Below are 55,680 nucleotides of genomic sequence, written 5' to 3'. Positions count from 1 at the left end.
AGATCAGTTCCTCGATCTGGGTCGGGAACACGTTCACGCCGCGGATGATCAGCATGTCGTCGGAGCGGCCGGTGATCTTGCCGATGCGGCGCATGGAGCGCGAGGTGGGGGGCAGCAGGCGCGTGAGGTCGCGCGTGCGGTAGCGGATGATGGGCAGCGCCTCCTTGGACAGCGACGTGAACACCAGCTCGCCGTCCGAGCCGTCCGGCAGCACCTCGCCGGTTTCGGGATCGATGATCTCGGGGTAGAAATGGTCTTCCCAGATCACCGGGCCGTCCTTCGATTCGATGCATTCGCTGGCCACGCCGGGGCCCATCACCTCGGACAGGCCGTAGATGTCCACCGCGTCGATGCCGGCGCGGGCCTGGATCTCGGCGCGCATGGCGTCGGTCCACGGCTCGGCGCCGAAGATGCCCACCTTCAGCGAGGAATCGGCCGCGTCCAGTCCCTGGCGCTGGAATTCCTCGATGATGTTCAGCATATACGACGGTGTGACCATGATGATGCTGGGCTTGAAGTCCTGGATCAACTGCACCTGCTTTTCGGTCTGCCCGCCGGACATGGGGATCACGGTGCAGCCCAGGCGCTCGGCGCCGTAGTGCGCGCCCAGCCCCCCGGTGAACAGGCCGTAGCCGTAGGAGATGTGCACCATGTCGCCGGCGCGGCCGCCTGCGGCGCGGATGGAGCGCGCCACCACGTTGGCCCAGGTGTCGATGTCGTTTTGGGTATAGCCGACCACGGTGGCCTTGCCGGTGGTGCCGCTGGACGCGTGGATGCGCACCACCTTCTCGCGCGGCACGGCGAACAGGCCGAAGGGGTAGTTGTCGCGCAGGGTCTTCTTGTCGGTGAAGGGGAACTTGGCGATGTCCGCCAGCGTCTTCAAGTCGTCCGGGTGCACGCCGGCGGCGTCGAACGCGGCGCGGTAGTGCGGCACGTTCTCATAGGCGTGCCTCAGCGACCATTTCATGCGCTCCAGTTGCAGCGCCTGCAGCTCGTCCCTGCCGGCGCGCTCTATCGGCTCCAGGTCGCCCGGGGCGGGATTACGTTGAACCATTGCTGTCTCCTCGGTTTTCTTCTCGAACTAATTCTTAGGACTGCTGCACCACCTCGCCCGTCACGCGGAGCGATTTTCCGCGGAACAGGGCGAGCGTGACGCCATCCTGATTGCTGACCCGGACGTCGTAGACGCCGCTCTTGCCGGCCCGCGCCAGCTCCACCGCCTCGGCGGTCAAGACGTCGTGGTGGCGGCCGGCGGCCAGGTACTCGATCGTGCAGCCCGCGCCCACCGTGTTTTGGTTGTGGCTGTTGCATGCGAAGGCGAAGGCGCTGTCCGCCAACGCGAAGATGTAGCCGCCATGGCAGGTGTTGTGGCCGTTGATCATGTCGAAGCGCACCGGCATGGTCATGCGGGCATAGCCCGGCCGGATCTCGGCGAGCTGCATGCCCATGGCCTGGGTGGCGCGGTCGCGGGCGAACATGGAGTTGCCCGCCGCCCGCGCCAGCGCCAGCGCTTCGTCGGCCGCGCTCACAGCCGCATCGTTCAAGGGTGCGTCGTTACGCATGGAATTTCGCTCCCGCGGCCAGTTTGCGGCGCAGCAGCGGCGACACGCGGTAACGGTCCTCCCCGTAGCTCGCCGCGAGGTTGTTCAATACGGCCACCACGTGGCCGATGCCGACGGCGTCGGCCCAGGCCAGCGGGCCGCGCGGGTAGTTCACGCCCTTTTGCATGGCGATGTCCGCGCCCTCGGCGCTGCACACGCCCTGGTGGACGGCGTCCGCCGCCTCGTTGGCCAGCATCGCGACGGTGCGCATCACGGCCAGGCCGGGCACGTCGTCCAGTTTCGTCACGGTGAAGCCGCAGGCCTGGAACAGGCCCACCACGGCCTGGCAGGCGGCGGGCTTGCACTGGTCCGACGCCGCGATGGCGATGCGGGTGGCCTGGGCGTAGTCCAGCGCCAGGTCGAAGACCACGGTGTCCGGATGCTTGTTGTCGCGCGCGCGCTGGGTGGCGCTGCGGCCATCGGTCAGGTAGACGGCGGCGCCGTTGCAGTGGAAGGCCGGCGCCGCGTCGTGCGTATGGCTGTGGCTCTCCACCAGCGTGCGCTGACTGACCTCGATGCCATGCGCCTGGAAGCGGGCCAGCACGGCATCGGTGTTGGCGGAAGCGCCGGTTCCCGGCTCCAGGCTGTAGCTGACGAATTCCGGTTTGGGCTGCGCGGCCTCGGACCGCGGCCGCGGCGTTTCCGCGCCTTCACCGTAGGCGTAGAAGCCGCGCCCCGATTTGCGGCCCAGGAAACCGGCGTTCACCAGTTCCTGCTGGATCACGGACGGCGTGAAGCGCGGGTCGTTGTAGTAGGCGCTGAAGACGGACTGGGTGACGGAATGGTTCACGTCGTGGCCGATCAGGTCCATCAGCTCGAACGGGCCCATGCGGAAGCCGCCGGCCTCGCGCATCACCGCGTCGATGGTGGCGGGATCGGCCGCCCGCTCGTTCAGCAGGCGCAGGCCCTCGGCGTAATAGGGGCGCGCCACGCGGTTGACGATGAAGCCGGGCGTGGACTTGGCGTGCACCGGGTTCTTGCCCCAGGCGGCGGCGGTGTCGAACACGGTTTGCGCCGCGGCGGCGTCGGTCGCCAGGCCGCTGATCACCTCCACCAGCGCCATCAGCGGCACCGGATTGAAGAAGTGCATGCCCACCAGGCGCTGCGGACGGCGCAACTTGGCGGCGATGGCGGTCACCGAGATGGACGAGGTGTTGGTGGCCAGGATGCAGCCGTCGCCGACGACGCCCTCCAGGTCCGCGAACAGCGCGCGCTTGACGTCCAGGTTCTCGATGATGGCTTCCACCACCAGCGCGGCGCCGGCCACGTCGCCCAGCGCCGGCGCGGCCCGCAGGCGCGCGATGGCGGCGTCCGCGTCGGCCGCCGTCATGCGGCCCTTCTCGGCCAGTTTCGCGTACACCTTGGCGATGTCGGCGATGGCCTTGTGCACCGCCTCGGCGCGCGTGTCGTACAGCATGACGGTGTGGCCGGAGGCGGCCGCCACCTGGGCGATGCCCGCGCCCATGGCGCCGCTGCCGATAATGGCGACGACGCTGTTCCTGTCCAATGCGGCCATGGTCACTCCCCCTTGAATTCAGGCGTGCGCTTGGCGATGAAGGCGGCGACGCCTTCGCGGTAGTCGTGGCTGTGGCCCAGCTCCCGCATCATCTCGCCCTCCAGCTTGAGCTGTTCGGGCAGCGAATTGCCATAGCTGGCCTGCAGCGCCCTCTTGGTGAAGGCCAGGCCCTTGGTGGGCGCGGCGGCGAAGTGCCCGGCCATGGCCATGGCCTCGGTCATCAGCACCTCGTCCGGCACGGCCTTCCAGATCAGGCCCCATTGCTCGGCGCGGTCGGCGGTGAGCTTCTCGCCCAGCATGGCCAGGCCGGTGGCGCGCGCCATGCCGATCAGGCGCGGCAGGATCCACGTGCCGCCGGTGTCGGGGATCAGGCCCAGCTTGCAGAACACCTCGACGAAGCTGGCGGACTTGCCGGCGATGACGATGTCGGCGGCCAGCGCCAGGTTGGCGCCCGCGCCGGCGGCCACGCCGTTGACGGCGCAGATCACCGGCATGGGCAGGTTGCGCAGCGCGAGCACCAGCGGCGCGTAGAACTTCTCGACCGACTCGCCCAGGTCCACGCCCTGAGCGCCCGGCTCCACGGCGCGGTCGGACAGGTCCTGGCCGGCGCAGAAGCCGCGCCCGGCGCCGGTGAGCACGAACACGCGCACCGATTTGTCCCGCTCCACCTGGCCCAGCGCGTCGCGCACCTCCAGGTGCATGGCCTGGGTGAAGCTGTTCAACTTGTCGGGACGGTTCAGCGTCAGCTTGGCGATGCCGTTCTTGATCTCAAACAGGATGTTTTCATAGTTCATGGCGTCTCCTCCTATGGTTCTTATTCGTGCTGGTCGAAGTCCACGACCACCTTGTCGGTCACCGGGAAGCTCTGGCAGCTCAACACGAAGCCGCGCGCGATCTCGTAGTCCTCCAGCGCGTAGTTCACGTCCATGTCCACCTTCCCGTCCAGCACCTTGCAGCGGCAGGTGGAGCACACGCCGCCCTTGCAGGAGTAGCGCATGTCGATGCCGGCGCGCAGGCCCGCGTCCAGGATGGACTCCTTGTCCTTGTCCATCATGAACGTGCTGTGGTTGCCGTCCATGACGACGGTCACTTCGGTCAGGCCGGCGCCCAGTTCGGCCTGCGGGCGCGGCTTGTGCTGGTGCTTGGGGATGCTGGCCGCGAACAGCTCGACCTTGATGTGCGATTTCGGCATGCCCGCTTCCTGCAGCGCCTCCGAGACGCCGTGCATCATGTCCTCCGGGCCGCAGATGAAGGCGGTGTCGTAGTCCTCCACGCGCACCCAGTGTTGCAGGAACTGCCGGGCCTTCTCCTTGGTGATGCGGCCGTTGAACAGTTCGATGTCCTGCTGCTCGCGGCTCATCACGTAGGCGATGTTGAGGCGCTCCGTGTAAATGTCCTTCAGGTCCGCCAGCTCGTTCTTGAAGATCACCGACGACGAGGCGCGGTTGCCGTAGAAGAGCGTGAAGCGGCTGTCCGGCTCCGCCAGCAGCGTGGTCTTGATGATGGACAGGATGGGCGTGATGCCGCTGCCGGCCGCGAAGGCCATGTAGTTCTTGCGGTTGGCGGCGTCCAGCGGCACGTTGAAGTGGCCCATGGGCGGCATCACCTCGATCACCGCGCCGGGTTTCAGCACGTCGTTGGCCCAGGTGGAGAACAGGCCGCCGGCGGTGCGCTTGATGGCCACGCGCAGCGCATGGTCCTGCACGGCCGAGCAGATCGAGTACGAGCGGCGCACGTCCTCCGAATTGATCCGGGCGCGCAGCGTGAGGTGCTGGCCTTGCTGGTATGTGAAGCTCTCTTCCAGTTCGGGCGGCACGGCGAAGGTGACGGCGATGCAGTCGCGCGTTTCCTGGCTCACCCCGGCGACGGACAGCGGATAGAATTTGCTCATGTTTTTAGTGGCACTTGAAGTAGTCGAAGGGCTCGCGGCAATCGAGGCACTTGTACAGCGCCTTGCAGGGCGTGGAGCCGAACTGGCTGGTGTTTTCGGTGTGGCTGGAGCCGCAGTGGGGGCAAACGACTTTCGGCTTGGCGATGGCGCCTCTTTTCACGCCGGCCGCCAGGTCGCCGCCCTTGCGCAGGCCGCTGATGTCGACGACCCGCTGCGCGGGCGGGGCGATGCCGTAGCCTTTCAGCTTGGCCTTGCCCTCCTCGCTCATCCAGTCGGTGGTCCAGGCGGGGGACAGCCGCGTGCGCAGTTCCACGCGCCGGACGCCGCGTTCGCGCAGCGCGTCCGTGACGGCGTCCGCGATGACCTGCATGGCGGGGCAGCCCGAGTAGGTCGGCGTGATGGTGACGGTGCACCCGCCGTCGCCATCGACGGCGACGTCGCGCACGATGCCCAGGTCCACCACCGAGATCACGGGGATTTCGGGATCGGGGACCTCGGCCAGCCAGGACCAGACCTGGTCCACGCCGACCGCGCCGGCGGCGGCGGCGCTCATCACCACTCCGCCCCGGGATAGGCGCGCTGCAGGAACTGCATCTCGGCCAGCAGGTAGCCCAGGTGCTCGCTGTGGCGGCCTTGCTTGCCGCCCTTCTGCATCCACGCTTCCGGCGACGGCATGGCCAGCGTCGCCTCGCCGAAGATGTCGCCCACGTGCGCCAGCCATTGCGCGCGCAGCGGCTCGGCCGCGGGCGCCACGCCGGCGGCCACCATGGCCTGGTCCACCGCGTCGTAGTTGAAGAATTCGCCCGTGTACATCCACAGCTCGTCGGCCGCCGCCTGCGTCTTGGCGTGGCTGACGTCCGTGCCGTCGCCCAGGCGCACGATCAGGTCGCCGCTGCGGCGCAGGTGGTAGGTCACTTCCTTGAGCGACTTCTCGGCGATCTCGCGGACGCGCGCGTCGCCGGACCTGGTCAGCGCGCCGATGAGGAAGTAGTGCCAGGTGTCGAAGAAGAACTGGCGCATCATGGTGTCGGCGTAGTTGCCGTTGTTCTGCTCCACCAGCAGGCAGTTCCTGAAATCGTGCGCGTCGCGGTGGTAGGCCAGCCGGTCCTCGTCGCGGCCCGCGCCTTCCAGTTCGGCGGCGTAGGCGTACCACATGCGGGTCTGGCCCAGCAGGTCCAGCGCCACGTTGGTCAGCGCCATGTCCTCCTCCAGCGCCGGGCCCTTGCCGCACAGCTCCGACAGGCGCTGGCTCAGGATCAGGGCGTTGTCGCCCTGGCGCAGGAGATAAGTAACGATATCGTCCATGGTGTCCGCCCGCTTACAGGTTCTTCACTTCTTCCGGCATCGGGAAGAAGGTGGGGTGGCGATAGACCTTGCTGTTGGCCGGCTCGAACAGCGCCTCCTTGTCGGACGGGCTGCTGGCGACGATGTCGGCGGCGCGCACCACCCAGATGCTCACGCCCTCGTTGCGGCGGGTGTAGACGTCGCGCGCGTTGTTGACCGCCATGGCGGCGTCGGGCGCGTGCAGGCTGCCCACGTGCTTGTGCGCCAGCCCGTGCTGGCTACGGATGAATACTTCCCACAATGGCCATTCTTTGCTCATCTCATGTCTCCTCAGGCCGCGGCCTTGTCTTCTTTGTGTTTGTCGGCGTGCGCCGCCAGCGCGTCGCGGAACCACTCGCCGTCGTCCCAGGCCTTGACGCGGGTGCGCAGGCGGTCGCGGTTGCACGGGCCGTTGCCCTTCAGGACGGCCTGGAACTCGCTCCAGTCGATCTCGCCGAATTCATAGTGGCCGGTGTCGGCGTTGAACCGCAGGTCCGGGTCGGGGATGGTCAGGCCCAGGTATTCGGCCTGGGGCACGGTCTGGTCCACCATGCGCTGGCGCAGCTCGTCGTTCGAGAACAACTTGATGCGCCACTGCGCGGACTGCGCGCTGTTGACCGATTCCGCGTCGGACGGGCCGAACATCATCAGCGACGGCCACCACCAGCGGTTCAGCGCGTCCTGCGCCATGGCCTTCTGCTCCGGCGTGCCCTTGGCCAGCGACATCATGATGTCGTAGCCCTGGCGCGCGTGGAAGGATTCCTCCTTGCAGACGCGGATCATGGCGCGGGCGTACGGGCCGTACGAGCAGCGGCACAGCGGGATCTGGTTGATGATGGCCGAGCCGTCCACCAGCCAGCCGATGGCGCCCATGTCGGCCCAGCTCAGGGTCGGATAGTTGAAGATGCTCGAATACTTGGCCTTGCCGCTGTGCAGGGCCGCCAGCAGCTCGTCGCGCGACACCCCCAGCGTCTCGGCGGCGCTGTACAGGTACAGGCCGTGGCCGGCCTCGTCCTGGATCTTGGCCAGCAGGATGGACTTGCGTTTCAGCGTGGGCGCGCGGGTCACCCAGTTGCCCTCGGGCAGCTGGCCGACGATTTCCGAATGGGCGTGCTGGGAAATCTGGCGGATCAGCGTCTTGCGGTAGGCGTCCGGCATCCAGTCCTTGGCCTCGATTTTGACGCCGTCGTCGATCCTGGCCTGGAAGGCGCGCTCCTCGGCGCCCATGTCGTCGAGGGAACGGACGTTTTTCAGCCCCGTTTCCACCATCTGTGCGTACATGATCTGTCTCCTCGTTCAAGGTATGGATCGATAATACGATACAAATTTAACTTTGCATACGTTTTTTTTGACTCAAATTAAAAATCCGTATCCTTTTACGGCGCAATACTGCCGTTTTGTCCACGTAGAAGAAAAATAATGCTGCGCCGAAGCCGGAGCAAAGTAAACTCCCGTCTTGAGAGAAATCACGCGTAGTCCGCAACGATGAACAACCTGAACAGCAACGAATGGATCGCCCACTTCCTGGCCAGCGATCCGCCCCGCTCCAAATCCCTGGTGATGACCATTTTCGGCGACAGCATCGTGCCGCACGGCGGCACCGTCTGGCTGGGCAGCCTGATCGAGCTGCTGGCCCCGCTCGGCGTCAACGACCGGCTGGTGCGCACCTCCGTGTTCCGGCTGGCCCAGGAGGGCTGGCTGGCCTCGCAGCGCGACGGACGCCGCTCCTCGTACGCGGTGCCGCCGTCCGCGCAGGGCCGCTTCACGCGCGCCTACCGCCGCGTGTACGCGCCACCGCAGCGCGAGTGGGACGGCAACTGGACCTTCGTCCTGAGCGGCAACGGCAACATCAGCGCCGCCGAGCGCGGCACCTTGCGCAAGGAATTGCTGTGGGAGGGCTACAGCCTGGTGTCGCCGGGCGTGTTCGGCCATCCGGCCGGCGACGCCGACACGCTGGACGACCTGCTGGCCCGCACCGGCACGCAGGACAAGGTCTTCGTCTGCCGGGGCGCCAGCATGCCGGGCGTGCGCCACGGCCGCCCGCTGCGCGAGCTGATCGTGGACGGCTGGGACCTGGGCGGCGTGATCGACGGCTACCAGCGGTTCATCGCCCAGTTCCAGCCGCTGCTGGCCCTGCTGGACGGCGGACCGGCGCCCGAGCCGGAGCAGGCCTTCGTGATCCGCACCCTGCTGGCGCACGCCTACCGCCGGGTCCAGCTGCACGACCCGCACCTGCCGATGGAACTGCTGCCCGAACCCTGGCCGGGCGCCAAGGCCTACGAGCTGGCGCGGCGGCTCTACGTGCTGGTGTACGAGGCGGCCGAGGCGCACATCACCACCACCCTGCGCCGCGAAGACCCGGACGCGCCCGAGGCGGACCCCAGCCTGGACGAGCGTTTCGGCGGCCTGCGCCCGTCCCCGGACCGAGGGTAGGGGCTAGCCGGATGCTAGCGCCGGCCGCGCCGCGCCCGGCAAACCGGCGTATCGCCTTGTCAAGCCGCGCGGCCCCGGTGTTGTTTATTTCGCATCGGAAATCTTCTCTTGATCGCATGCAAACCCAGTCGTAAAGTGGATCGTTCCGCGACGTTGAACGGCCACGTTAACCGATGAGGATGACCATGCTGAATCGCCTTACCATCAAAGTAAAGCTGTCCCTGTTGCTGGGTCTTGCGGTGCTGGGCATCGCGCTGGTCGGCGCCGCCGGCTATGCCGGCCTGCGCGGCGCGAACCACGGATTCACGGAAGTGGCGGACGTGCGCCTGCCGTCGGTGACCGGCCTGTACCAGATCAAGCTGGGCAACCGCGCGATCCGCATCGGCGCGCTGGGCGTGTTCCGCCACGCCGACGACATGCGGGCGCAGGGCGAGATCGCGGCGCAAGTCACGGCGATGCGGAACGGCTTCGCCGAGGTCGCGGGCGGGCGCAAGATCTACGAGCCGCTGCCGCAAAGCAGCGAGGAAGCCGAGCTGTACAGGGAATTCCTCGCCGCCTGGGCGCCGCGCCAGGAAAGCGGCCAGCGCGTGATCGCGGCCGCCGAACGGCTGGCCCAGGCCAGGGACGCCGCCGCGCACAAGGAGGCGCTCGAGGAATTCCGCCTGGCGGCGAACGCGGCCGGTCCCCATATCGAGCACGTGCGCGTGGCGCTGGACAAGGTGCTGGAACTGAACCTGCGCCTGGCCGCCGCCGCGACCGCCGCCGCGCGCGACGACATGGCCGACGCGCAGCGCCACATGGCCGTCATATTCGGCGCGGCCGCCGCCATCGTGGTGACGCTGGGCCTGCTCATCCTGACGGCCACGCTGCGCCAGCTGGGCGGCGACCCGGCCTACGCGGCCGAGGTGGTCAACCGGGTGGCGTCCGGGGACCTGTCGGTGGAAATCCATACCGGCGAGCACGACAACAGCAGCCTGCTGTTCTGCATGAAGACCATGGTGACGCGGCTGGCGGCGGTGGTGGGCAACGTCAACGACAGCGCCCACGCGCTGGCCAGCGCGTCCGAGGAAGTGAGCAGCACCGCGCAGTCGCTGGCGCAGGCCGCCAGCGAGCAGGCCGCCAGCGTGGAGGAGACCAGCGCCTCGGTCGAGGAAATGACGGCCTCGATCGCGCAGAACACGGAGAACGCGCGCGTCACCGACACCATGGCCAGCCAGGCCGCGACCGAGGCGGTGGAGGGCGGCACGGCGGTCGGCTCGACAGTGGTGGCGATGCGCGAGATCGCGCGCAAGATCGCCATCATCGACGACATCGCCTACCAGACCAACCTGCTGGCGCTGAACGCGGCCATCGAGGCGGCGCGCGCCGGCGAGCACGGCAAGGGCTTCGCCGTGGTGGCGGCCGAGGTGCGCAAACTGGCCGAGCGCAGCCAGGTGGCGGCGCAGGAGATCGGCGAAGTGGCGGGCGGCAGCGTCAGCCTGGCCGAGCGGGCCGGCACCCTGCTCAACTCCATGGTGCCCAACATCAAGCGGACCTCGGACCTGGTGCAGGAAATCAGCGGCGCCTCGGACGAGCAATCGGCCGGCGTGGCGCAGATCAACGTCGCGCTGAGCCAATTGAGCCAGACCACCCAGCAAAACGCCGCCGGCTCCGAACAGCTGGCCGCCACGGCCGAGGAAATGAGCGCGCAAGCCGGCGAACTGCAGCAGGCGATGGGCTTCTTCAAGACCCGCGCCGAGCGCGCCGCCGAACCGTTCGCACCGGCGCCGGCCAAGCTCGCGGCCAGCCGCCGCAAGGCGCCGCTGCGGCAAGTCGTGATGGGCCGGGACCTCGACGCGGCCAACGGCAGCTTCACGCGGTTCTGAGGCCCGGGCGGGCCGGCGCTACCGGCCGCCGCGCCGTCAACGCTGTTCCCGGCCGACCTGTTTCGCCGCGCTCAGCAGGTGGTCGCCCATCTGCTCCAGCATGCGCGTCTGCAGCGCCATCGAATCCAGCATGGCGACGCTGAAGGCGAATTCGGCCGGCGTGGTGTAGCCGGGGAAACGGATGATGCGCAGCAGTTCCTTCAGCGACGTGCCCTGCCCCAGGTGCGCCAGGGCGTCGCCGAGGGCGTTGATTTTCTTGTCCAGCACTTCGATGTGCTCGGGTCCGCAAGAGTCCATGATGATGCTCCTCGATAACGCGGCGCGGCCGCACAATGCGGAGGGCCGCAAGCCAACTTATCAAACCCGCGCGCGCCGGCCTTGATCTTTCTCACCGGTGCGTCGCGTGCTATGCTCGCCGCTCTCCCCGTCCCCCGAAAGCGCCCCCATGAAGCTCGCCACCGCCACCGTCCTGCTCTCCCTGCTCGCGCCCGGCGCCGCGCTGGCGGCGGGGGTCATCCTGGTCCAGGCCGGGAAACTGCTGGACCGTCCCGGCCACGCGCCGCGCGGGGCGGCCACGCTGGTGGTGGAAAACGGCAAGATCAGCGCCGTGCTGGACGGACATGTGGGCGTGGACATGTATCCCGGCGCGACGATCGTCGACCTGCGCGAGCGCTTCGTGCTGCCCGGCCTGATCGACAGCCATGTGCACCTGGTGTCGGACCGCGCCGGCGCCGAGGGCGCGCTGGCCAACGTCAACACCAGCCCGGCGGCCTGGGCCTACGAGGCCGAAATGAACGCCCGCAAGACCTTGGCGGCCGGCTTCACCACCGTGCGCAACCTGGGCGACGGCCCGGACGGCGTCACCCTGGCGCTGCGCGACGCGGTCAACAAGGGCTGGGTGCAAGGCCCGCGCATTCTGGACGCGGGCACGTCCATCTCCACCACGGCCGGCCACATGGACGGCCGCCTCGGCTACGCCGACTGGGTGCGGCACGGCGTCAGCGACGAGAACCTGTGCGACGGCGTGGAAAGCTGCCGGCGCGCGGTGCGCAAGCAGATCGGGCGCGGCGTGGACGTGATCAAGATCGCCACCACGGGCGGCGTGAACAGCATGGTGGGCGCGGGCGTGGCCAGGCAGATGTTCGACGACGAGGCCAGGGCGCTGATCGAGACCGCCCACCTGTACGGCAAAAAGGTGGCGGTGCACGCGCACGGCGACGGCGGCATCAACCTCGCGCTGGCGGCGGGCGCCGACTCGATCGAGCACGGCACGCTGCTGGACGAGAAGGGCGTGCAGCTGTTCCTGAAATCGGGCGCGTACTACGTGCCGACGCTGTCCACGGTGAACGGCTACAAGGAGCGCATCGCCGCCAATCCGGACGCCTATGCGCCGGCGGTGCGGGCCAAGATCGACTGGCGCATCGGCATCACCGGCAAGTCGCTCAAGCTGGCGCACGCGCGCGGCGTGAAGATCGCCTTCGGCACGGACGCGGGCGTGTCCAAGCACGGCCGCAACGCCGATGAATTCGAACTGATGGTCCAGTACGGCATGAGCCCGATGGAAGCGATCAAGGCGGCGACGGTGAACGCCGCCGACCTGCTGGGCGTGGGCGCGCAGGCCGGCACGCTGGAGGCGGGCAAGAGCGCCGACCTGATCGCCGTCGCCGCCGACCCGCTGCGCGACATCACCGAGCTCAAGCGCGTGCGCTTCGTCATGATGGCCGGCGCGGTCGCCAAGTCCGAATAACTTATCAAAACCACATCGGTGTCAGGCGCGACATTCGGACACGGACTCGTCCGTACCTCCCGGAATGTCCGAATGTCGCGCCTGACACCGATGTAAAAGTGTTAATTATTTGCGGCCGAGGCTGATGAGGTAGTTTTGCATCGTGGCTTCGGCCACCGAGGCCCATTGGTTCTGGTCGTGGCGGAAGCGCTTCCAGGGGTCGTAGATCTTCTTGAACTTGGCGTTCTTGGCGGCTTCCTCTTCCATCACCGCCGTCGAGTGCTTGTAGGCGGCGTCCATGATCTCTTTCGAGAAGCTGTGCAGCTTGGCGCCGTTCTTCAGCAGCCGCGCCAGCGCCGCCGGGTTCTTGGCGTCGTAGTCGGCTTGCATGATGACGTGGCATTCGTAGCTGGCGCATTCGATCGCGGCCTTGTATTCCTTGGGCAGCTTTTCCCATTCCTTGATGTTGATGTAGAACGACAACTGCGGCCCGGCCTCCCACCAGCCCGGCGCGTAGTAGTGCGGCGCCACCTTTTGCAGGCCCAGCTTTTCGTCGTCGTAGGGGCCGACCCACTCGGCGGCGTCGATCGTGCCCTTCTCCAGCGCGGCGTAGACGTCGTTGGCCGGGATCTGCTGCGGCACCGCGCCCATGCGCTCCATCACGCGACCGGCGAAGCCGGCGATGCGGATCTTCAGGCCCTTCACGTCGGCCACGGTCTTGATCTCCTTGCGGTACCAGCCGCCCATCTGGGTACCGGTGTTCCCGGCCAGGAAGTTGATGATGCCGTAGCCCTTGTAGAACTCGCGCAACAGTTCGCGCCCGCCGCCCTGGTCGAACCAGGCGGTCTGCTGGCGCGAGGTCAGGCCGAACGGCACCGCGCAGTCGAAGGCGAACGTGGGGTCCTTGCCGAAGTAGTAGTAGGACGGCGTGTGGCCCATCTCCACCGTGCCGGCCTGCACCGCGTCCATCACTTGCAGGCCGGGGACGATCTCGCCGGCCGCGTGCTGGCGGATCTGGAATTTTCCGCCCGTGAGCTCGGCCACGCGCTTGACGAACTGCTCGGCCGAGCCGTAGATGGTGTCCAGCGTCTTGGGGAAGCTCGAGGCCAGGCGCCAGGTCACGGCGGGCTGCGCTTGCGCCAGCGCGGGGGCGGCCAGCGCGCCGGCGGCGGCGCCTGCCGATGCTTTTTTCAGGAAAGAACGACGTTCCATGGGGTGGGTCTCCGGTCAGGTTGTCCAGCGAGTGTATGTCCGAATTGGCAAGCTTGCAATCACAAGCTTGCTGCAAAGCTAGTATCATGGCGTCTCTCACCAATCCGGGATTTGAGCAATGACGATCAAAATCAGCCACCAATTCGATGCTGGCGCCATCGACGTTCTGCGCGCGGACGACCCTTCCGCGATCGACCTGAACATCCGCAAGGACTCCCACGCCGATATCATCCAGTGGTTCTACTTCCGCGTGCAGGGCGCCAGGGCGACCCCGCTGACCATGAATTTCCTGAACGCCGGCAAGGCCGCGTATCCGGCCGGCTGGGAGGGCTACCAGGCCGTGGCCAGCTACGACCGCGCCAGCTGGTTCCGCGTGCCGACCAGCTTCGACGGCGACACCATGACCATCAACCACACGCCCGAATTCGACAGCGTGTACTACGCCTATTTCGAGCCGTATTCGTACGAGCGCCACCTGGCCCTGCTGGACAGCGCCCAGCTGTCGCCGCACGTGCGCCAGGTGGACCTGGGCTCGACCATCGACGGCCACGACATGAACCTGCTGGTGATCGGCGAGCCGGTCGACGGCAAGAAGAAGGTCTGGGTCATCGCGCGCCAGCATCCCGGCGAGACGATGGCCGAGTGGTTCGTCGAGGGCATGCTGGACGCGCTGCTGGACGACGCCAACCCCTTCGGCCGCCAACTGCTGAAGGAGGCGGTGTTCTACGTGGTGCCGAACATGAATCCGGACGGCTCGGTGCGCGGCAACCTGCGCACCAACGCGGCCGGCGCCAACCTGAACCGCGAGTGGCTGAATCCGACCATGGAGCGCAGCCCCGAGGTGTTCCTGGTCAAGCGAAAAATGCACGAGACCGGCGTCGACCTGTGCCTGGACGTGCACGGCGACGAGGGCCTGCCCTACGTGTTCGTGGCGGGCAGCGAGTCCTTGCCGGACTTCACCGAGGCGCAGCGCGCCGCGCAGGACCGCTTCATCGCCGACTTCAAGATCGCCAGCCCGGACTTCCAGGACCTGCACGGCTACGGCGCGACGCCCTACACCGCCGAGACGCTGACCATGGGTTCGCCGCACGTCACCCACGCCTTCGGCTGCCTGTCGCTGACCCTGGAGATGCCGTTCAAGGACAACGCCAACGATCCCGACCCGGTGGCCGGCTGGGACGGTGCCCGCAGCGCCGCCCTGGGCGCGTCCATCCTGCAGCCCGTGCTGCAATCGCTGCGCGCCTGATCCGTCCCGCGCGGCACCGGCCCTGCCCAGGCGGCAGGGCTTTTTTATGTCCAACGATAAGCCAACAACAATGACCCGTCCCACCCGCCCCTCCCTCCCCTCCCACTCCCTGCTGCGCATGCTCGCCGCCGTCCCCGCGCTGCTGGCCGCGCAGCACGCCCACGCGGCCGACGAGGCCAAGCCCGCCATCCAGCAGGTCGAGGTCAAGGGCGCGGCGGCCGGCTACGACGCGCGCCGCAACGACACCGCCACCAAGATCGTGGTGACGCAGGAGGAGATCCTGAAGAACGGCGACACCACCATCGGCGAGGTGCTCAAGCGCCTGCCGGGCGTGACGATGGGCGGCGTGCAGGGCCGCGGCGGCGACATCCGCATGCGCGGCCTGGGCAGCGGCTACACGCAGATCATGCTGAACGGCGAACCGGCGCCGCCCGGCTTCTCGCTGGACTCGCTGTCGCCGGACATGATCGAGCGCGTCGAGGTGATGCGCGCCGCCACCGCCGAATACAGCACCCAGGCCATCGCCGGCGGCATCAACATCGTGCTGAAAAAGGCGATCCAGACCGCGCAGAAGGAACTGAAGATCGGCCTGCAGGACGACAACGGCAAGTTCGGCACCAATTCCAACTTCCAGCTGTCGGACCGCAGCGGCGCGCTGTCGTACGCCATCGGCGGCAACCTCAGCTACGGCAAGTTCGACCGGCCGTCGCGCATCGTCACCACCGGCGAGGACCCGGCCGGCGCCCCCAACCTGCTGCGCCACGCGGCGCTGGAGAGCGAGGGCGTGTTCAAGGGCTTCGGCCTGTCGCCGCGCGTGAACATCAACCTGGGGCCGGGCGACATCGTCACCTCGCAGAGTTTCATCAACCTGAACCGCTTCCGCGCCAGCAACACGGAACGCATCGCCACCCTGCTGGGCGGCGCGCCGCGCTACAGCGGCACCGACCTGGGCGTGCGCTCGGACATGGACATGCTGCGCAGCGACCTGACCTGGACGCGCAAGCTGGCGCGGGGCGCCAGGCTGGAGGTGAAGGGCGGCGTGAACTACAACCGCCGCGTCATCGAGGCGCCTTCGCGGCAGTACTACCGGGACCGCACGCTGGCCATGAGCCGCACCGTCGATTCGGAGTCCAGCGACAAGGGCTTCAGCACCACCGGCAAGTACGCCACGCCGCTGATCGAGCGCCACGCGCTGTCCATGGGCTGGGACGCGGCGTACAGCACCCGCTACGAGGACCGCATCCAGCGCGAACGCTCCCACATCAGCCCCGCGGACCCGGCCCACATCAAGCCCGTCGACCTGGACCAGCTGTACAACGCGGACGTCACGCGCCTGGCCCTGTTCGGCCAGGACGAGTGGCAGGTGACGGAGCGCTGGTCGGTGTACCTGGGGCTGCGCTGGGAGGGCATCCGGACCAAGAGCGAGGGCACGGGCTACGCGCCGGTGGACAACAAGTCCAGCGTCTGGAGCCCGCTGTTCCAGACGCTGTGGAAGCTGCCGGACAGTAAAAACGACCAGCTGCGCCTGGGCCTCACGCGCACCTACAAGGCGCCCGGCGTGAACAGCCTGATTCCGCGCCGCTTCGTCTCCAACAACAACAGCCCGACCACGCCGGACCAGATGGGCAATCCGCAACTGAAGCCGGAACTGGCCTGGGGCCTGGACTTGGCGTACGAGCACTACCTGCCGAACGGCGGCCTGCTGACGGCCAGCACCTTCGTGCGCCGCATCGAGGACATCACGCACAACACGGTGACGGAGATCGACGGCCAGTGGGTGTCGCGCCCGATCAACGACGGCGTGGCCTGGACCCGCGGCGTGGAGCTGGAGGCGAAGCTGCCTTTGCGTTCCCTGTATCCGAAGGCGCCCGCCGTCGAGGTGCGCGCCAACGTCGCCCGCAACTGGTCGAAACTGAACTCGGTGCCCGGCCCGGACAACCGCCTGGACCAGCAAACCCCGGTCAGCGGCACGCTGGGCCTGGACTACAAGATGGACGCGCTGCCGCTGACGGCCGGCGGCAGCTACAGCTTCCAGAGCGGCGGCCCGGTGCGGATCGCGCTGAACCAGTACGCCTACACGGTGCCCAAGCGCTCGCTGGACTTGTACGGGCTGTGGAAATTCAATCCCAGGAACCAGCTGCGCGTCTCGCTGTCGAACGCCCTGCACCAGGACAACCTGGCGCAATCGCGTTTCACCACCCCGCGCGGCGCCACCAGCGACACCACCATCACGCCGACCGTGGCGGTCGTGCGGGCGCTGATGGAGATGAAGTTCTAAGCTGTCCCTGAGCCAACGCAAGCCGGGGCCCGCTCCGGCTTGCCATGATGGTTTTTCCACCACCGGAGACCGCCATGATCAAGCTGACCGTCCTGCCGCTGCTGCTGTCGCTGAGCGCCTGCACCACGCCCTACCATCCGCCGCGATTCATGGAGGCCGACGCGCGGTTTCCGGGGCTGATCGATTTCGTGCGCGAGGCGCCCGCGCGCACGGTGGACGTGATGCTGGTGCACGGCATGTGCACGCACGACGCGCGCTGGGCGGCGGACACGGTGCGGACGCTGGCCACCGCGCTGGCCGCGAACACCGCGCCGGCCCCCGCGCGCGCGGCCGAAACGGGGACGGGGATCGAGATCATCCCCGCCACGGTGCGCACACCTCAGGGCGAGATCCGCTTCCAGTCCCTGATCTGGTCCCCGCTCACGACGCCGCTGAAAACGCAGCTGTGCTACGACCAGACCGACAAGTCGCCGATCTGCCAGGGCTCCGAGCCCTTCCAGCCGCGGCGCGCCAGCCTCAACGCGCGGCTGAAGGACCTGCTGCTGGACGACTGCCTGGCCGACGCGATGATCTACCAGGGCGCGGCGCGCGGCGAGATCCAGCGGCAGATGCGCGAGGCGATCCTGCGCGCGACGGCGCAAACTGAACAATCCGCGCAATCCGGGCCACCGGCCCCGCTGGTGGTGATCTCGGAAAGCCTGGGCAGCAAGATCCTGTTCGACACCCTGAACGACATGCTGGACGAACCGGCCGCCAGCCACGCGGCGGCCGCCGCGCAGCGGACGGTGGACCGGCTGGGCTACCTGAACATGGCGGCCAACCAGATCCCCACCCTGGCGCTGGCGGACCAGCGCCTGCCCAGCCCGGGCGCGCTCGCCGTGACGGCGCACGACAGCCTGCAGCGCCTGCTGCTACGGCGGCGCGGCCCGGCGCTCCGGGCGGCCGGCCTCGCGCGCCTGACGGTGGTGGCCTACACCGATCCCAACGACCTGCTGTCGTACACGCTGGAGCGCGAGCGCTACGCCCGCAAGGACGTGGAGGTGTTCAACGTGCTGGTGTCCAACGCCGGCACCTGGTTCGGCGCCTTCGAGCGGCCGGACCTGGCGCACCTGCGCTACCTGGAAAACCCGGACGTGGCGGGCCTGATCGGCTGCGGCCAGCCGCGCAGCGCGGCGTGCCGATAAAAAACCGGGGTCAGACCACGATTTCCGGGCAATGTTTCCGAAAAACGTGGTCTGACCCCGGTTTTGAGCCCGGCGCGTGCCGGTTTCGCACAAGCTATCGGGGCTTATTTGCCGCCGCGGCCCGCGTTGATGAGGAAGTTCTGCATCGTCGCCTCGGCCACGGAGGCCCACTGGTTCTGGTCCTGGCGGAAGCGCTTCCACGGTTCGTAGATCTTGGCGAACTTGGCGTTCTTGGCCGCTTCCTCGTTCATCACGTCGGTGGCCGCCTTGTAGCAGGCGTCCATCATGTCCTTCGGGAAGTTGCGCAGCTTGACGCCGCTCTTCAGCAGGCGCGCCAGCGCGGCCGGGTTGCGGAAGTCGTACTCGGCCTGCATCACCACGTGCGCCTCGTAGGACGCGCATTCGATCGCGGCCTGGTATTCCTTGGGCAGCTTTTCCCATTCCTTGATGTTCACGTAGAACGAGAACGAGGCGCCCGCCTCCCACCAGCCCGGCGCGTAGTAGAACGGCGCCACCTTGTGAAAGCCCAGCTTCTCGTCGTCGTAGGGGCCCACCCATTCCGCCGCGTCGATGGTGCCCTTTTCCAGCGCCGGGTAGATGTCGCCGCCGGCCAGCTGCTGCGGCACCAGGCCCAGGCGCTCGAGCACCCTGCCGGCGAAGCCGCCGACGCGCATCTTGGTGCCCTTCAGGTCGGCCACGGATTTGACTTCCTTGCGGAACCAGCCGCCCATCTGGGTACCGGAGTTGCCGCCCAGGAAGTTGATGATGCCGTAGCCCTTGAAGAATTCGCGGGTCAGTTCGCGCCCGCCGCCCTGGTCGTACCAGGCGGTGTGCTGGCGCGAGGTCAAGCCGAAGGGCACCGCGCAGTCGAAGGCGAAGGTGGCGTCCTTGCCGAAGTAGTAGTAGGAGGCGCTGTGGCCGCACTCGACGGTGCCGGCCTGCACCGCGTCCATCACCTGCAGGCCGGGGACGATCTCGCCGCCCGCGAAGGAGCGGATGTTGAATTTGCCGCCGGTGAGCTGGGAAACGCGTTTGGTGAAGGTGTCCGCCGCACCGAAGATGGTATCCAGCGATTTCGGGAAACTGGACGCCAGGCGCCAGTTGATGGTCGGTTGGGACTGCGCCAGCGCGGGCGCGGCGATCGCGCCCACAGAGGCGCCTACAGCAGCCTTCGTCAGAAAGGAACGACGTTCCATGCTTTTGTCTCCTGGTAGGTGGTGTTATGCCGGAGACAGTGTATGGAAACAACTACAAGCTTGCAACGAAAATATGATGCCGCCGTGCAGCATATGCACAGCGGCTTATACCGCGGGCGCTCAGCCGCCGGCGACGACCATTTTTTCGATCAGGATGGAGCCGGTCTGCTTGGTGCCGCGCACCAGCACGTCCGAGCCGATGCCGACGATCTGCTGGAACATGTCCTTCATGTTGCCGGCGATGGTGATCTCCTCCACCGGGTACTGGATCACGCCGTTCTCGACCCAGTAGCCGGACGCGCCGCGCGAGTAGTCGCCCGTCACGTAGTTGGTGCCCTGGCCCATCAGTTCGGTGACCAGCAGGCCGGTGCCCATCTTGCGCAGCATGGCCTCGAAATCGTCCGACTTCTTGGTGCGGGACGAGGTCATGGACAGGTTGTGCGAGCCGCCGGCGTTGCCGGTGGTTTTCATGCCCAGCTTGCGCGCCGAGTAGGTGGACAGGAAATAGCCCTGCACCTCGCCGTTCTTGACCACGTCGCGGCGCTCGGTGCGCACGCCCTCCTCGTCGAACGGGGCGGAGCCGACCGCGCCGACCACGTGCGGGTCTTCCTTGATCTGGATGTGGGACGGGAACACCCGCTTGCCCAGGCTGTCGAGCAGGAAGGTGGATTTGCGGTACAGCGCGCCGCCGGACGTGGCTTGCACGAAGGCGCCCAGCAGGCCGGCCGCCAGCGGCGCCTCGAACAGCACCGGGCAGGTGCGGGTGTCCAGCTTGCGCGCGTTCAGGCGGGCCAGCGCGCGCTCGGCGGCGTAACGGCCGATGGCTTCCGGCTGCGCCATCCTGGCGGCGTCGCGCACGGAGCTGTACCAGTCGTCGCGCTGCATCTTGGCGCCCTTGCCGGCGATCGGCGCCACCGACAGCGTGTGGCGCGAATACGGGTAGCCGCCGATGAAGCCGCGCGAGTTGGCCGCCACGAAGTGCGATTGCTGCACGTGCACACCGGCGCCCTCGCTGTTGGTGATGCGCGGGTCGACCGCGAAGGCGGCCGCCTCGGCGCGTTGCGCCAGCACCACGGCCTCCTCGGTGCTGATGTGCCAGGGGTAGAACAGCTTCAGGTCGCGCGGATTCAGTTCCAGCTGGTCCTCGTCGGGCAGGCCGGCGCAGTCGTCGTCGGCCGTGAAGTTGGCGATGTTGTAGGCCGCGTCCACAGTGGCGCGCAGCGAGGCGGCGGAGAAGTCGGAGGTGCTGGCGTTGCCGCGCTTCTGGCCGATGAACACCGTCACGCCCAGGCCCTTGTCCTTGTTCTGCTCGATGGTCTCGATCTTGCTCTTGCGGACCGACACCGACAGGCCGAATCCCTCGCTGATCTCCACCGCGGAGTCGGTGCCGCCCTTCTCCTTCGCGTACGCCAGAACGTCGCGCGCCAGCTGTTTTAATTGGTCCTGACTGTGGGTGAAGACGGAGTCGCTCATGTGGTGTTTTCTTCGGGTGGCCGGTAAAACAGTTATCATAGCAGTCGTTTACTGTTTTTACAGGCCGGGTTCGCACCTGGCCCCCTCTTATCATGCCAAATCCAAACCGGGGCGCCTGCGGGTTCCAATCGTCCGAATTCGAACAGGAATACGAGCGCCCCTCCAAAACCGAACTCAAACGCCAGTCCGACGCGCTGCAACAGCTGGGCGCCGACCTGGTGGAAGCGCCGCGCGACCGCGTCAAGCGGGTGCCGATGCCCGAGGATGTGCTGGAAGCCATTCTGACTTGCCAATCGATCACCAATCACGAAGGCCGCCGCCGCGCGATGCAGTTCGTGGGCAAGAAGATGCGCACCCTGGACGAGGAGGAGGTCGCCGTCATCCAGCGCGCCATCGAGGGCTGGAAAGGCGCCTCCAAGGCCGACACCGCCGCCATGCACGCGCTGGAGCGCCGCCGCGACAAGCTGCTGGCCGACGACAACGCGCTGACCACGCTGCTGTCGGAAAACCCGGAACTGGACGTGCAGCACCTGCGCACCCTGATCCGCAACGCCCGCAAGGAACAGGCCGAGAACAAGCCGCCCAAGGCCTACCGCGAGATCTTCCAGATCCTCAAGCAGATCGACGCCAAGCACCGCAAGGCCAAGGCGGCCGCCGACGGCGAAGAGCTGGAAGACGAGGACAGCGAACAAGATGACGAGTGACGTTTTGGTGGTTGGCCTGGTGTCGGTCTCCGACCGCGCCAGCGGCGGCGTCTACCAGGACCAGGGCATTCCCGCGCTGGAGGACTGGCTGAAGTCCGCGCTGACCACGCCCTTCCGCGTCGAGACGCGATTGATCCCCGACGAGCGCGCGCAAATCGAGGCCACGCTGGTGGAACTGGTGGACGGCGCGCGCTGCCACCTGGTGCTGACCACCGGCGGCACCGGCCCGTCGCGCCGCGACGTGACGCCGGAGGCCACGCTGGCCATCGCCACCAAGGAAATGCCGGGCTTCGGCGAGCAGATGCGCCAGATCAGCCTCGCTTTCGTGCCGACCGCCATCCTGTCGCGCCAGACCGCCGTGATCCGCGAAACGCCCGACCACGCCGCCCTGGTGATGAACCTGCCCGGCCAGCCCAAGGCCATCAAGGAAACCCTGGAAGGCCTGAGGGACGCCGACGGCAAGCAGCTGGTGGGCGGCATCTTCGCCGCCGTGCCCTACTGCGTGGACCTGATCGGCGGCCCGTACATGGAAACCAATCCGGCGGTGTGCAAGGCGTTCCGGCCCAAATCGGCCCTGAAGCCCGCCCCCGCCAACTGAGGAAAGCCTTATGACCGCACTGCTGGAAAACATTGAAATCGAATCGGGCGCCAATCCCACCGTGTCCATCATCTGGATGCACGGCCTGGGCGCCGACGGCAACGACTTCGTGCCCATGGTGAACGAGCTGGACCTGAGCGGCCTGCCCGCCATCCGCTTCATCTTCCCGCACGCGAACACCATGCCGGTGACCATCAACAACGGCTACGTGATGCGCGCCTGGTACGACATCATCCACACCGACCTGGGCCGCCAGGAGGACGAGAAGGGCCTGCGCGCCTCGCAGCTGCAGGTGGAGGCGCTGATCGCCCGTGAAAAGGCGCGCGGGATTCCGGCCGGGCGCATCATCGTGGCGGGCTTCTCGCAGGGCTGCGCGATGACCTTGCAGGCCGGCCTGCGCCATCCCGAGAAGCTGGCGGGGCTGATGTGCCTGTCCGGCTACGTGCCGCTGGCGAACGTGGTGGCGGCCGAGCGCAGCGAGGCGAGCCTGCAAACGCCGATCTTCATGGTGCACGGCCGCATGGACCCGGTGATCCCGGTGGCCCGCGCCGAGGCCTCGCGCGACCTGCTGAAGTCGCTGGGCTACGACGTGGAGTGGCACGACTACTACATGCAGCACTCGCTGTGCCAGGAAGAGGTCGAGCACATCGGCGCCTGGCTGAAACGCGTGCTGGCGTAAAACCGGGGACAGACCACGTTTTCGAGGAAATATTTCTCGAAAAACGTGGACTCGGCGCCCCCGTCTGTCCCCGTTTTTTTAGATCATCTTGTCCGGGGTGATCGGCAAATCGCGGAAGCGTTTGCCGGTCGCGTGGTAGACGGCGTTGGCCACGGCCGCCGCCACGCCGGTGATCCCTATCTCCCCTATGCCCTTGGCGCCCAGCGCGTTGATGTGCGGGTCGTGCTCGTCCACCACCGTGATGTCGATCGCGCCCACGTCCGCGTTCACGGGCACGTGGTAGTCCGCCAGGTTGGCGTTGACCGCCCTCCCCGTGCGCCAGTCCATCTCCGTCTTTTCCGTCAGCGCCATGCCCAGACCCCAGACGATGCCGCCCATCAGCTGGCTGTGCCCCGTCTTGGCGTTCATCAGCCGTCCCACGCCATAGGCTCCCACCACGCGCGGCACGCGTATCGTGCCCAGGTCCGGGTCCACGTGCACCTCCACGAAGACGGCGCCGAAGGAGTGCATGGAGTACTGCTTGCGCTCGTCGCCCGGGGCGGCCTGGCTGTCGGCGTGCACCGCCTCGCCGCCGTGGCGGGCGATGACCGCCGCCACCGGCTCGCGCGTGTCCGGCGCGCCGCGCCGCAGCAGCCAGCCGTTTTCCACCGTCACGTCGTCGGCGCGGTGCAGCGGCGAGGCCGGATCGGCGACCGCCATGGCCACCAGCGCGTCGCGCGCGGTCCTGGCCGCGGCGTGCACGGCGGGGCCGACGCTGGCCACCGTCATCGAGCCGCCCGACACCGGCGCCTGCGGCATCGCGGTGTCGCCCAGCTCGAACCTCACCCGGTCCACCGGCAGGCCCAGGGCCTCGGCCGCGATCTGCGTCATCACCGTGTAGGTGCCGGTGCCCAGCTCGTGCGAGCCGCTGCGCACCACGGCCGTGCCGTCCGCCAGGATGGTCGCGGAGGCCCTCGCGGGCTGGCGGTTGGCGGGATAGGTGGCCGTCGCCATGCCCCAGCCCACCAGCGCGCGGCCGGCGCGCATCGACCCGGGCGCCGGCGAGCGCCTGGCCCAGCCGAAGCGCTCCGCGCCGACCCGGTAGCATTCGCGCAGCGACTTGCTGGACCAGGGCAGGTCCTTTTCGGGGTCCCGCTCGGCGTAGTTCCGCAGCCGCAGCCGCACCGGGTCCATCCCCAGCGCGTAGGCCAGTTCGTCCAGCGCGGACTCCAGCGCGAAGCTGCCGCTGGCCTCCCCCGGCGCGCGCATATAGGTCGGCACGCCCAGGTTCATGGTGGCCAGGCGCTGCGTGGTGCGCAGGCTGTCGCTGGCGTACAGGATGCGGGTGGCCGCGCCGCATGGCTCGGTGAAGTCGTCCAGGAAGGAGGTGTGCGAGATGGTGTCGTGCGTGACGGCGGCCAGCTTGCCGTCGGCCGCCGCGCCCAGGCCCAGGTGCTGCTCCGTCATGGGCCGCGCGCCGACCGGGCCGTACATCTGCGTGCGCTCCAGCGCCAGCTTGACCGGGCATCCCGCCTCCCTGGCCGCCATCGCGGCCAGCACCACGTGCGACCATGTGTTGCCCTTGCAGCCGAAGCCGCCGCCCACGTAGGGGCAGATCACGCGCACATTTTCCGGCGCGATGCCCAGCCTCGCCGCCACCGTCTTGCGCACGCCGGAGACGTTCTGCGTGGAGTCGTACAGCGTCAGCGTGTCGCCCTCCCAGGCCGCGATGGTGGCGTGCGGCTCCATCGGGTTGTGGTTCTCGATGGGCGTGGTGTAGAGCGCGTCCACCTTCACGGCGGCGCGCGCCATGGCGCCGGGCACGTTGCCGCGGCTGGTGTCCGCCGGGCGCTCCGGCCGCGACGCCGGCTTGCGCCCCTCCAGCCTGGCCAGCTTGTAGTCCAGCAGCGCCTTCTGCGGCGCGTAGCGCACCTTGACGCGGCGGGCCGCGTCCTGCGCGTGCTCCAGCGTGTCGGCCACCACCACGGCGATGGGCTGGCCGTTGTAGAACACCTCGTCGTCCTGCAGCAGGCTCAGTTTGGGACCGGGCGGCTGCCCGTCCTGGGCGGGCGGCCTGGGCGCCGGCAGGTCGGGCGCGTTCTTGTGCGTCATCACCAGCAGCACGCCGCGCATGGCCTCGGCCGCGCGGGCGTCGATGGAGGCGATCCGGCCCTTGGCGATGGCGCTCTGCACGATCACGGCGTGCGCGGCGCGCGGCACCGGGTGCTCGGCCGAGAAGCGCGCCGCGCCGGTGACTTTGAGGCGGCCGTCGCTGCGGTCCATGCCGGTGCCGAGTATGCCCGTGCGTGCGCTCATGCCGTTCCCCCCGCCGATTCCGCCGATTCCGCCGCCTCGCGCACCGCGCGCACGATGGCGCGCTGCGCCAGTTCGATCTTGAACTGGTTGTCCCGGTAGCCGTTGGCGCCGGCCAGCATGCGCGCCGCGGCCTGCCGGCTGACCTCGTCGCTCGGCGGCACGCCCTGCAGCATCGCCTCCGCCTCCGGCACGCGCCACGGCTTGTGCGCCACGCCGCCCAGCGCCACGCGGGCCTGGCGGACCACGCGGCCCTCCATGCGCAGCAGCACCGCCACCGACACCAGCGCGAAGGCGTAGCTGGCGCGGTCGCGCACCTTCAGGTAGTGGTGGCGGTCGTGCCGCGGCGCGGGCAGCTCGACGGCGACGATCAACTCGCCCGGCCGGAGCGCCGTGTCCTGCTGCGGCGTGGCGCCGGGCAGGCGGTGGAAGTCGGCGATGGGGACGCGGCGCGGATTGTCCGCCCCCGCGTCGCCGCCGGCCACCAGCACCACGGCCTCCAGCGCGGCCAGGGCCACGCTCATGTCGGACGGGTTGACGGCGATGCAGGCGTCGCTGGCGCCCAGGATGGCGTGGATGCGGTTGTAGCCCTCCCTGGCCGCGCAGCCGGAGCCGGGCATGCGCTTGTTGCACTTGTCGAAGGCGGTGTCGGTGAAGTAGGGGCAGCGGGTGCGCTGCAGCAGGTTGCCGCCGGTGGTGGCCATGTTGCGCAGCTGCGGCGAGGCGCCGGACAGCAGCGCCCGCGTCAGCAGCGGATAGCGCTCGCGTATCAGCGCGTGGTTGGCGGTGTCGCTGTTGCGCACGGTGGCGCCCAGGCGCATGGTGCCGTCGGGCTGCTCGAAGATCTGGTCCAGGCCCGCGCGGCCGATGTCCACCAGCCGCATCGGCCGTTCGACGCCGCCCTTCATCAGGTCCAGCAGGTTGGTGCCGCCGGCGATGTAGCGCGCGCCGGGCTGGCGGCCCAGCTGCAGGGCGTGGCGCAGGTCCCTGGCGCGCTCGTAATAGATCGATTCCATGGCGGTCCCGCTCAGGTCTTGACGATGGCGACGCTGCGGATCGCGGCCACGATGTTGGGATAGGCGCCGCAGCGGCACAGGTTGCCGCTCATGCGTTCGCGGATCTCGTCGTCGGTCCAGGCGCTGACGGCCCGGCGCACGTCCGGCGTCACCGCGCTGGCCTCGCCCGCCCGCACCTCGGCCAGCAGCGCGGTGGCCGAGCAGATCTGGCCCGGCGTGCAATAGCCGCACTGGAAGGCGTCGTGCTCGATGAAGGCGGCCTGCAGCGGCGACAGCTCGCCCTCCATGGCCAGGCCCTCGATGGTGAGCACCTCGTCGCCCTCGTGCATCACGGCCAGCGACAGGCAGGCATTGACGCGGCGGCCGTTCACCAGCACGGTGCAGGCGCCGCACTGGCCGCGGTCGCAGCCTTTCTTGGTGCCGGTCATGCCCAGCGATTCGCGCAGCGCGTCCAGCAGCGTCACGCGCGGCTCCAGCGACAGGCTGTGCTCCTTGCCGTTGATGTTCAGCCGCACCGGCCGGCGCGGCGCCAGCGGCGTGGCGGCCGCCGTGTCGCGCGGCGCGGCCGGCGCCGCCGGCGCCCGCGCGGCGGCCGCCGCGGCCAGCGCCGATTGCAGGAAGCCGCGCCGCGTCAGCGCCGGTCCGGCCTCGGGCAACGGGTCCGGAGCGGGCCGGCCTTCATCGGTGTCATCCATCTCGCCTCCATAGGGATGCGGACGATTATCCGGGCGGGGGCGCGTCCATCTGTACGCTGCCACACATAGCGGCGTTGATATCGGGCAATGGGGCGGCCGCCGACGGCGGCGCGGCCGACTGCGCCGCGTTCATCACCATGGCCAGGAAGGTGTAGTAGCCGTTCAAGCCCATCAGGTCCACCACGCCCTGCTCGCCGAAGCGGGCCAGCGCGGCCTGGTAGGTCGGCTCGGCCACCCGCTTGGCGCGGTGCAGCTCGACGCAGAAGTCGTGCACCAGCGCCTCGTCGTCCGGCATGGCGCCGGGCCGGCGGCCGGCGGCGATGGCGGCGATGGTGTCCGGCGCAACGCCCTCCGCCTCGGCGATCGGCGCGTGGATGGCCCACTCCACCTGCTGGTCCCACTGCCGCGCCGTGACCAGGATGGCCAGTTCCGACAGGCGCAGGCCGATGGCGCTGCGGTAGCGCAGGTATTCGCCCATGCGCTGGGCGCACTCCATCAATTCCGGGCTGCGGATCAGCGGCACGAACGGCCCGTACAGCGCGCCGCGCGGGCCGTCGATGATGGCCTGGGCGGCGACCCGTTGCGCCTGCGTGAGCCGCTCCGGCGGTATCGGCGGCAGCCGGTCTATGGCGGTAGGCTTGCCTGGCATGGACTTCCCTCGTTGTTGTAGGAATGAAAATATTCGCACAGGATTGGCGAAAAATCAAAAACCGCCGGTGCCCCGGGGTCTATCGTGCCCTTTCCGACAATCAACACGAGGGACGCCATGACCTACATCATCCACCGCAACCTGCGCCAGACGCCTCCCGTCGCCGTCGGCAGCCACGGCATGACCATCGTCGACAGCCGCGGCCGCACCTACCTGGACGCCAGCGGCGGCGCGGCCGTCTCCTCGCTGGGCCACAGCCACCGCGACGTGCTGGAGGCGATGCACCAGCAGATCGACAGGCTGGCCTACGCCCACACCTCCTTCTTCACCACCGACGTGGCGGAGGAACTGGCGGCGCGCATGGCCTACGACGCGCCGGGCGACCTGGATCACGTGTACCTGGTGTCGGGCGGCTCGGAGGCGATCGAGACGGCGCTGAAGATGGCGCGCCAGTACTTCGTCGAGGCGGGCGAGACGCAGCGCAGCGTGTTCATCGCGCGCCGCCAGAGCTACCACGGCAACACGCTGGGCGCGCTGGCGCTGGGCGGCAACGAGTTCCGCCGCAAGCCCTTCGCGCCGCTGCTGATGGACGTCAAGCGGGTGTCGGCCTGCTACGAATACCGCGACCGCGGCCAGGGGCAGACGCTGGGCGACTACACCGCCACGCTGGCGGCGGAGCTGGACGCCGCGATCGTCGCGGCCGGCCCCGAGAACGTGATCGGCTTCTGCGCCGAGACCGTGGTGGGCGCCACCGGCGGCGCGATCCCGGCCACGCCGGGCTACTTCAAGGCGGTGCGCGAAGTGTGCGACCGCCACGGCGTGCTGCTGATCGCCGACGAGGTGATGTGCGGCATGGGCCGCACCGGCACCCTGTACGCCTTCGAGCAGGAGAACATCCTGCCGGACATCGTCGCCCTGGGCAAGGGGCTGGGCGCCGGCTACCAGCCGATCGGCGCGGTGGTCGCGCGCAACCACGTGGTGCAGCGCATGCGCGGCGGCAGCGGCGTGTTCCAGCACGGCCACACCTACGTCGGCCATCCGGTGGCGGCGGCGGCGGCGCTGGCGGTGCAGCGCGTGATACAGCGCGACTGCCTGTTGGGCGCCGTGACCGTGCGCGGCGCGGCCCTGCGCCGCATGCTGCGCGACGCCTTCGGCGACCATCCGCACGTGGGCGACATCCGCGGCCGCGGCCTGTTCTGGGCGCTGGAGCTGGTGAAGGACCGCGACAGCAAGGAGCCCTTCGCGCCGGAGCTGAAACTGCACGCGGCGGTGAAGGCGCAGGCCATGGCCTGCGGGCTGATGGTGTACCCGATGGGCGGCACCATCGACGGCGAAAGGGGCGACCACGTGCTGCTGGCGCCGCCGTTCATCGCCACCGAGGACGACCTGGGGGAGATCGTGGCGCGGCTCGGGGACGCGCTGGCGCGCGCCCTGGCATGACACGGCCCCGCTCAATACTGCTGGAAGGAGATCACATCCTGCTGCTGCTCGCCCAAACCCGCGATCCCGAGGCGCATGAAGTCGCCCTTCTTCAGGAAGCGCTTCGGCTTGCGCGCGTTGCCCACGCCGGGCGGCGTGCCGGTGGCGATCACGTCGCCCGGCTCCAGCGTCATGAACCGCGACAGGTAGCTGACGATTTGCGGCACCGAGAAGATCATGTCCTCGGTGCTGCCGGTCTGCATGCGCTTGCCGTTCACCTCCAGGTACAGGTCCAGCCGGTCCGGCCGGTACACCTCGTCGCGCGTGACCAGCCACGGGCCCACCGGGCCGTAGGTGTCGCAGCCCTTGCCCTTGTCCCACTGGCCGCCGCGCTCGAGCTGGTACTCGCGCTCGGTCACGTCGTTCACCACGCAGTAGCCGGCGATGTGCTTCTCGGCCTCCTCCACGGAGACGTGGCGCGCGCGGGTGCCGATGACGACGCCCAGCTCCACTTCCCAGTCGGTCTTCCGCGAGCCCTTGGCCAGCATCACCGGATCGTCCGCGCCGGACAGGCTGGTGACGGCCTTCATGAACACGATGGGTTCCTTCGGCACCGGCAAGTCCATCTCGCGCGCGTGCTCGTGGTAGTTCAGGCCGATGCCGATGAACTTGCCCACCCTGGCCACCGGCACGCCCATGCGGGGATTGCCGCGCACCGCCGGCAGCGAGGCTGGCTCGATCCTGGACAGCTTGCGCAGCGCCTTGTCCGACAGCTGCTCGGGGCCGATGTCGTCGATCACGCCGGACAGGTCGCGCAGCTTGCCCTCATCATCAATCAGGCCGGGTTTCTCTTTGCCGGGACGGCCATAACGAACCAGTTTCATATTCTTCCTTCGAGATTAACGCCGCCATTTTACCGGATGGCGCGGGCGTGCCCGAATCGCGCCGCCTTCGCGTCCAGCGGCGCCAGCAGAACACGGCCAGTCCGGGCAGCTGCAGCAGCACCAGCAAGCCGAACGCGGTCTGGTAGGCGATGGCCGGATGGTGCCGCGTCAGGTCCGGCGACCACAATCCCACCACCAGGCCGAAGCCCGCCTGCACCGCGAAGGCGGCCAGGAAGATGAACAGGTTCAAGCAGGTCGAGGCGCGCCCCGTCAGCGCCGGCGGCATGGCCTGCGCGACGATGGCGTACTCGATGCCGGTGATGGTGCCCACCAGCGTGAACAGCACCGACAGCAGCTGGTAGCTGGGCCGCCAGTTCAGCACGAAGCCGCACTGGATGGCGATGAACAGCGCGATGCCCGCGGCGGCCACCGTCAACGGCGCGATGCCGCGCCGCGCCGCCCACTCGGTGATCATGCCCACCGAGATGGCGCCGAAAATCACGCCGGCCATGCCCAGGTACAGCAGCCAGGCGATGGCCTGCTCGGGGAAGCGCGCCACGTCGGCCAGCCAGCGCGCGATCCACAGGCCCTGGATGCCGAAGAACACCGCGTGCGGCAGCAGCACCAGGCCGGCCGTTTCGCGAAAGGCGGGGTGGCCGCAGATCTCGCCCAGCATGCGGCGCGTGAAGGGCTTGGGCGGCGCGGCCGGCGGCGTGGGCGCGAGCAGGTAGATCAGCAGCGCGACGATGGCGCAGCCGCCCGCCAGCAGGATGAACAGCCAGCGCCAGTCCGTGTACTGCAGCGCCAGGCGCACCGGCAGCGTGGAGCTGGCCGCGCCCAGGCCGCCGACGGCGATCAGGTAGCCCTGCACCGAGGGCAGCTTGGCCGGCGAGATCCAGGTCGAGATGGCCTTGACGGCGGCCATGAAGCAGCCCGCCAGCCCCACCCCCATCACCGCGCGGGCCACCATCAGCTGGGTGAACTCGCGGCTGCCGGCGAAGGCCATGGTGCCGATGGCGGCCACCATCAGCATGGCGAACTGCACGCGGCGCGGGCCGAAGCGGTCCAGCGCCATGCCGATCGGCAGCTGCACCAGGGCGAAGGTGAGGAAGCAGGCGCTGGTCAACAGGCCGAGCTGGCCCGGCGTCAGCGCCAGTTCGGTCAGCAGTTGCGGCGCCAGCACCGCGTTGATGTTGCGCAGCAGGCTGGAAAGGAAGTGGCCCAGCGCGAACGGCATGAACACCAGGCAGAACATGGCCAGGCCGGACAGGGTGCCCGGTTCGCGCACGCGGCCGATCACGGCCGGCACGCCGTACTCCAGCCAGGACCGCGCCGGCGCCCCGGCGGGGCGGCCGGCCGCTGGAACCGGCCCGCCCTGCGCGGCGGCGCGGTCCCGGCCGTTCGTGGTGGCGGCGCGCGCGCCGCCCGGAAAATCGGCATGTGCCATGGGGCGCTCCTTCTCATGCGGCGTTGCTCGCGGCGAGGGCTGGCTCCTCGGTGCGCGCGGCGGGTGTCGGGGCGTGCGCCGTGGCCAGGTGGATCACCTTGCGCGGCATGGGCTCGTCCTCCTCGAAGAAGAACCGCTCCTTGCCGAAGGCGGGCACCAGGTGGTCCAGCCAGGTGGCGTCCGGATCGAACTTGGCGTAGAAGGGCCGGCGCACCCAGTCCGGGTTGCGCGCCTGCAGGAACTGCAGCGCGAACACCTTCTCGCCGCCGATGTGGGCCACGCCGTCGATCGCCACCTTGCCCGGGAAGGCGCTCATCGACGGCCCGCGCACGGTGCGCGACAGGCCGGACACCATCTGGTAGGCCTGCTGGAAGATCTCGTGCGCGCGTGCCAGCGGCAGCGCGAAGTACTCGCGCGGCCCGGTGTCGCGCTCGACGAACATGTAGTAAGGGATCGCGCCCAGCCGCACGCCGGTGGTCCACAGCTCGGCCCAGCTTTTCGGGTCCTCGTTGATGTGGCGGATCAGCGGGCCCTGCATGCGCAGCGTGGCGCCGGTGCCGACGATGCGCTTGACGGCCTTTTGCGCGATCTCCTGGCGCAGCTCCACCGCGTGGTTGTAGTGCCCCATGATGGCCATGTTCTTGCCCGACGCGACCACCCGCTCGAACAGCCGCAGCAGGTCGTCGGCGTCCTTGTCGCTGACGAAGCGCTGCGGCCAGTACGCCACCGACTTGGTGCCGATGCGGATGTTCTGGATGTGCGCCAGCTCCGGCGCCAGCAGCGGCTCGATGAACTCGGCCAGCGAGCGGGTGTTCATGATCAGCGGGTCGCCGCCGGTGATCAGCACGTCCGTCACCTCCGGATGCGTGCGCAGGTAGGACACCAGCTGCGTGGTCTCGCGCGCGTCGAACTTCATGTCGTCCATGCCCACGAACTGCGGCCAGCGGAAGCAGAAGGTGCAATAGGCGTGGCAGGTCTGGCCGGCGCTGGGGAAGAACAGCACGGTTTCCTTGTACTTGTGCTGCAGGCCCTTGAGCGGCGCGTCGTTCACCCGCGGCACGTTGTGCGTCATCTGCCCGGCCGGGTGCGGGTTCATGCGCATGCGGATGCCGTGCACGTACTGCGCGATGGCCCGCTCGTCCTTTTGCACCAGCACCAGGTCGCGCAGGTGGGCGTACTCCTGCGGCGGCAGCATGTCGCGGTGCGGGAACACCAGGCGGTAGATCGGATCGTCGGGGATGTTGTTCCAGTCGATCAGCCGGTCCAGCACGTACTCGTTGGTGCGGAAGGGCAGCACGTGCGACACCACCTGCACGGCCTCGCGCAACTCCTCGTCCATCCATTCCCACTGGCGGGCCTGCTTGATGGTCTGGCGTGTGTAGGGCTTGAACTTCTCGGGCGCTGTGTCGGACATCGCGGTTCTCCTGTGGGTTGGGTGCGTCGGGAACTTCATCGTAGGCGGCGCACACCCGGTCGAATTGCCCAATATCAATATCCATATGGAAATAAGGTCCATGCCTTGATGCAAGTTAGTGCCGCATCTCAACTTTGCGTTTGCGCAATTTTTCAGCAAGGCAAGCGGCGTACATTAGCCATGCGCCAACCAACCCAAAGGAGTGGATATGAAACCCGTTACGACCCGCATATTGACCGGCACCCTGCTGTGCCTCGCCACGGCCTACGCGGCCGCCAGCGCCGAGCCGACCGAGAAGGACGCGATCGCCATGGCCGAGCGCGGCGCCGCCTACATGAAGGCGCACGGCAAGGAGGAGATGATGAAGAAGATCACGGCCAAGGACCCGGACTTCGTCCAGGGCTCGCTGTACGTGGACATGCGCGACCTGCAGACCGGCATCGTGCTGGCGCATCCGATCAACCCCTCCATCGTCGGCAAGGACCTCACCGACGTGCCCGACGCCAGCGGCAAGAAGTACCGGCGCGAGATCATCGAGCTGGCCGCCAAGAAGGGCAAGGGCTGGGTCGACTACATGTACAAGAACCCCACCAGCGGCAAGATCGAGCCCAAGACCACCTACATCCTGCGGGTGGGCGACGTGGTGCTGGAAGCCGGCATCTACAAAAAGTAGCCACCGCCCCGGGAGCGCATCATGCTGAACAGACTACGTATCGGCCCCAAACTGCTGCTGGCGCCCGGCCTCGTGCTGGTGCTGCTGGCGGCGGTGTCCGCCAGCGCTTACTACGGCATGGTGCGCCAGAACGCATCGATGGAGAACCTGGTGCGGGTGCGCGCCGCCCGCCTGCAGGCCACCGCCAACGTGACGGCCGACGCGCGCCACGCGCACGCCAACATCTATCAGTTGCTGGCCTGGGTCAACGGCAGCTTCGCGCAGTCGCGGCTCGACGCGCTGAGCGCGCAGATCCGCACGCGCCACGCCGGCGTGGGACAGCAGTTGGACGAGCTGGCCAAGCTGGCCGGGCCGTCCGAACGCCCGATCCTGGACGCCGGCGCGCAGGCGCTGGCGGGCTACCGCAAGGCGGTGCTGGAGACCATGGAACTGGCGCAGGTGGACCAGTCCATCGCCACCAATTCCATGCAAAAGGCCGAGGCGCAGTTCGTGCGCCTGAACGAGGAGCTGGGCAAGCTGGCGGCCACCGAAAAGGCGCTCGGCGAAGAGGCCCACGCGCGGGCGCAGGCCGAGTTCCAGGCGCTGGGACGGACCATGGCCTCGCTGGTGCTGCTGTCCATCGTGGTGTCGCTGCTGGCGACGATGCGCGTGCGCGCGGCGCTGCTGCGCGACATCCGCGCCATCGCCGACACGGTGCGCGGCATGGCGGCCGGCCGCCTGCTGCGGGGCCGGCCCAACGAGGGCCGCGACGAGATCGCGCAGACGGCGCGCGTGCTGGACCAGACCATCGCCAACCTGAACCAGACGCTGCGCACGATCCTGGGCGCGGTGCATTCCATCGACACCGCCTCGCACGAGATCGCCAGCGGCAACCTGGACCTGTCCACCCGCACCGAGCGCCAGGCCGGCTCGCTGGAGGAGACCGCCAGCGCGATGCAGGACCTGACCCGGGCCGTGCGCCAGAACGCCGACAACGCGCGCCTGGCCTGCGAGCTGTCGGCCAACGCCAGCAGCCTGGCTGGCCAGGGCGGCGCGTCGGTGGCGCAGGCGGTGGCCAGCATGGAATCGATCCGTTCCAGCTCGCGCAAGATCGTCGAGATCATCGGCGTGATCGACGGCATTTCCTTCCAGACCAACATCCTCGCGCTGAACGCGGCGGTGGAGGCGGCGCGCGCGGGCGAGTCCGGCCGCGGCTTCGCCGTGGTGGCGGCGGAGGTGCGCACGCTGGCGCAGCGCTCGGCGGCGGCGGCCAAGGAGATCAAGGGGCTGATCTCGGCCTCGGTCGCCACCATCGACAGCGGCAGCGCGTGCGTGAACCAGGCCGGCGGCAGCATGGGCGACATCGTCGCCTCGGTGCGGCGGGTGAACGAGATCATCGAGCGCATCAGCCAGGCCAGCGCCGACCAGGCGCGCGGCATCGCGGAGGTGAACCAGGCGGTCACCCAGATCGACGACGTGACGCAGCAGAACGCCGCGCTGGTGGAACAGGCGGCGGCGGCGGCGGAAAGCCTGCAGGACCAGGCGGAGAACCTGTCGCGGGCGGTGGGCGTCTTCAAGCTCGACGAGGACGCCGGCGCCGGCGGGGAACTACCGGAGCGCCACGCCGCGGCGAGGCCGCCGCGGGTGCTGGGCGACCCTTCCCAGGCCGGCGCGCCAAAACCGCGGGCGAACTTCTGGGGTCAGACCCGGCGGGTCTGACCCCGGCCGCCGCCTCTGGTTTTCAGCGGAACGGCCGGCTCAGGAAACGCGAGCCGGCTTCGCCGAACCGCCATGGCACCTCGACCGCCTTCGAGATGCCGATGCGCGGCCCCGCCACCACCGCCACCTCCACCGCCGGATCGCGCGCCGCCAGCGCGAACGGCGCGCCCGCCAGCGACAGCCCGTTGTGCTCCCGCGTGACCGCCATCGCCTGGCACAGCTTGCCCGGCCCGGAACACAGCATGCGCTCGTCCAGTTGCCCGCGGCGGACCCGCATCGCCTCCAGCCCGCGCAGCGGCTCGATCGCCCGGATCAGCACCCCCGCCCCGTGCCCCTCCTCCTGGCAGACGAAGTTCAAGCACCAGTGGATGCCGTGCGACAGGTACACATAGGCGTGCGCGGGCGGCCCGAACATGGCGGCGTTGCGCGCGCTCGGTCCGCCGTAGGTGTGCGAGGCGGGATCGTCGCGGTCGTAGGCCTCCACTTCCACGATGCGCCCGCCGGCGCCGTTCACCAGCACGGTGGTGCCTATCAATTGAGGAGCCACGACGAAGGACGGCGCGTTGAAGTCGATGCCCGCGAGGACGGTGGTGTTTCGGCTGGTCATGTTGGCAATCATACCGAAGCCATCATTATCGAAGCGCCACTATTCCGATGCGATTTCCACGAATTCGCCACCTTTGTGGGAATTTACCTCGGCTTTTTGCGCCACGGCCGCCAATCCCGGGCGATAATCAGGGTTCATACTTACGCCAGCGCAAGCTTTTGTAGGCTATAGTTCAGGTTGACATCGTTTTCATCCGCACGCCATGACCACAGTAGCCGCCCCAGCCCCGGTAATCGAGACGACGGTAGAAGACGCGTTGCTGCGCTCCATCCGCATCCCGCCGCGTCCCAGCCTGCTGGTGGACCTGCAGCGCGAACTGGCCGACCCGGACCCGTCGCCGCGCCGCATCGCCCGCATCATCGGCAACGACGTCGGCATGTCCGGCGCGCTGCTCAAGCTGGCCAATTCGCCCTATTTCGGCGCCGCGCGCAAGGCCAAGTCGGTGGAGCAGGCCATCAACTTCCTCGGCATCAACCAGTGCGCAGCCCTGCTGACCGGGCTGCTGGCGCGCCAGGCCATCGCCGGCGACGACGCCGCGCTGGACAGCTTCTGGGAGACCTCGGCGCGCCGCGCCCAGGCGCTGGTGTTCACCTCGCGCAAGCTGCGCATCGCGCCGCCGGACATCGCCCACACCTTCGGCCTGTTCTGCGACATCGGCGTGCCGCTGCTGATGCAGCGCTTCCCGGACTACCAGGACACCTTCGCCGCCGCGCAGCACGACCCCGCGCGCAAGATCACCGCCATCGAGGACGCCCGCCACAGCACCAACCACGCCGCCATCGGCTGCCTGCTGGCGCGCAACTGGGGCCTGTCGCCGGACGTGTCGTGGGCCATCCTGCACCACCACGACTACGAGGTCATGGACGACGACGCCACCGACGACGCGGTGCGCTCGCTGATCGCGCTGTCGGTGCTGGCCGAGAAGGGCATACAGCGCTACAACGGCAACGGCGACTCGCTGGAATGGGACAAGGGCGGCGAGGCCGCCTGCGCCCACCTCGGCCTGACCGAGGACGAGACCGACGACCTGCTGGACGAGCTGCACGAGACCTTCCACATCGACCATCAATGATCCACCACACACAAGCACATGCCCAAGAATAAGCGCCCCGCCCCGCGCAAGAACAGCACGCCCCCCGAAGACAAAGACGAAACCCTGAGCGCCGCCCTGTGCGCGCTGGCCCTGGAGCTGGCCGAGCGCGAGGAGGACGACACCGGCCCCGCCGGCAAGCAACGCGGCGGCGACGCGCTGGCCGCGGAACTGCGCCAGAAGCAGAACGATTTCGTGCGCCAGGTGCGCAAGTACGTGCAGCAGCAGAAGGACGAGCTGCTGTACAGCGCCGTCGAGCTGGCGCGCTTCGAGGACGTGGGCGCCTACCGGCTGCTGAGCGACACCGTCGAGGAGGCGGCCGGCACCATCCACATCCGCCGCGAGGGCGCGCCGGACCTGGAGGTGAACGCCTTCGCCATCCCGGTGTTCGTGCACAGCGCGGGCGGCCTGGCGCAGGCGGACGAGTTCCAGGACGAGGAGGCGTTCGACGCGCTGCGCGCCAGCTTCAACGCCGCCGGCCTGGAAAGCCCGGACGCCAAGGTGGTGCTGGTGCGCCACGCCTACGACCTGGGCGAGATCAACCGCGTCACCTTCGGCCAGCTGAACGCCATGGTGCGCGAGGCGGCGGCCTCGATGACGGAGAAAAAACTGTCCGCCGCGCCGGCGCTGGAGCGCAGCATGGGCGGCTGGTCCGCCACCGCCTTCGGCCCCGGCGACAGCGCGGTCGAACTGCGCATGCTGCTGGGCTTCGCGCTGAAGCGGGTGGACGACGCCTTCTACCAGGCGCCGGAGGACGAGCAGGGCCAGGACGACTATTACGCCGCCCGCATGGAGCGCTACCGCCAGTGGACGGTGGACGCCGCGCCGCTGGTGCGGCGCTGCCTGGCGCGCGGCGAGCGCGCCGCCGCGCTGCGATTGAATTTCCTGTACCAGGACCTGTTCTTCAGCGCGCGCGAACAGGCGCTGGCCGAGCACGCGACCCTGGAAATGATGGCGCAGCTGGGCCAGGCGCTGGCCGGGCAGGACGGCGCCCGCGCGGTGATCGCCCCGGCCGACGCGCGCGGCGACATGATGCTGCGCGTGAACCTGTATCCCGCCGGCGACGGCTACGGCCAGCCGCTGGCCTCCTGCGACAAGCCGATCGACCTCGGTTGCGACCTGCAGCTGGAAGTGGACGACGTGGCCGACGCGCTGGCCACCATCGGCCTGCCGGCGGACGCCATCTCGGTGGCGTCCCTCTACGACGCGCAGGGCCGGCCGGTGGACCCGCAACCCCTGGCCTGAGCCACGCTGCACCGCCGCATAACTGGCGTTTGACAGCGCCGGGGCGGCCGAGGATACTGGTTTCATGAGAGGTGCCATCATGAAACGACTCGTTGTTGTTCTGCTACCCGCCATTTTCTCGCTGCTGCTGGGCGGCTGCGCCGGCATGGCGCCGCCGCCCACGGCCCATCTGTTCAAGGACCAGCTGTTCGCCAAAGCCGGCCCCGACATCGGCGCCGAACAGATCTTCGCCGTCACGCCGGAAATGAAGAAGTACGCGCAGGACATCGTGCGCGGCGAGGAGAAGAAGGACCGCCAGGTGGCCCTGTTCGACGCGCTGTACAAGAAGGAAAAGCTGCAGCTCGAATACGATTCCGCGATGACCCGCAACGCCGCCCAGACCTTCGCCGCGCGCCGCGGCAACTGCCTGTCGCTGGTGATCATGACGGCCGCGCTGGCGCGCGAGATGGACATGAACGTGCAGTTCCAGAACGTGACGGTGGAGGAGACCTGGAGCCGCACCGGCACGCTGTACTTCGCCAGCGGCCACGTCAACCTGGTGCTGGGCAAGAACCGCATCGACGACACCCGCAGCTACGACCGCAACAAGTTCATGGTGATCGATTTCCAGCCGCCCGAGGAGATCGCGAACCTGGTCACCACGCCCATCGAGGAACGCACCGTGGTGGCCATGTTCATGAACAACCGCGCCGCCGAATCGCTGGTGCGGCACGACCTGGACAGCGCCTACTGGTGGGCGCGCAAGGCCATCGAGCACGATCCCGCCTTCTTCAATTCGTACAACACGCTGGGCATCATCTACCAGCACCACGGCAACCTGCCGGAGGCCGAGACGGCGCTGCGGCACGCCTACGCGCTGCAGCCGAACAGCACCATCGCCATGTTCAACCTGGCGCAGGTGCTGGCCGGCCAGGGCCGCTCGGCGGAGGCGGACGCGCTGAAGGCCCAGCTGGCGCGGCTGGAGCCCAATCCGCCGTTCCACTACTTCAACCTGGGCCAGAAAGCGATGCAAGAGGGCGACTACAAGAAGGCCCGCAGCCTGTTCGCGCGCGAGGTGGACCGCTCGCCCCATTACCACGAGTTCCACTTCTGGCTGGCCATCGCGTCGCTGCGCCTGGGCGACCTGAAGATGGCGGACAAGCACATGAAACTGGCGCTGGACAACAGCACCACCAAGAACGACTCGGCGCTGTACGCCGGCAAGCTCGACCGCCTGAAATCGTACGAGCGCAAACGCGATACTTATTCGAATTGAAACGGTTGCGATACACTGTCGGGCCCATTCCCGACCTTGTATCGCCATGACCGTCCCCCTGATCCAATCCGCCGTCCACGCTTTGCTGGCGGGACTGCTGCTGGCCGCCGGCCCGGCCGCCAACGCCGCCGCGCCCGCGCCGCCCGCCGCCGACACATGGTCGCTGCGCGAGCACTACACCAAATACGAATACCGCATCCCCATGCGCGACGGCGCGCGCCTGTTCACGGCCGTGTACGTGCCCAAGGACGCCTCCCGCCCCCACCCCTTCCTGGTGCAGCGCACGCCCTACGGCGCCGGCGCGCAGGTGGACGGCAAGATGCGCTACGGCGTGGACTTCTATCCGGACGCCATCGGCCCCGGGCGCGGGTTCGAGACCAGCGGCTACATCTTCGTCAAGCAGGACGTGCGCGGGCGCTACATGTCCGAGGGGAAGTGGCAGGAGATGACGCCGCACGTGAACCCGCAACGCAAGCCGGGCGAGGGCAACGAAAGCCAGGACATGCACGACACCGTGGAGTGGCTGCTCAAGCACATCCCCAACAACAACGGCAAGGTCGGCATCCACGGCGTGTCCTATCCCGGCTTTTACACCAGCGCCAGCATCATCGACTCGCACCCGGCCATCAAGGCCGCCTCGCCGCAGGCGCCGGTGACGGACCTATACATGGGCGACGACTCCTACCATGGCGGCGCCTTCATGCTGGCGGCGAACTTCGACTTCTACGCCGCCTTCAACGAGGAGGCCAACCCCACGGCGCTGCCGGCCACTTGGAACGATTTCGATTACGGCGTGAGCGACGGCTACGACTTCTTCCTCAAGCGCCGCACGCTGCGAAACATCGCCGCCGAGATGACGCCCAAGCAGCGCGCGCTGTTCTGGCCCAATGTGGAGCACAGCAGCTACGACGCGTTCTGGCGGGTCCGCAACATCGCGCCGCACCTGAGAAACATCCGCGCCGCCGTGCTGACGGTCGGCGGCTGGTACGACGCGGAGGACCCGCAGGGTCCCTTCTCCACCCACCAGGCCATCGGCCGCCACAACCCGGGCATCTACAACGGCCTGGTGATCGGCCCCTGGGTGCATGGCGGCTGGGCGGGCGACCGGGGCAGGCGCCTGGGCCACGTGCGCTTCGACGCGGACACCTCGGACTACTTCCGCGAGCAGATCCTGCTGCCCTTCTTCGAGCGGCACCTGAAGGGCGTGGCGGCCAAGCCGGCGCCGCCGGTGCGGGTGTTCGAGACCGGCACCAACGTGTGGCGCGGCTACGGCGCCTGGCCGCCGCGCGAGGCGCAGGCCCGCACGCTGTACTTCGGCGCGGACGGCACGCTGCACTGGACCCAGCAGGGCGCGGCCCCCGCCGCCGCCGGCGCCGCCTACGACGAATACGTCAGCGATCCCGCCAGGCCGGTGCCCTTCATTGGCTACCCCGCCACCGGCGTGCCGAAGGAATACATGGTGTCCGACCAGCGCTTCGCCGCCAGCCGGCCGGACGTGCTGGTCTACCGCAGCGAGCCGCTGGAGCGGGACGTGACGGTCACCGGCACGGTGCGTCCCAGGCTGTTCGTCTCCAGCACCGGCACGGACGGCGACTGGGTGGTCAAGCTGATCGACGTCTATCCGGACGACTATCCGGCGCCGGAGCGGGCCAAGGACGAGGAGGAGGAGCATGACGTCGGCCCGCCCAAGCCCGTCATGGCCGGCTACCAGCAACTGGTGCGCGGCAATCCGCTGCGCGCCAGGTTCCGCCACGGCTTCGAACAGCCGCTGCCCCTCGCGCCGGGCAAGGTGGAGGCGCTCGATTTCAGCATCGGCGAGGTCCACCACACCTTCCGGCGCGGCCACCGCATCATGGTGCAGGTGCAAAGCTCCTGGTTCCCGCTGACCGACCTCAATCCCCAGACGTTCACCGACATCCCGAACGCCAGGCCGGAGGACTTCCAGAAGGCCACCCAGCGCGTCCACCGCGCGCCGGGCATGGCCTCCGGTGTTGCGTTGCAGGTACTCCCTGGAGATTGATCCAGCGCCCCCGTGACAGCGCGGCCGCCAGGCGGTAGTCTGGCTTATCCAGCCGCCAAACATTCGGCCAACAACGGGAGCGTGCGTGACCAAACTACTCGACAATATGAAAATGTGGCAGCGCTTCGCGCTGCTGGGCTTCATGGGCCTGCTGCTGGTGCTGCCGCCCATGGCCCTGTTCATCGAGGGCAGCAACAAGAACATCGCCTTCTCGTCGACCGAGCAGGCCGGCCTGAAACCGGGCGAGACGGCGCTGCGCCTGCTGCAGCGCGTGCAGCAGCACCGCGGCCTGTCGGCCGCCTACGTCACCACCGGCCAGTTGGCCGACCAGCGCTCCGCCAAGGCCGAGGAGGTGAACCGGACCTTCGCCGAGATCGACACGCTGCTCAAGGGCGAGCACCCCGCCACCGCCCGGACGCTGGCGCAGGCGCGCGGCGACTGGAACACGCTGCACGCCCGGGTGGCGGCCCGCTCGCTGAGCACGGCCGAAAGCTACCAGGGCCACACCGCGCTGAGTGAAGTATTGCTGCTGCTGATCGAGGGCGTGGCCGACCGCTACGGCCTGGCGCTCGATCCCGACGCGGACAGCTATTACCTGATGCGCGGCGTGCTGTTCGACCTGCCGCACCTGACCGAGAACACGGGCCAGCTGCGCGCCAAGGGCGCCGGCTACCTGGCCGCGAAGCAGATCGACGCCGACGGCCGCGCCACCATGTTCGGCCTGCTGGCCAAGGCCCGCGTGTCCAGCGAGGCGGCGGCGCGCTCGTTCCAGAAAAGCTACCAGACCAATCCCGCGCTCGAGGGGAAGCTGTCCGCCCGGGTCGGCAACGCGACCCGGCTGGCCACGGAGGCCGGCGAGCTGGCGCGCGCCAAGGTGGCCAACGCGGCGGCGCTGGACTTCCCGGCGGCCGAATACATCGCCTTCACCACCCGCGCCATCGACGTGCAGTTCGAGGCCGCCTACGCCGCGCTGGCCGAGCTGTCCGGCCTGATCCAGGCGCGCGTGGACGAGCAGCGCCGCACCCGCAACCTGCTGACGGCGGCGGTGACGGCGGTGGCGGCGCTGGCGGCGCTGATCGGCTGGGCCATCAGCCGCCGCATGATACGGCAGCTGGGCGGCGAGCCGGCCTACGTGAACGAGGCGCTGCTGCGCGTGGCCGAAGGCGACCTGACGCAGCGCATCGCGCTGGGCCGCGACGCCGAGGGCAGCATGGCCCACTCGCTGAAGATGATGGTCGAGCACCTGGCCGCCACGGTGGGCCAGGTGCGCGAGGCGGCCGACGGCATCAGCGACGCGGCGCAGCAGACCAGCGCCACCGCCCAGTCGCTGAGCGAGAACGCCAGCCACCAGGCGGCCGGCGTGGAGCAGACCAGCGCCTCGATCGAGGAAATGACCGCCTCGGTGCAGCAGAACTCGGCCAACGCCAAGGTGACATCCGACATCGCGGCCGGCGCCGCCACCGCCGCCAAGTCCGGCGGCGGGGCGGTCGCCGAGACGGTGGCGGCGATGCGCCAGATCGCGAGGAAGATCGTCATCATCGACGATATCGCCTACCAGACCAACCTGCTGGCGCTGAACGCGGCCATCGAGGCGGCGCGCGCCGGCGAGCACGGCAAGGGCTTCGCGGTGGTGGCGGCCGAGGTGCGCAAGCTGGCCGAGCGCAGCCAGGTGGCGGCGCAGGAGATCGGCGAAGTGGCGGGCAACAGCGTGCGCATGGCCGAACAGGCCGGCGCGCTGCTGGACCAGATCGTGCCCGGCATCGCCAAGACCTCGGACCTGGTGCAGGAGATCAGCGCCGCGTCCGACGAGCAGAGCGTGGGCATCAGCCAGATCAACGACGCCATGGGCCAGCTGGCCCACAGCACGCAGACCAACGCCGCCTCGTCCGAGCAGCTGGCCGCCACCGCCGAGGAGCTCAGCGGCCAGGCCGGGACCCTGCAGCAGGTGGTGGCCTTCTTCAAGGTCTAGTACTCCGTTTCTCCAAAATATTTACATAAAACCGTGTCTTTTTCCGCCTGCCTGCGTTGCGCGTCGTTGCATAGCTCGCTATGCGGCCTCCTTGCGCCTTGCCATGCGAAAAAATCCATCGGTTTTATTTGTAAATATTTTGTCGAAACGGAGTACTAGGAACCCCGGAAACTCAGGCGGCGCGCACCGCCTGTTCCAGTTCCTCGAACGCGGCCAGCACGTACTCGCCGATGCGCTCCAGCCCCGGCAGCGCGTCGGTGGCGATCAGGCCGAAATTGAGCGTGCCGGCGTAGCTGAACAGCGTGATGTTCAGCAGGTTGCTGGGCGGCAGCGTGCTGATCGGATGCATCTCCTCCAGCGGCGCGCCCTGCATGTACAGCGTTTCCGGCGGGCCCGGCACGTTCGACACCAGCGTGTTGCCGGTGGGCGGCATGTGGTCCGACAGCCTGGCCATCTCGGCCAGCTGGCCCAGCAGGCCGGTGACGATGGTGTAGGTCTCGATGGCGGCCGGCGCCACGCTGTCCACCATGGTGCGGACGTTGCGCAGCGAGAAACCGATGTTGCGCAGGCGGACGTAGGGATCGTCCGTCGGCGGCGACAGCTCCACCTGGATGATGCCGATCTTGTTGCCGGTGGTCTTCTCGCCATCCTTGCGCAGGTTGACCGGCATCTGGATGACGATGGGCTGCGCCAGCTGCACGCCCTGCTCCTCCAGGTAGCGCCGCAGCGCGCCGTCCAGGCAGGTCAGCGCCACGTGGTTCAGCGTGGAGCGGGTGACGGCCTGGATGCGGGCGATGCGCTCCATCGGCACCGCCACCGCCGTGAACTGGCGGCCCGGCGTCACCTGGCCGGTCAGCGGCGTGTGGCGGCTGGCGGCGAACGGCAGCGCGATCGCGTTCTTGGTCAGCTTCACGCCCTCCAGCAGCAGCATGGCGCTCAGGCGGCTCACGCCCAGCAGGCGCGCGGCCGTGCCCTTCAGGTTGCCGACGGCGGATTGCAGCATGTCCCGCTGCAGGCGCAGGCGGCGGCCCTCGGCGCCGCCGTTGTGCGGCAAGGTCCAGACCGGGCGCAGTTCCTTGTCGTCCGGCGTGTCGCTCAGCGCCTGCGCGATCCAGCGCGACATCGTCACGCCGTCCGCGTAGGCGTGGTGCAGGCGCTGGTACAGGGCGAAGCGGCCGCCCTCCAGGCCGTCGATCACGTGCGCCTCCCACATCGGGCGCGAACGGTCCAGCACCGGCGTGTGCAGGTCCGCCACCAGCCGGTACAGGTCGGCGCGGGTGTTGGCGCCCTTCTCCAGCTTGTGGAAGAACACGTGTTGCGCCATGTCGATCCCGTCGCATTCGGCCCAGTGCGGCAGCGCCGCCAGCGAAAACGCCAGCACCCGGTTGAACGGCGGCTGCACGTCGGTGGCGGCCAGCAGCGACTCGTACACCTTGCGCGCGAAGCCGGCGCGGGCGCCGGCGGGACGCTTGAAGATCAGCAGGCCGGCGACGTGCTTGGGGCTGGCCTCGGATTCGGCGATCAGGAAGCCGAGATCGAGTAAGGAAAGCTTGCTCATGGTGGGCTTGCAAGAAAGTTAATATCCTTGCAGTATCCGCGCCTCTTTCTCTTGCGGTCAAGCAATGTCGGCGCGGCGGCGGAAAAATGGTGCGGAATTGCCACGTCCGCTTGTTACAATTTCCTATGTATAATCTTTTACATTCGCCACCCCGCACCGTATTGCCATGCTGAACAGTCTTCACGCCGAACTAGCCAGCACCAGGCTGTTCGCCGGCGTCAGCTTCGACGCGATCGAGCGCCTGCTCGAGCATTGCCGCGTCGTCGAAGTCCCCGCCGATACCGTGCTGCTCGACCCCGCCGTTCCCAACGAGCACCTGTACGTGCTGCTGGACGGCCAGGTCGACGTCCACCTGACCACGCTGTCCCAGCCGTATTACATGCGCCTGGGGGCCGGCGAATGCGTGGGCGAAATGTCGATGATCGAGGCGCGCGAGACCTCCGCCTATGTGATGGTGAGCAGCAGGAGCCGCATGCTGGTGCTCACGCGCGACACCATGTGGTCGCTCATCAACGCCTCCCACGCACTGGCGCGCAACATGCTCGTCACCCTGTCCGGGCGGGTACGCCAGGGCAACGACGCCGTGCGCGACAGCATCCACCGCCAGAGCGAGTTCGAAAGCCTGGCCTTCGTCGACGGCCTCACCGGCCTGCACAACCGGCGCTGGCTGGACCAGGCCTTCCGGCGCCAGCTCGAGCGCGGCCTGCTGGACGGCAAGCCGCTGTCCATCCTGATGATCGACATCGACCATTTCAAGCGTTTCAACGACACCCACGGCCACGTCTCGGGCGACCGCTCGCTGCGCGCGGTGGCGCTGGCCCTGAACGACAACCTGCGGCCGGGCGACCTGCTGGCGCGCTACGGCGGCGAGGAATTCGCCGTGCTGCTGCCGGACACCGGCGCGCCGCAAGCGGTGGCCATCGCCGAGCGCCTGCGGCGCGCGGTGGCCGAGCCGAAGGCGCCGCTCGCCGCCGACCTGCCCGGCCTGTCCATCTCGCTGGGCGACACGCAGATGCGGCCCGGCGACACGCTGGAGCGCATGCTGGAACGCGCCGACACCGCGCTGTACAAGGCCAAGAGCGCGGGCCGCAATCGCGTGTGCTCGGCCTGACCGTCCGCCCCCCGGCCGGGCGCGGACATTGTCCCCAAGCCGTTTCTAATGGATAATTACGCCCATGACCGATACCACTACCCGCCCCCCGCTGCCCGACCACCTGTCGATCGACCCACGCAGCAAATTCCACGTCGCCGCCGTGTTCGAACACGACGTCGGCATCAAATTCAACGACAAGGAACGCCTGGACGTGGATGAATACTGCATCAGCGAAGGCTGGATCAAGGTTCCCGCCGGCAAGGCGCTGGACCGCAAGGGCAATCCCATGCTGATCAAGCTGAAGGGCAAGGTCGAGGCGTTTTACCGGGACTGAGCGTTCAGAGGCTGAGAGTTTTTCGGGCGTGCCAGAGCAGCGCGCCAGAAAGTGGCCGATCAAGGCGCAAAGCACAGCCATAGCTCGGGCTATGGCGAGCATTTGCAACGACGAGCGGGCACTTTCTGGCGTGATGAGCGGGCATGATCGAAAGACTCTCAGCCTCTCAGCCCTGCAGCCTCTTTTTCCGCGATTTCCCGCAGGGCTCCTCCTGCGCCAATTCCAGCGCGCCATCGAGCGCCGCGAAAAACTCGTCGATGTCGATCGGCTTGGTGAGATAGCGGTGGAAACCCGTCGCCATGCTCTTGGCGACGTCCCTCGGCATGGCGTTGGCCGACAGCGCGATCACCGGCACGTGCGCCGTTTCCGGGTCCGCGCGCAGGATCTCCATGGCCTCGTTGCCGCTCATGCCGGGCAGGTTGATGTCCATCAGGATCACGACCGGCTGGTGCCGCCGCGCCATCTCCAGGCCCTGCCCGGCGTCGGTGGCCGTCATCAACACCAGGTCCCTGCGGAAGGCCAGGATCTCCCGCACCAGGGCCAGGTTGGCCGGGTTGTCCTCCACATACAGCAGGGTGCGCACAGGCTGGGCGAGCGGCTTGTCGCCGGCGGGCGCGCTGGCCTTGGCCCTGGCCAAGGCCTCGCCCATGCCGATGTTCAGCACCGCGATGGCCGAGCGCAGTTCCACCCAAAACACGCTGCCCACGCCCTCCGTGCTGCTCACGCCGATCTCGCCCCCCATCAGTTCGACCAGGCGCTTGGTCACCACCAGTCCGATCCCGGTGCCCTCCTCGGTGTCGGCTTCCCGGCCCAGCCGGCTGAATGGCTGGAAGAGCTGCTCCAGCTGCGCGGGCGCCAGGCCCTCGCCGTCGTCCCGCACCGTGATGCGCACCCGGCCAGCCGCCGGGGACGTGCAGCCGAGATGGACGGCGCCGCCCGGCCGGTTGTATTTGACCGCGTTCGACATCAGGTTCAGCAACACCTGTTTCAAGCGGGTGCGGTCGGCCAGCACGTGCAGGCCGGCGTCGACCGAAAACACCAGGCCGATGCCGCGCTTGTCGGCGATGGGTTCTATCATCTGCTGGCATGAAACGATGAGTTCGGCCAGCTCCACCGGCTCGGGCGACAGTGACAAGGTTCCGGACTCGACCTTGGCCAGATCCAGCACCTCGTTGATCAGCTCCAGCAAATGCTTGCCGGCCTTCAGGATGTGGGTGGTGAAATGCCGCCGCTTGTCCGCCGTCAGCGGCAAGGTGTCGGACACGAGAATCTGCGCGAAGCCCAGGATCGCGTTCAGCGGCGTGCGCAGTTCGTGGCTCATATTGGCCAGGAAGGCCGACTTCGCCTTGTTCGCCTCCTCGGCGTTCGCGCGCGCCTGCCAGAGCTCGCTGATGAAGCGCTTGCGTTCGCTGATTTCGCGCAGCACGCCGATGAACAGCCGTTCGTCGTGCACCTCGAATTCATTGATCGCCAGCTCGAGCGGGATGCGCTGGCCATTCTTGTGCAATCCCTCGACCTCGCCGCTGGCGTCCAGGCCTTGCGCATGGTCTTGCGTTTCGCGCGGCCGGAAATACGCGTCGTACTCCAGCTCGGGGATCAGCGTCAGGATATCGCGGCCGACGACCTCGTCCGCCGCGTAGCCGAACACCTGCCGCACCGCCGGGTTCGCGCTGCGCACCACGCCCTTGGCGTCGAGCGTGATGACGCAGTCGACGATGTTCTGGACCACCGCGCGGATCTCCTCGTCCTTGTAATGGAGCTCATCCAGCGCGCAGGCGTATTGCCCCGCCCGTTCCTCGCTCTGGGCGTGCAGCCGCTGCAAATCCCCGCTGCGCCGCAGGGCCTCGCCATGGGACACGGCCAGCCGCGCGTACAGCCGGTTGCTCTCCAGCAGCAGCACCACCAGCACGTAGCTGGCCGCCAGCAGCCCGTAGATCCGGCCCGCGTAGAAGCCGACGTCGAAACGCCCCCCGTTCAGCACGGCGGACAGGGCGACATCGCAGATCCACGCGCACATGACGACGAACAGCCAGAGGTCGAGCATGGAATGGCGGGTGTAGCGCCACAGCATGACGACGGCGACCGCGCTGAAGATCCAGGTGCTGGTGAGCACCACGTTGCCCGCCAGCGTGTACCGGCCGGACTCCAGGATGGGGGGCAGCGCGTCGTGGTGGACGGTGGAAAGTAGCGTGGCCGCGCCCACCATGGCCAGCGCCACGGCGATCCCGGCGGCGGCGGCCAGGCGGGGGCGTTGTATCAGCCGGGGCTGGCCGCGCTCCCGGCGGCTGGACCAGGCGTAGGCCATGACGCAGAGGGGAAAACCCACATGCCAGAACACGTACAGCCACGCGGTGCTTTGCGCCCCCGCCCCCAGCAGTCCGGCGGGGGCGAACACGCCCGGGAAGGTCAGCGCGTGGGGGATGGTGATGACGCCGGTGTACAGGTAGCCGCAGGCCAGCACCAGCAAGGCCCGGGAACGCAGAATGCTGAAATGGCCGAACAGCATCGCCGCGGTGATCAGGTCGTTCAGCAGCAGCGCGGATTCGTAGATGGGAATGAAGGCGTGGACCGGCGCCAGCTTCACCTTCGCGAACGGAACGACCGCGAGGAAAACGACGATGGAGGTCAGCACGACCAGCATCGCCAACCTGCGCGCATGGGGTTCCACTGGCATGGTTGGCAGCAGGGGCAAGTTTTCCACTGGCAACAGCGTCGCCATCGTTTACTCCGAAAGGATGCCAGAAAGCTAGTGTAGCGCCGAGTGGGTCTGTCGCGGGGAAAATCGCGGTTCGGCCAGGCACTGGCCATATCCGGTAAGCGCGACCGAGTTTACGCAGGGACGTGTGAATTCAAGGGGCGTATGATAATTGATGATTGATGATTGATGCGAAACCTGAAGGTGAAAACGATGCGGACCACTTTAACGATCGACGACGATGTCCTCGCTGCGGCCAAAGGGCTTGCATTGCTTCATCGCAAAAGCGTCGGTGAAGTTATCTCTGCGCTCGCCCGACAGGCGCTACAACCGCAAGGCCCAAGTCACACCACGCGCAACGGCGTGCCACTACTCCCAACGCAAACGGGAAACATGCCCGTCACACTGGAAATGGTAAACAAATTACGCGATGAGCTCCAGGGATGACATACCTGCTTGACGTGAATGTCCTGATTGCACTGATTGACCCTGGCCACGTCCAGCACGACATTGCGCATCGCTGGTTCGCGAGGAGCGGGATGGGGGCTGAACCACCTGTCCCATCACGGAGAACGCCGTATTACGCATTATTGGTCACGCCAGCTATCCCAACTCGCCGGGAAATCCGGCCGCTGTGGCACCCTTGTTGCGGGCCATGCGCGCGCTCGACGGGCATGTATTTTGGAGCGATGACATCAGTCTTCTGGACGAGGGAAAAGTAGACACGACTCGCCTGCTCAATTCGTCGCAGACTACAGATAGTTATCTGCTCGCGCTCGCGCAAACCCATGGCGGTCAGCTAGCAACGCTTGACCGCCGCCTCGTCACCACCGCCGTTCATGGTGGGGCGCGCGCTCTTTGCCTGATCGGCTAATGGCCATGTGCGTCAGTCAATATCCACGTAGCGCCTGCCACAGCCGCGACTTCTCAGCATATGGTGCCTTGTAGGCAGGACTGCTGGATGGCAGTGGCGGCGCCTCCGAGATCAAGCAGGTCTGCATGGACATGAGTACGGCCTGTGCCAAAGGCGTGGCCGAAAGCTTGCCGCAGGTCTAACGAAGCAAGACAATCCTAACCTAAGATCTTGCACGCAATATTGAACACCATGGGTTGCGCTTGGCAGTGCGGCCTTTCTCAGCTGCGCTGCCGCATCGCCAAATCGATCAATGGAGAGAAAAAATTGGACAAATTCAAGCGAAAAGTGGTTCGCATGTTGCTGCTCCCGCGTATGCCCCTCCTGAGGGGTTTCATCAAGGGAATGGCATTGGTACTGACGGCATCATTGCTGATGTCGGCCTTCATTCCTTCGCCGACCAAGAGCGAGGTGCTACGCTTTCACATTGCGTTGATCGCGCTCATCATATTTGTTTCGGTTCCATACATTTTGCTATCACCCGCAAAGCGCGTGCAGCGACTGCGCTGGGCCAGATCTGCTATTGCGGAATTGACGATTGAACAGAGGCTCTACGTTCGTGTGAGCGTATTGCTCATGATAATGCTGATAGTTTTCATGACTGGAACCGGGCAATGGATGAAAGAATTCTTGGTTCTTTCGCTGCTATTCATTGCATACGTCGCAGCACGGGATGTACTTCGGTGGTACAGAATCCTTTCTGAAACTGTGCTAGGCAAGGGTGTCATCGCGCTTGGGTTTGCAAGTGCTTCTTCTATCGCATATGGGCTTGCAGGTCAAAAAATTGCGGGCATCATTCACGTGACACCAAAAAACTTTACGCACACCAATTTGCTAGTTGCGATCATGATGATTCCATTTCTGATCACACTGGCTGGCGCATTCCTCTCTGCCGTTGGGATTGCTTTTTCGTCCTTTTTCATGGCACTGTTCACATTCCCTAACATTGACAAGATTCAGACTTGGCTATTTGCCGGAGAATGGCAATTTAGCAAGGTTCGATTCGCCAGATTGACACTTTTCTTTCAGACATTTCTTTTTTCGTTAGTCGGCTTGGGTTTGTTTACCTTCGGCCGACAAGGGATGGCTTGGTATGAGACAGCGGTTGCGCGTCAAATTCCCTCATTGGTGTATGAATTGGACATGTACCACGGGACCGAATGCAAGCTCAAAACAGGTTCCAAATTGGCGCCGCTAGGAGATGGCAAGTTTTTGATTGCAGTCAAGTCGCCTTCGGGTGAATTGAATTTTCCACCACCCGTTAAGTGTGATGAATAGCGCTAGCGTCTTGATAGATAAGCGTCCGCTCAGTGACGTCTTGAGCGCTGTGGAAATTTGATCGGCGATATGCGTCAGAACGTGGCGCAACCAAGCTTCGGGGTACTCTTGCCATTGCCGGGCGCGCCCGCCGACTAAAGCAGGTTTCTCCATTGATCCAGCTTCTGTGCCAATGTAAGCGAGGCATGGGCAGGAGACGTCGATGGCAGCACCAGCGTCCGGTAGCCAGCGGCGGCGAACGCCGGCGCGAACTTGCCGGAAGTCTGCCCGTTGAAACCGACCGTCTCCAGCAGCGGGCACAAATGGCGCAAGCGGGCGAAGTCGTTGGCGGCGGGTTTGCGGATGGCGGAGTCGAGACTGCCTTCGCGCTCACAGGCACCCAGCACGTCCCACAGGCCGAAGCCCTGCGCCAGCAGGCGCGGCAGGCGCTCGGCGTAGGGCAGCCCGGCCAGGTCCTCCCCCGTCAACGCCGACAGGATGGGCCACAGCGCGTTGCGCGGGTGCGCGTAGTATTGCTGCGCCGCCAGCGAGGCGGCGCCGGGGAAGCTGCCCAGGATCAGGATGCGGGTGCGGACGTCGATCACCGGCGCCAGCCCGGTCAGCGCGGCGGTGGGTTCAATTGTTGAAGTCATCGTTGGATTCTAACGGAGTGTTCGGAGGTAGAATCGTCGGACCATCGTAACGAACCCCGGAGACTAGCCATGAGCGAACCCCGCGCCATCGACACCCTGCTGGCGAAATACGGCGAAAGCCATTTACACCCCACCAACGAGCTCATCCATTTCGTGTGCGTGCCGGTGATCGTGTTTTCCCTGCTGGGCCTGATATGGAGCGTGCATCCGCTGGTGGCCGTCGGCGTGACGCTGCTGGCGCTGGCGTATTACATCACCCTGTCGATCCCGTTCGCCGTCGGCATGCTGCTGATGTCGCTGCTCATGCTGGCCATCCTGGCGGCGCTGCCGCCCGAAGCCATCCTGCCGCTGTCGATCGCGATCTTCGTGCTGGCGTGGATAGGCCAGTTCATCGGCCACAAGATCGAGGGGAAAAAGCCCTCGTTCTTCGAGGATCTGCGCTTTTTGCTGATCGGACCGCTCTTCGTGCTGGGCTTCCTGTACCGCCGCCTGCGGGTGGCGTATTGATGGATGGCCTCCAGGCAAGAATGTAGGAAAATCCTTATACTGGCCGGATGCTCTCCTCTCCCGTCCTGTTTACCGTCGCCTGCCTGATCTGGGGTTCCACCTTCTGGGCCATCACTTTGCAGCTGGGCGAAGTCGCGCCCGTGGTGTCGGTGCTGTACCGCTTCGCCTTGGCCTCGGGCGCGCTGTTCGCCTGGTGCGCGCTGCGCGGCGACCGCCTGCGCCTGCCGTGGAAGGCCCAGCGCTGGGTGTTGCTGCAGGGCGTGTCGACGTTCGGCATCAACTATGTCTGCACCTACACCTCCGAGCAATACCTGGTGTCCGCCCTGGTGGCGGTGCTGTTCGTGCTGATGGTGTTCTGGACCCCGATCTGCAACCGCCTGATGTTCGGTACGCCGCTGACCTGGCGCATGTGGAGCGCGGCGGCGGTGTCGATCGCCGGCGTCGCCCTGCTGTTCTATGAACCGATCCGCACGGCCTGGCAGGACATCCTGGCGGGCGGCACCAGCCACTTCCTGCTGGGCCTGGGGCTGGCGCTGTCGGCCACCGTCGCCGCCACCATCGGCGGCGTGGTGGTGGTGAAGGTGCGCGAGGAATCGTCGAACGTGCTGCTGTCGATGGCGTGGGCCATGCTATGGGGTGCGCTGGCGGTGGGCGCCTGGGCGCTGGCCACCGGCGCGCGGTTCGTGCTGCCCGTCTCGGCGCGCTACTGGGCCGGGCTGCTGTATCTGGCCCTGTTCGGCTCGGTGATCGCCTTCGCCGCCTATTTCACGCTGGTCCACCGGATCGGCTCGCAAAAGGCCGTGTATATCGGCGTGGTGACGCCGGTGATCTCGGTGCTGCTGTCGATCCGGCTGGAACACTACCGGCCGGGTCCGTTGGAATGGCTGGGCATGGTATTGTGCCTGGCCAGCGTGGCGTGGGCGCTGAAGTCGCCGGCGCCGGCCCTGCAAACCCCTTCTTTAGAAGAAAGTCTTAAACAAGCTTCATGAACTCAAACAGCCTGTCCATACGCCCCGCCCTGCCGGAAGACGTGAACGCCATTTTCGGCATGATCTTCGAGCTGGCCGTCTTCGAAAAATTGGAACACATGGTGGTGGCGAACGAAGCCATGCTGCATGAAAGCCTGTTCGGCGACCATCCCGCCGCCGAGGCGCTGGTGGGCGTGGAAAACGGCGAGGTGGTGACCTTCGCGCTGTTCTTCCACAACTTCTCCACCTTCCTATGCCAGAAGGGCCTGTACCTGGAGGACCTGTACGTGAAGCAGAGCTGCCGCGGCAAGGGCTACGGCAAGCAGATGCTGGTGGCGCTGGCGCAACTGGCGGTGGAGCGCAAGTGCGGCCGCTTCGAGTGGTCGGTGCTGGACTGGAACGAAAGCGCGATCAGCTTCTACCGGGGCATGGGCGCGACCGTGATGCCGGACTGGCGCATCTGCCGCGTGACCGGCGACGCCTTGAAGCAGCTCGCGACCGACTGAGCGGGCAAAAAAAATCCGCGTAGCGCATGACGCGCTACGCGGTGGAACCCAGTGTCAGTTGGGAGGGGAGATTGGTGCGACAACTTCAATATAGTCGGGCCTGCCACACTTCTCGCCATCCTTTACATTTGCTTACCAAGCGCGGCGATTTCGTTACAGTTGACTCCGGCGCAAGGCCAGGCGCTCGAGCAGTTCGAACAATCCCTGCGTCAACAGGGCCAGGGCGGCGGCCGGCAAGGCGCCCGCCAGCAGCATGTCGTTGTCGTTCAGCGCCAGGCCGATCGTGATGCGTTCGCCGTAGCCGCCGGCGCCGATGAAGGCGGCGATGGTGGCCGTGCCCACGCTCATCACGGCGGCGGTTTTCACGCCCGCCAATATCACGGGCATGGCCAGCGGCAATTCCACATGGATGAGTTTTTGGGCGCCGCGCAGGCCGAGGGCGAGCGCGGCCAGCCGCAGGCCGTCCGGCACCTGGCAGACGCCGGTGCAGGTGTTGCGGACGATGGGCAACAGGGCGTAGACGAACAGCGCCACCAGCGCGGGCGCCGTGCCTATCGTGCCCAGCAGCGGGATCATGATCGCCAGCAAGGCCAGCGAGGGGATGGTTTGCAGCATGCCGGTCAGCGCCAGCACCGCCTGGCGCAGGCGTGGCGCGTAGGCGGCCAGCACGCCCAGGGGAATGCCAACGGCGCAGGCCAGCGCCACGGCCAGCAGCACCAGGGTGATGTGCTGGCGGGTGAGTTTCCAGAGGTCGTCGGCGAAGAGCTTGGCGAGCAGGCCCGGGCGGACGGGATGCACGGCCACGGCGGACGGCGCCGCGCCCGACGCGGCGCTGGCGGCGGGCGCGGCGGGTGGTCCGGACAGTTCGCCGGTCGACGCGGCGGCGGCATGCACGCCGGCGCTGGTGGTGCCGGTGGTGCCGGTGGAGCTTGGCGGCGTTGCCGTGTTTGCCGTGTTTGCGGCCGGCGCCGCGGGCGGGCCGGCAAGCCAGTCGCGGGCGATGACGGTGAAGCTCTTGCCGCCGATTTCGGCGGCGGCGTTCATCGCGATCATGTCCGCGGCGGAGATGCGGCCCTCCAGTTGCGACAGGGCGCGCCACGCGGCGGGGAAGCGTTGCGCGGCGTCCAGCCGGTACAGCAGCACGGCGTCGTAGCGCGGGAAATAGGCCTTGTCGTCCTCCAGCACGCGCAGGCCGTACTGGCCTATCTTGGCGTCGGTGGAGTAGATGTCGATGACATCCACCTGCCGCTGCTGCAGCGCCTCGTAGGCGATGCCGTGATCCAGGCCCCGGGGCTGCTGCGGCAGTCCATAGCGCCGCGCCAGTCCCGGCCAGCCGTCCGCGCGGCCGATGAATTCATGCGACAGCCCGAACCTGTAAGCGCCCTGCCGCGCCAGATCGCTCAGGGTGCGCACGCCATCGCTGTCGCCGCGCACCGCCAGCGCGTAGGTGTTGTTGAAGCCCAGCGGCACAGCCACGCCCAGGCCCATGGCGGCCAGTTCACGCTGGATTTGCGCCGGCGGCGCGGGTTGCGCGTGCTTCAGAATTTCCAGGTCGATGGTGCCCATGTATTCGGGATAGACGTCGATGTCGCCCGAGCGTAGCGCCGCCAGCACGATGGCCGTGTTGCCCAGCCCCTGGCGGTGCTCCGTTTTCGCGTGCGGCGCGGCGGCCTGCGCCAGCAGCTCGCCCAGGATGTAGGACTCGGTGAAACGCTTGGAGCCGATGCGCAGCGTCGCCGCAGCGGGCTTGGCCGCGGCGGCGGTGGCGGCCGAGGCGGCCGGTATGCCGGCGAAGGCACCGGCGAACGCGCCGGCGCATGCTATGGTTAGAACCGCGAACGCGCGCCGCAACTCAGGCGCCCGTGCGCAGCATCGGCGCTTTCAGGGCCTGGCTCAGG

The 55,680-nt window shown here is 67.7% G+C and carries 51 protein-coding genes (2 of these 51 running past the window's edge); 25 read left to right on the top strand and 26 right to left on the bottom strand.

All coding sequences use genetic code 11. From position 1 onward, the window contains the following. The 9 genes in view from paaK to paaA are tightly spaced (at most 34 nt apart) and all read right to left on the bottom strand, a layout consistent with a single transcriptional unit that may run on beyond the window. Window positions 1–1,054, bottom strand: the 5' portion of a protein-coding gene (paaK, locus tag BM436_RS15690) for a phenylacetate--CoA ligase PaaK (protein ID WP_093556471.1). It extends 266 nt beyond the left edge of the window; 1,054 of the gene's 1,320 nt are visible here — the first part of the coding sequence; its start codon is at window positions 1,052–1,054; its stop codon lies off the left edge, out of view. 34 nt (window positions 1,055–1,088) lie between these two features. Beyond that, entirely contained in the window at window positions 1,089–1,562 is a 474-nt protein-coding gene (gene paaI / locus BM436_RS15685; RefSeq protein WP_093556470.1) for a hydroxyphenylacetyl-CoA thioesterase PaaI, read from the bottom strand. After that, window positions 1,555–3,117, bottom strand: a complete 1,563-nt coding sequence (paaH, locus tag BM436_RS15680) for a 3-hydroxyacyl-CoA dehydrogenase PaaH (RefSeq protein WP_093556469.1) — start codon at window positions 3,115–3,117, stop codon at window positions 1,555–1,557. Before paaH ends, paaI begins: the two co-directional genes overlap by 8 nt. A 2-nt stretch (window positions 3,118–3,119) precedes the next feature. Beyond that, a complete protein-coding gene (gene paaG / locus BM436_RS15675; RefSeq protein WP_093556468.1) occupies window positions 3,120–3,911 on the bottom strand; it encodes a 2-(1,2-epoxy-1,2-dihydrophenyl)acetyl-CoA isomerase PaaG in 792 nt (263 codons plus the stop codon). A gap of 20 nt (window positions 3,912–3,931) precedes the next feature. Next, on the bottom strand, window positions 3,932–5,008 hold the full coding sequence (gene paaE, locus BM436_RS15670) for a 1,2-phenylacetyl-CoA epoxidase subunit PaaE (RefSeq protein ID WP_093556467.1): 1,077 nt from the start codon (window positions 5,006–5,008) through the stop codon (window positions 3,932–3,934). Between the two features lie 4 nt (window positions 5,009–5,012). Then, complete coding sequence (gene paaD, locus BM436_RS15665) at window positions 5,013–5,561, bottom strand: 1,2-phenylacetyl-CoA epoxidase subunit PaaD (protein WP_093556466.1); 549 nt, start codon at window positions 5,559–5,561, stop codon at window positions 5,013–5,015. After that, on the bottom strand, window positions 5,561–6,313 hold the full coding sequence (paaC, locus tag BM436_RS15660; RefSeq protein ID WP_093556465.1) for a 1,2-phenylacetyl-CoA epoxidase subunit PaaC: 753 nt from the start codon (window positions 6,311–6,313) through the stop codon (window positions 5,561–5,563). Before paaC ends, paaD begins: the two co-directional genes overlap by 1 nt. Before the next feature lie 13 nt (window positions 6,314–6,326). Further along, complete coding sequence (gene paaB / locus BM436_RS15655; RefSeq protein WP_093556464.1) at window positions 6,327–6,611, bottom strand: 1,2-phenylacetyl-CoA epoxidase subunit PaaB; 285 nt, start codon at window positions 6,609–6,611, stop codon at window positions 6,327–6,329. 11 nt (window positions 6,612–6,622) lie between these two features. After that, on the bottom strand, window positions 6,623–7,612 hold the full coding sequence (gene paaA, locus BM436_RS15650) for a 1,2-phenylacetyl-CoA epoxidase subunit PaaA (RefSeq protein WP_093556463.1): 990 nt from the start codon (window positions 7,610–7,612) through the stop codon (window positions 6,623–6,625). A gap of 204 nt (window positions 7,613–7,816) precedes the next feature. Between paaA and paaX the strand changes: the two genes are divergently transcribed. Both paaX and BM436_RS15640 read left to right on the top strand, forming a co-directional pair. Then, entirely contained in the window at window positions 7,817–8,764 is a 948-nt protein-coding gene (gene paaX, locus BM436_RS15645; RefSeq protein ID WP_093556462.1) for a phenylacetic acid degradation operon negative regulatory protein PaaX, read from the top strand. A gap of 185 nt (window positions 8,765–8,949) precedes the next feature. Beyond that, entirely contained in the window at window positions 8,950–10,629 is a 1,680-nt protein-coding gene (locus tag BM436_RS15640; protein WP_093556517.1) for a methyl-accepting chemotaxis protein, read from the top strand. Between the two features lie 36 nt (window positions 10,630–10,665). On the opposite strand, the gene BM436_RS15635 is transcribed toward BM436_RS15640, so the two are convergent. After that, window positions 10,666–10,926: a hypothetical protein gene (locus BM436_RS15635; RefSeq protein ID WP_093556461.1), complete on the bottom strand. Its 261-nt coding sequence runs from the start codon at window positions 10,924–10,926 to the stop codon at window positions 10,666–10,668. A gap of 148 nt (window positions 10,927–11,074) precedes the next feature. On the opposite strand from BM436_RS15635, the gene BM436_RS15630 reads away from it, so the two are divergent. Next, complete coding sequence (locus tag BM436_RS15630) at window positions 11,075–12,376, top strand: metal-dependent hydrolase family protein (protein WP_093556460.1); 1,302 nt, start codon at window positions 11,075–11,077, stop codon at window positions 12,374–12,376. Between the two features lie 105 nt (window positions 12,377–12,481). Here BM436_RS15630 and BM436_RS15625 read toward each other — a convergent pair whose 3' ends face one another. Further along, the gene (locus tag BM436_RS15625) at window positions 12,482–13,567 is read right to left on the bottom strand and encodes a TRAP transporter substrate-binding protein (RefSeq protein WP_093556459.1); all 1,086 of its coding nucleotides are present in this window, start codon (window positions 13,565–13,567) and stop codon (window positions 12,482–12,484) included. Between the two features lie 118 nt (window positions 13,568–13,685). Between BM436_RS15625 and BM436_RS15620 the strand changes: the two genes are divergently transcribed. The 3 genes from BM436_RS15620 (at window position 13,686) to BM436_RS15610 (ending at window position 18,275) form a co-directional block, all read left to right on the top strand. Further along, window positions 13,686–14,813, top strand: coding sequence for a M14 family metallopeptidase (locus BM436_RS15620; protein ID WP_093556458.1), 1,128 nt, complete (start codon window positions 13,686–13,688; stop codon window positions 14,811–14,813). Window positions 14,814–14,883: 70 nt separating this feature from the next. Continuing rightward, entirely contained in the window at window positions 14,884–17,091 is a 2,208-nt protein-coding gene (locus BM436_RS15615) for a TonB-dependent receptor plug domain-containing protein (RefSeq protein ID WP_177307220.1), read from the top strand. Between the two features lie 74 nt (window positions 17,092–17,165). Continuing rightward, a complete protein-coding gene (locus BM436_RS15610; protein ID WP_093556456.1) occupies window positions 17,166–18,275 on the top strand; it encodes a hypothetical protein in 1,110 nt (369 codons plus the stop codon). 104 nt (window positions 18,276–18,379) lie between these two features. On the opposite strand, the gene BM436_RS15605 is transcribed toward BM436_RS15610, so the two are convergent. Next, window positions 18,380–19,471, bottom strand: a complete 1,092-nt coding sequence (locus BM436_RS15605; RefSeq protein WP_093556455.1) for a TRAP transporter substrate-binding protein — start codon at window positions 19,469–19,471, stop codon at window positions 18,380–18,382. A 120-nt stretch (window positions 19,472–19,591) separates the two neighbouring features. Then, entirely contained in the window at window positions 19,592–20,944 is a 1,353-nt protein-coding gene (gene pmbA / locus BM436_RS15600; protein WP_093556454.1) for a metalloprotease PmbA, read from the bottom strand. Between the two features lie 92 nt (window positions 20,945–21,036). On the opposite strand from pmbA, the gene yjgA reads away from it, so the two are divergent. Genes yjgA through BM436_RS15585 form a run of 3 tightly spaced genes read left to right on the top strand, consistent with a single transcriptional unit; the run spans window position 21,037 to window position 22,925 of the window. After that, window positions 21,037–21,648: a ribosome biogenesis factor YjgA gene (gene yjgA / locus BM436_RS15595; protein WP_093556453.1), complete on the top strand. Its 612-nt coding sequence runs from the start codon at window positions 21,037–21,039 to the stop codon at window positions 21,646–21,648. Beyond that, complete coding sequence (gene mog / locus BM436_RS15590) at window positions 21,638–22,246, top strand: molybdopterin adenylyltransferase (RefSeq protein WP_093556452.1); 609 nt, start codon at window positions 21,638–21,640, stop codon at window positions 22,244–22,246. Before yjgA ends, mog begins: the two co-directional genes overlap by 11 nt. A 10-nt stretch (window positions 22,247–22,256) precedes the next feature. Continuing rightward, the gene (locus tag BM436_RS15585; protein ID WP_093556451.1) at window positions 22,257–22,925 is read left to right on the top strand and encodes an alpha/beta hydrolase; all 669 of its coding nucleotides are present in this window, start codon (window positions 22,257–22,259) and stop codon (window positions 22,923–22,925) included. A 78-nt stretch (window positions 22,926–23,003) separates the two neighbouring features. Here BM436_RS15585 and BM436_RS15580 read toward each other — a convergent pair whose 3' ends face one another. Genes BM436_RS15580 through BM436_RS15565 form a run of 4 tightly spaced genes read right to left on the bottom strand, consistent with a single transcriptional unit; the run spans window position 23,004 to window position 27,577 of the window. Next, window positions 23,004–25,220: a xanthine dehydrogenase family protein molybdopterin-binding subunit gene (locus BM436_RS15580; RefSeq protein WP_093556450.1), complete on the bottom strand. Its 2,217-nt coding sequence runs from the start codon at window positions 25,218–25,220 to the stop codon at window positions 23,004–23,006. Continuing rightward, window positions 25,217–26,233 carry an FAD binding domain-containing protein gene (locus BM436_RS15575; protein WP_093556449.1) on the bottom strand — a complete coding sequence of 339 codons (1,017 nt, stop codon included), beginning with the start codon at window positions 26,231–26,233 and terminating at the stop codon, window positions 25,217–25,219. Before BM436_RS15575 ends, BM436_RS15580 begins: the two co-directional genes overlap by 4 nt. Before the next feature lie 11 nt (window positions 26,234–26,244). Next, entirely contained in the window at window positions 26,245–26,928 is a 684-nt protein-coding gene (locus BM436_RS15570; RefSeq protein WP_093556448.1) for a (2Fe-2S)-binding protein, read from the bottom strand. 25 nt (window positions 26,929–26,953) lie between these two features. Then, window positions 26,954–27,577: a carboxymuconolactone decarboxylase family protein gene (locus BM436_RS15565; protein ID WP_093556447.1), complete on the bottom strand. Its 624-nt coding sequence runs from the start codon at window positions 27,575–27,577 to the stop codon at window positions 26,954–26,956. A 117-nt stretch (window positions 27,578–27,694) separates the two neighbouring features. On the opposite strand from BM436_RS15565, the gene BM436_RS15560 reads away from it, so the two are divergent. Continuing rightward, a complete protein-coding gene (locus tag BM436_RS15560) occupies window positions 27,695–29,017 on the top strand; it encodes an aspartate aminotransferase family protein (RefSeq protein ID WP_093556446.1) in 1,323 nt (440 codons plus the stop codon). Between the two features lie 11 nt (window positions 29,018–29,028). Here the strand turns inward: BM436_RS15560 and BM436_RS15555 are convergent, their stop codons facing one another. The 3 genes from BM436_RS15555 to BM436_RS15545 are packed head-to-tail and all read right to left on the bottom strand — an operon-like array spanning window position 29,029 to window position 32,741. Then, window positions 29,029–29,880 (bottom strand): fumarylacetoacetate hydrolase family protein, encoded by an 852-nt coding sequence (locus BM436_RS15555; RefSeq protein ID WP_093556445.1) that lies wholly within the window; start codon window positions 29,878–29,880, stop codon window positions 29,029–29,031. Next, window positions 29,828–31,327 (bottom strand): MFS transporter, encoded by a 1,500-nt coding sequence (locus BM436_RS15550; protein WP_307665613.1) that lies wholly within the window; start codon window positions 31,325–31,327, stop codon window positions 29,828–29,830. Before BM436_RS15550 ends, BM436_RS15555 begins: the two co-directional genes overlap by 53 nt. Window positions 31,328–31,340: 13 nt before the next feature. After that, window positions 31,341–32,741, bottom strand: coding sequence for a KamA family radical SAM protein (locus tag BM436_RS15545; protein ID WP_093556444.1), 1,401 nt, complete (start codon window positions 32,739–32,741; stop codon window positions 31,341–31,343). Between the two features lie 208 nt (window positions 32,742–32,949). On the opposite strand from BM436_RS15545, the gene BM436_RS15540 reads away from it, so the two are divergent. Both BM436_RS15540 and BM436_RS15535 read left to right on the top strand, forming a co-directional pair. After that, window positions 32,950–33,414 carry a cache domain-containing protein gene (locus tag BM436_RS15540; RefSeq protein WP_093556443.1) on the top strand — a complete coding sequence of 155 codons (465 nt, stop codon included), beginning with the start codon at window positions 32,950–32,952 and terminating at the stop codon, window positions 33,412–33,414. Window positions 33,415–33,435: 21 nt separating this feature from the next. Continuing rightward, the gene (locus BM436_RS15535; protein WP_093556442.1) at window positions 33,436–35,112 is read left to right on the top strand and encodes a methyl-accepting chemotaxis protein; all 1,677 of its coding nucleotides are present in this window, start codon (window positions 33,436–33,438) and stop codon (window positions 35,110–35,112) included. Window positions 35,113–35,134: 22 nt separating this feature from the next. Here the strand turns inward: BM436_RS15535 and BM436_RS15530 are convergent, their stop codons facing one another. Then, window positions 35,135–35,719, bottom strand: a complete 585-nt coding sequence (locus tag BM436_RS15530) for a DNA-3-methyladenine glycosylase (protein WP_093556515.1) — start codon at window positions 35,717–35,719, stop codon at window positions 35,135–35,137. 202 nt (window positions 35,720–35,921) lie between these two features. On the opposite strand from BM436_RS15530, the gene BM436_RS15525 reads away from it, so the two are divergent. From BM436_RS15525 to BM436_RS15505, 5 genes are all read left to right on the top strand, one after another. Beyond that, window positions 35,922–36,791: an HDOD domain-containing protein gene (locus tag BM436_RS15525; protein ID WP_093556441.1), complete on the top strand. Its 870-nt coding sequence runs from the start codon at window positions 35,922–35,924 to the stop codon at window positions 36,789–36,791. 18 nt (window positions 36,792–36,809) lie between these two features. Beyond that, a complete protein-coding gene (locus tag BM436_RS15520) occupies window positions 36,810–38,054 on the top strand; it encodes a hypothetical protein (RefSeq protein ID WP_093556440.1) in 1,245 nt (414 codons plus the stop codon). Between the two features lie 79 nt (window positions 38,055–38,133). Further along, window positions 38,134–39,309, top strand: a complete 1,176-nt coding sequence (locus BM436_RS15515) for a tetratricopeptide repeat protein (RefSeq protein WP_093556439.1) — start codon at window positions 38,134–38,136, stop codon at window positions 39,307–39,309. Window positions 39,310–39,355: 46 nt separating this feature from the next. Further along, on the top strand, window positions 39,356–41,329 hold the full coding sequence (locus tag BM436_RS15510) for a CocE/NonD family hydrolase (RefSeq protein ID WP_093556438.1): 1,974 nt from the start codon (window positions 39,356–39,358) through the stop codon (window positions 41,327–41,329). A gap of 85 nt (window positions 41,330–41,414) precedes the next feature. Further along, entirely contained in the window at window positions 41,415–43,298 is a 1,884-nt protein-coding gene (locus BM436_RS15505; protein ID WP_143133155.1) for a methyl-accepting chemotaxis protein, read from the top strand. Window positions 43,299–43,470: 172 nt separating this feature from the next. Here the strand turns inward: BM436_RS15505 and BM436_RS15500 are convergent, their stop codons facing one another. Next, window positions 43,471–44,856 (bottom strand): wax ester/triacylglycerol synthase family O-acyltransferase, encoded by a 1,386-nt coding sequence (locus BM436_RS15500; protein ID WP_093556437.1) that lies wholly within the window; start codon window positions 44,854–44,856, stop codon window positions 43,471–43,473. A gap of 166 nt (window positions 44,857–45,022) precedes the next feature. On the opposite strand from BM436_RS15500, the gene BM436_RS15495 reads away from it, so the two are divergent. Further along, window positions 45,023–45,967 carry a GGDEF domain-containing protein gene (locus tag BM436_RS15495; protein WP_093556436.1) on the top strand — a complete coding sequence of 315 codons (945 nt, stop codon included), beginning with the start codon at window positions 45,023–45,025 and terminating at the stop codon, window positions 45,965–45,967. A gap of 64 nt (window positions 45,968–46,031) precedes the next feature. After that, a complete protein-coding gene (locus BM436_RS15490; RefSeq protein WP_093556435.1) occupies window positions 46,032–46,283 on the top strand; it encodes a DUF3297 family protein in 252 nt (83 codons plus the stop codon). 166 nt (window positions 46,284–46,449) lie between these two features. Here the strand turns inward: BM436_RS15490 and BM436_RS15485 are convergent, their stop codons facing one another. After that, entirely contained in the window at window positions 46,450–49,002 is a 2,553-nt protein-coding gene (locus BM436_RS15485) for an MASE4 domain-containing protein (RefSeq protein WP_093556434.1), read from the bottom strand. Between the two features lie 165 nt (window positions 49,003–49,167). Here BM436_RS15485 and BM436_RS15480 point away from each other — a divergent pair, with 165 nt between their 5' ends. From BM436_RS15480 to BM436_RS15470, 3 genes are all read left to right on the top strand, one after another. Further along, the gene (locus BM436_RS15480; protein ID WP_093556433.1) at window positions 49,168–49,425 is read left to right on the top strand and encodes a CopG family transcriptional regulator; all 258 of its coding nucleotides are present in this window, start codon (window positions 49,168–49,170) and stop codon (window positions 49,423–49,425) included. 208 nt (window positions 49,426–49,633) lie between these two features. Continuing rightward, the gene (locus BM436_RS37865; protein ID WP_229490337.1) at window positions 49,634–49,852 is read left to right on the top strand and encodes a PIN domain-containing protein; all 219 of its coding nucleotides are present in this window, start codon (window positions 49,634–49,636) and stop codon (window positions 49,850–49,852) included. Between the two features lie 306 nt (window positions 49,853–50,158). Continuing rightward, window positions 50,159–51,169 (top strand): hypothetical protein, encoded by a 1,011-nt coding sequence (locus BM436_RS15470; RefSeq protein ID WP_093556432.1) that lies wholly within the window; start codon window positions 50,159–50,161, stop codon window positions 51,167–51,169. A 134-nt stretch (window positions 51,170–51,303) separates the two neighbouring features. On the opposite strand, the gene BM436_RS15465 is transcribed toward BM436_RS15470, so the two are convergent. Further along, entirely contained in the window at window positions 51,304–51,801 is a 498-nt protein-coding gene (locus tag BM436_RS15465) for a DNA-deoxyinosine glycosylase (protein ID WP_093556431.1), read from the bottom strand. Between the two features lie 69 nt (window positions 51,802–51,870). On the opposite strand from BM436_RS15465, the gene BM436_RS15460 reads away from it, so the two are divergent. From BM436_RS15460 to BM436_RS15450, 3 genes are read left to right on the top strand one after another with little or no spacing between them, the layout of a single operon-like run. Further along, on the top strand, window positions 51,871–52,308 hold the full coding sequence (locus BM436_RS15460) for an Mpo1 family 2-hydroxy fatty acid dioxygenase (protein WP_093556430.1): 438 nt from the start codon (window positions 51,871–51,873) through the stop codon (window positions 52,306–52,308). A 47-nt stretch (window positions 52,309–52,355) separates the two neighbouring features. Continuing rightward, window positions 52,356–53,297 carry a DMT family transporter gene (locus tag BM436_RS15455; RefSeq protein ID WP_093556429.1) on the top strand — a complete coding sequence of 314 codons (942 nt, stop codon included), beginning with the start codon at window positions 52,356–52,358 and terminating at the stop codon, window positions 53,295–53,297. Further along, the gene (locus BM436_RS15450; RefSeq protein ID WP_093556428.1) at window positions 53,294–53,782 is read left to right on the top strand and encodes a GNAT family N-acetyltransferase; all 489 of its coding nucleotides are present in this window, start codon (window positions 53,294–53,296) and stop codon (window positions 53,780–53,782) included. Before BM436_RS15455 ends, BM436_RS15450 begins: the two co-directional genes overlap by 4 nt. Before the next feature lie 153 nt (window positions 53,783–53,935). Here the strand turns inward: BM436_RS15450 and BM436_RS15445 are convergent, their stop codons facing one another. Both BM436_RS15445 and BM436_RS15440 read right to left on the bottom strand, forming a co-directional pair. After that, on the bottom strand, window positions 53,936–55,567 hold the full coding sequence (locus BM436_RS15445; RefSeq protein ID WP_093556513.1) for an ABC transporter permease/substrate-binding protein: 1,632 nt from the start codon (window positions 55,565–55,567) through the stop codon (window positions 53,936–53,938). Window positions 55,568–55,634: 67 nt separating this feature from the next. Further along, window positions 55,635–55,680, bottom strand: the 3' portion of a protein-coding gene (locus BM436_RS15440) for a zinc-dependent metalloprotease (protein ID WP_093556427.1). It continues 2,699 nt past the right edge of the window; the window shows 46 of its 2,745 coding nt (coding positions 2,700–2,745); its start codon lies off the right edge, out of view; its stop codon occupies window positions 55,635–55,637.

Origin of the sequence: Pseudoduganella namucuonensis, from assembly GCF_900116645.1 — a bacterium.
Lineage (GTDB): Bacteria > Pseudomonadota > Gammaproteobacteria > Burkholderiales > Burkholderiaceae_D > Rugamonas > Rugamonas namucuonensis.
The sequence above is the reverse complement of the archived record's forward strand: the minus strand, read 5'-3'. Positions and strand labels throughout refer to the sequence as shown.

Excerpts from the sequence above, each read along its gene's own strand:
- paaI (WP_093556470.1), bottom strand. The coding sequence starts at position 1,562 with ATGCGTAACGACGCACCCTTGAACGATGCGGCTGTGAGCGCGGCCGAC.
- paaH (WP_093556469.1), bottom strand. The coding sequence starts at position 3,117 with ATGGCCGCATTGGACAGGAACAGCGTCGTCGCCATTATCGGCAGCGGC.
- paaG (WP_093556468.1), bottom strand. The coding sequence starts at position 3,911 with ATGAACTATGAAAACATCCTGTTTGAGATCAAGAACGGCATCGCCAAG.
- paaE (WP_093556467.1), bottom strand. The coding sequence starts at position 5,008 with ATGAGCAAATTCTATCCGCTGTCCGTCGCCGGGGTGAGCCAGGAAACG.
- paaD (WP_093556466.1), bottom strand. The coding sequence starts at position 5,561 with ATGAGCGCCGCCGCCGCCGGCGCGGTCGGCGTGGACCAGGTCTGGTCC.
- paaC (WP_093556465.1), bottom strand. The coding sequence starts at position 6,313 with ATGGACGATATCGTTACTTATCTCCTGCGCCAGGGCGACAACGCCCTG.
- paaB (WP_093556464.1), bottom strand. The coding sequence starts at position 6,611 with ATGAGCAAAGAATGGCCATTGTGGGAAGTATTCATCCGTAGCCAGCAC.
- paaA (WP_093556463.1), bottom strand. The coding sequence starts at position 7,612 with ATGTACGCACAGATGGTGGAAACGGGGCTGAAAAACGTCCGTTCCCTC.
- paaX (WP_093556462.1), top strand. The coding sequence starts at position 7,817 with ATGAACAACCTGAACAGCAACGAATGGATCGCCCACTTCCTGGCCAGC.
- BM436_RS15640 (WP_093556517.1), top strand. The coding sequence starts at position 8,950 with ATGCTGAATCGCCTTACCATCAAAGTAAAGCTGTCCCTGTTGCTGGGT.
- BM436_RS15635 (WP_093556461.1), bottom strand. The coding sequence starts at position 10,926 with ATGGACTCTTGCGGACCCGAGCACATCGAAGTGCTGGACAAGAAAATC.
- BM436_RS15630 (WP_093556460.1), top strand. The coding sequence starts at position 11,075 with ATGAAGCTCGCCACCGCCACCGTCCTGCTCTCCCTGCTCGCGCCCGGC.
- BM436_RS15625 (WP_093556459.1), bottom strand. The coding sequence starts at position 13,567 with ATGGAACGTCGTTCTTTCCTGAAAAAAGCATCGGCAGGCGCCGCCGCC.
- BM436_RS15620 (WP_093556458.1), top strand. The coding sequence starts at position 13,686 with ATGACGATCAAAATCAGCCACCAATTCGATGCTGGCGCCATCGACGTT.
- BM436_RS15615 (WP_177307220.1), top strand. The coding sequence starts at position 14,884 with ATGACCCGTCCCACCCGCCCCTCCCTCCCCTCCCACTCCCTGCTGCGC.
- BM436_RS15610 (WP_093556456.1), top strand. The coding sequence starts at position 17,166 with ATGATCAAGCTGACCGTCCTGCCGCTGCTGCTGTCGCTGAGCGCCTGC.
- BM436_RS15605 (WP_093556455.1), bottom strand. The coding sequence starts at position 19,471 with ATGGAACGTCGTTCCTTTCTGACGAAGGCTGCTGTAGGCGCCTCTGTG.
- pmbA (WP_093556454.1), bottom strand. The coding sequence starts at position 20,944 with ATGAGCGACTCCGTCTTCACCCACAGTCAGGACCAATTAAAACAGCTG.
- yjgA (WP_093556453.1), top strand. The coding sequence starts at position 21,037 with ATGCCAAATCCAAACCGGGGCGCCTGCGGGTTCCAATCGTCCGAATTC.
- mog (WP_093556452.1), top strand. The coding sequence starts at position 21,638 with ATGACGAGTGACGTTTTGGTGGTTGGCCTGGTGTCGGTCTCCGACCGC.
- BM436_RS15585 (WP_093556451.1), top strand. The coding sequence starts at position 22,257 with ATGACCGCACTGCTGGAAAACATTGAAATCGAATCGGGCGCCAATCCC.
- BM436_RS15580 (WP_093556450.1), bottom strand. The coding sequence starts at position 25,220 with ATGAGCGCACGCACGGGCATACTCGGCACCGGCATGGACCGCAGCGAC.
- BM436_RS15575 (WP_093556449.1), bottom strand. The coding sequence starts at position 26,233 with ATGGAATCGATCTATTACGAGCGCGCCAGGGACCTGCGCCACGCCCTG.
- BM436_RS15570 (WP_093556448.1), bottom strand. The coding sequence starts at position 26,928 with ATGGATGACACCGATGAAGGCCGGCCCGCTCCGGACCCGTTGCCCGAG.
- BM436_RS15565 (WP_093556447.1), bottom strand. The coding sequence starts at position 27,577 with ATGCCAGGCAAGCCTACCGCCATAGACCGGCTGCCGCCGATACCGCCG.
- BM436_RS15560 (WP_093556446.1), top strand. The coding sequence starts at position 27,695 with ATGACCTACATCATCCACCGCAACCTGCGCCAGACGCCTCCCGTCGCC.
- BM436_RS15555 (WP_093556445.1), bottom strand. The coding sequence starts at position 29,880 with ATGAAACTGGTTCGTTATGGCCGTCCCGGCAAAGAGAAACCCGGCCTG.
- BM436_RS15550 (WP_307665613.1), bottom strand. The coding sequence starts at position 31,327 with ATGGCACATGCCGATTTTCCGGGCGGCGCGCGCGCCGCCACCACGAAC.
- BM436_RS15545 (WP_093556444.1), bottom strand. The coding sequence starts at position 32,741 with ATGTCCGACACAGCGCCCGAGAAGTTCAAGCCCTACACACGCCAGACC.
- BM436_RS15540 (WP_093556443.1), top strand. The coding sequence starts at position 32,950 with ATGAAACCCGTTACGACCCGCATATTGACCGGCACCCTGCTGTGCCTC.
- BM436_RS15535 (WP_093556442.1), top strand. The coding sequence starts at position 33,436 with ATGCTGAACAGACTACGTATCGGCCCCAAACTGCTGCTGGCGCCCGGC.
- BM436_RS15530 (WP_093556515.1), bottom strand. The coding sequence starts at position 35,719 with ATGACCAGCCGAAACACCACCGTCCTCGCGGGCATCGACTTCAACGCG.
- BM436_RS15525 (WP_093556441.1), top strand. The coding sequence starts at position 35,922 with ATGACCACAGTAGCCGCCCCAGCCCCGGTAATCGAGACGACGGTAGAA.
- BM436_RS15520 (WP_093556440.1), top strand. The coding sequence starts at position 36,810 with ATGCCCAAGAATAAGCGCCCCGCCCCGCGCAAGAACAGCACGCCCCCC.
- BM436_RS15515 (WP_093556439.1), top strand. The coding sequence starts at position 38,134 with ATGAAACGACTCGTTGTTGTTCTGCTACCCGCCATTTTCTCGCTGCTG.
- BM436_RS15510 (WP_093556438.1), top strand. The coding sequence starts at position 39,356 with ATGACCGTCCCCCTGATCCAATCCGCCGTCCACGCTTTGCTGGCGGGA.
- BM436_RS15500 (WP_093556437.1), bottom strand. The coding sequence starts at position 44,856 with ATGAGCAAGCTTTCCTTACTCGATCTCGGCTTCCTGATCGCCGAATCC.
- BM436_RS15495 (WP_093556436.1), top strand. The coding sequence starts at position 45,023 with ATGCTGAACAGTCTTCACGCCGAACTAGCCAGCACCAGGCTGTTCGCC.
- BM436_RS15490 (WP_093556435.1), top strand. The coding sequence starts at position 46,032 with ATGACCGATACCACTACCCGCCCCCCGCTGCCCGACCACCTGTCGATC.
- BM436_RS15485 (WP_093556434.1), bottom strand. The coding sequence starts at position 49,002 with ATGGCGACGCTGTTGCCAGTGGAAAACTTGCCCCTGCTGCCAACCATG.
- BM436_RS15480 (WP_093556433.1), top strand. The coding sequence starts at position 49,168 with ATGCGAAACCTGAAGGTGAAAACGATGCGGACCACTTTAACGATCGAC.
- BM436_RS37865 (WP_229490337.1), top strand. The coding sequence starts at position 49,634 with ATGCGCGCGCTCGACGGGCATGTATTTTGGAGCGATGACATCAGTCTT.
- BM436_RS15465 (WP_093556431.1), bottom strand. The coding sequence starts at position 51,801 with ATGACTTCAACAATTGAACCCACCGCCGCGCTGACCGGGCTGGCGCCG.
- BM436_RS15460 (WP_093556430.1), top strand. The coding sequence starts at position 51,871 with ATGAGCGAACCCCGCGCCATCGACACCCTGCTGGCGAAATACGGCGAA.
- BM436_RS15455 (WP_093556429.1), top strand. The coding sequence starts at position 52,356 with ATGCTCTCCTCTCCCGTCCTGTTTACCGTCGCCTGCCTGATCTGGGGT.
- BM436_RS15450 (WP_093556428.1), top strand. The coding sequence starts at position 53,294 with ATGAACTCAAACAGCCTGTCCATACGCCCCGCCCTGCCGGAAGACGTG.